The following is a 50,865-nucleotide window of genomic DNA, read 5'->3' as shown; positions in this document are numbered from 1 at the left end:
CCCCCCCCCCCCCCGCGCTGGTTCCCACGCTCTGTCGCGAGCCGGCGCGCGAACGGAGGAGAGACCAGCCGGTGGTCGTCCCAATAGAACTCGAGGTCGCGGTGGATGCCGCGCGAGCGCTCGTCGGCGGGTTCGCGGACGTCGGGCAGCCGCATCGTCGTCGTGAGGATCCCGATCTCGTGGCCGCGCCCGCGGAGCCGGTCCATCACATCCCGGCAGGCGAGCTCGTAGCCGCCCAGATGGTGGGGCGGGTACATGTTCGAGAGTACGAGGATCCGGGTCACGGCGACGTCAGATGTACCCGAGCTGCCGGAGCCGCTCCTCGAGCTCGGCCGCCTCGTCGTCGCCCGTAGCGGCCGGTGTCTCCGTGGCCGGCTCCGCCGGCGCGTACGACTCGACCTCGTCGATCGCGGCGCGTAAGGCTGCGGCTGCAGGCTCGGTCGCGGCGTCCAGCGGACGGGATTCCGCCGGGTCGGAGCCGAGGTCGTACAAGCGCTCGCCGCCCTCGTCGCGGATCAGCTTGAACCGGCCGTCCGTCGCCGAGGTCATCGAGCTCGCCATGCGTCGGATGGCTTCGTCGGGGATCCCCCACGCGCGTGCGAGCGCCTCCTTCTCGGGGAGCATGATCTGCCCCGCCACCTGTGAGACGGCGGCGCCGCCCGGCCGGACCTCGTCCCTCCACGGATGGTCCTCGATCCCGAGCGCTCCCGCGATCATCGCGGGGAGCTCGGCCAGGCTCACCGGGCCGGCGTGCCCCGGCTCGACGGGCGACGAGAAGATCAGCGGCACCCGCAGCAAGCGCTCGGACATCGAGAGCAGATGCCCGACCATGCCGTCTTCGCCGAGGTTCTCGCCGTGATCGGACGCGAGCACGATGAGCGTCTCCTCGAGCATCCCACGGCGGTCCAGCTCCTCCGTGATCCCGCCCAGCCACGCGTCCATCTGGAAGATCGCCCGCGCGTACAGGTGCCGGGTGCGCCGGACCGTGTCCTCCGGCATGCGCCGCTCGCCGACGGTGACCCGGTACGAGCCTTCCGGCGTCTGATACCGCGCGGCGTCGAGCGCCGCGCCGATCCGCTGCAGCCCGGAGAGGTCGTTGAACGGGCGGGGAGGGAGGTACGGCCCGTGGCATTCCATCAGGTTCACGAACCAGAAGAACGGCGTGTCGGTGCGTCGATCGTCCATCCACTTGCGCAGGACGTGCCCGGCGGTGGTCGCGCCGTCGTCGGCGCGCGCTCGCCACGCGTCGAGCGCCCACTCCAGCCGCGTCCGCAGGCTCCGGCCCGGCGGCTTGCGCTCGACACCCCGGATGCTGTGGAAGAGGTCGAAGCCCGTCGCGAAACCGTTGACCTCGTGGATCCAGGGGTTGGCGCTGATGCCGCCGGTCGCATAGCCCCGCCGTCGCAGGAACTCCGCGAGCACACGGTCGCTCCGTTCCTCGAGCAACGCGCGCGAGTTCACGCCGACCTTGGATCCTTTCTTGATCCCGCTCGTCAGTCCGAGGGCGCCGGGAAGCATCCCGGTGAACATCGAAGCGTGCGAGGGGAGCGTCCAGTTCGAGGGCGCCACGACGTGCGGAGGTGCCGAACCTTCGCGCGCCAGCTGGGCCGCGACCGGCGTTGCTCCCCGCGGCGCCCCCCACGGCTCGAAGCTATCCGCACGCGCGGTGTCGTAGACCACGAGGATCAGGTTGCGCATCAACCAGTGGTGGCCGGAGTCATCGACGGCCGTCCCGTCCCGCCTTGCGGCGCATCGCGTCGAGGGTGTTCCGAGCGGCGAACCGCCACACCTGCGGGATCGTCATCCGGATCGGGCCGAGATCCACGGGATGGCCCTGGCCCCACCGCTTGCACGCGGCGTCGGTGCGTGAGAACCGCTCCCGCCGGAGTTCCTCGAAGGGACCCTTCACGCCCACGCCGTGAACGCCTTCGGGCAGCAGGTCGAACCCGTACCCGAACGCGAGCGAGCTCTCGAACGGCTCGAGCAGCAGCTGGAATCCTTCCGGGGTGAAACGCCAGAAGTCCCACGGGTGAGCATGGATCGGCATGAACATCACCGAGGTCAAGATCGCCACGCCGCCCGGTTTGAGCACGCGATGGATCTCCCGAACACCCCGGTGCGGATCGGCGACGTGCTCGAGCGTCTCGACGCACACGATCGTTCCGACGCTGTTATCCGCGAAGGAGAGCGCGTGGATGTCCTCGACCCGATCGACGTTGGCCCCCTCCTGGAAGTCACACCCGATGTAGGTGTGGCCGGCGAAGAGGGACCGGAGGTTGGCTTCGCGCTCTTGTCCCTCGGCCGGCCGGGATCCGATCTCAACGACCGGATCTGCGATCGGAAGGGCCTCGACCGCATCTTCGACGAACATCCTCACGGTGGGTCGCACGGCCGGAAAGCATAGCCGCTCGTCTCCGCAGTCTCAGGGGTTGCAGGCCGATCCTTCGCTCGTTTCGGGTGTTTCAGCGTCCGGAGGGTCCGCGGCGGACGAGCGTCGCGTAGATCTCCTCGTGGAGCGGGCCAACCCGCTCTTCCCAACCCCACCGCATGGCGTGCTCACGGCAGCGTGCCGGGGTGCCCGGCTCGGCCGCCAGTGCGACCGTCTCCTCGAGGGCGCGGGCGAGGGCGGGCGCGTCGCCGAACGGCGCCGTCCGGCCGACCTCGGGACGATCGACGATCTCCGGCATGCCGCCCTCCGCGCTGCACACGGCCGGCGTCCCGCAGGCGAGCGACTCCACCAGGATGAGCCCGAAAGCCTCGTTGGTGGATGGGAGCGCCGTGACGGTCGATCCGGCGTACCGGGCCGGGAGGTCCTCGATGTTGCCGACGCCGGGTACGTCGGTCGCCGCCCGCACACGATCGGCTCGGGGGCCGAGCCGCTCGAAGGCCCACGCGTTGTCGCCGGGCCCGGCGAGGACCAGGCGCGCATCGGGTATCCGATCGAGCAGGATGTCGAACGCCTCGACCAGCGCTCCGAGCCCCTTCTCGGGATTGGTCGCGAACGCGGGGAACAGGATCCGCGGCGGACCGGTCCGAGGCCCCGCTCGCAGCGGGAACCGATCGATGATCACGCCCGGCGGGAGCACCTCCGTCCTGCGCCCGAACGCCGCTTCGGTCGCGCGGGCCGACGCGGAGCTCAGCGCGGCGACCATCGAGGCCGTGCGAACGGCCCGGCGGAGGAGCCGGCTCTCACGCGGGAGCGCTTCGACGAGTTCGCGCGACGGGTGCCCGAGCACCGTGTACAGCGTGCGATGACCCGCCAGCCGAGCCGCGATGGCCGCGGTCGGAGCGAAGGCGTGCACGAGGTCGAAGCCACGGACGCGAAGCAGGGTGGGGAGCGCCCGCACGCCGAACGTCTCGGCTTCGCCGTACCCGCGTCGCGCGAGGGGTCCGGGAGGCAGATGTCTGAGCTTCCGGGTCGTCGTGCGGCCGGCCGTCGATGCGCCCGGCCGCCAGGCGGTGCCGGTGATGATCTCGACCCGATGTCCCGCGCGCTCGAGGTACCACGTAAGGTCGGCGAGATACCGCTCGCCCCCGCGGCGCACCTCCGGCCAGGAGAAGGGGTGGACGAGCGCGACGTGCAGAGGCTTCAACGTCGTCGTGCGGGCAGATGCGCCCCAAGCTCACGCCGCCAGTAGGCAACGGCGCCGGGATTGCCGCTCCGCCGCGCTCGCAGGTATCCACGGATCGAGCCGAGGATGTTGAGCGCACGGAACACGGCCTCCGCCGTGAGGTCGTGCTCGGCCCGGTAGAAGCGGTACGTGTTCCTCATGTAGGCCTTCGTCCGCCGGTCGCCGTAGGCCTGCGCACCGGAGACGTTGCCGACATGGATCACGCGCGCGGCCGGCTCGAAGCGGATCGTCCACCCTCGCTTGCTCGCCCGCCAGCACCATTCGAGGTCCTCGACGTACATGAAGAAGCGCTCGCTGAAGGGTCCAACATCCTCGAGCGCGACGCGCGGGATGAGCAGCGCGGCGCCCACCGCCCAATCCACATCGCGCGCCCGGTCGTGGCGCCAGCGTCCGACCAGCATCATCCGGTCCGCATCCTCGTCGGAGATGTTGTTCGGTCCGCGGGCGGTCGCCGCCGCCACCCGCAGTGACGGGAACGGGTGGGTGGAGTGCTCGAGCTCCCCGTCGGGGCGAAGGAGCAGGGGAGCGACCGCAGCGGCTTCGGGGTGCGCGCGGGCGGCCTCGATGAGGCGGCCGATCGCCCCCGGCTCGGGCCAGGCGTCCGGGTTCAGCGCGAGGAACCACGGCGCATCGGAGCGTGCGATCAAGCGGTTCATCCCCGCAGCGAACCCCAGATTCTCGGTGCCGGCTTCGATCTCTGCCTCCGGGACAGACCGAGCGATCGCGTCGGCGCTTCCATCCGAGGAGGCGTTGTCTCGAACCAGGACCCGTACGTCGCAGCCCTGATCCGAATCGAGCAGGCTTCGGAGCGCCGTGGCCGTGAGCTCGGCCGTGTTCCAGGTGACCACGCCGACGTCAACCCGTTCCCGCTCAGCGGCCATCGGTGGACGAGTCTAAACGACGGCGCTTCACCGCCCGGCGAGCCCTCTTAACCCCCACAAAACGGACAACCGAAGTGGCGTCCTCCGGCCCCTGTCGTGGAAAAGCTCACATCTCGTACGAAAAGTTTCGAGGAGGGAAGGAGGTTCGCTTGATTGAGGCGAATCTCAATCGATGGTGCCTTCCGGCTAGGGGGAGGTGAGGCACGGCTCCAGGGGGATCGCAGCAAGACCTCTCGTACGTTCTGCGTTCGGTTTAGCCACCCACAGGGAGGGGGCGACAATGCAAAAGAAGGCTTATGTGCGCCGGATTCTTGCGGCGCTCGCGTTGACAGGACTGCTCGTGCCGGCGGCAGCTGGGTCGGCAAGTGCCGCGCCCCTGCCCATCGTCTGCACGGCAGCGGGCACGGTTGTTGTCGTCCAAGGGAACATCGACTCGTGGTCGGTTCAAGGCCGCGGCTCGTGTCAGGGCGACCTCGGGGGGACCTACTTCCTCGACTTCGTCGGCGCAGGCACCTCCGACACGGTTGGGCTCTGCGACCAGACGCTCCTCGTGCAGAACCTCAACATCAACGTGCTCGGCTCGCTGACGAACGCCCAGACGGGCGTCCCGAAGTTCTTCAACCACGATTGGGTTGCTCCGCTCACCACGTACCCACTCGCGACTCCGTTCCTGATCGAGCAGAACGGGTCCGATGACCTGGTTGGTGCCGGCAACTTCTTCAACCACATCTTCCTGCAGTGCAACGGTCCGACGGTGGCGCAGTTCACCCTCGTGCTCCTGCCCTGATCGAGAGATAGAACCTTCGGGGGCCTGGCCGCTTCGCGGCAGGCCCCCGAACTTTGCGCCCGAACTTTGGGACGGGTTCGATTAGCGTCCCGCGTCGTTCTCGACGGCGAAACGGTAGTAGGTCAAGCGGGCGACCTGGCCGTCCTCGAGGGTCACGGCCAGGATCCGGAGGTGCACGGAGCCGTCGGGGGCCGCGAACTTCATCAAGGCCGTCGAGGTCGGGACGCCGGGATGCAGGTCTCCAGAGACCTGACGACCGTCGAGCGCGGGGTCCTTCCGGGTCTCCTCCGCCAGCCGGTCCCATGCGGCGCCGCCGCGGCCCTTCCAATCGCCGCCCGGCGCGACGACCCGCACCAAGACCGACCCAAGGAGCGATTCATTCAGTTCGTTGGCGCGCCTGCCGACGACCGCGGCGGCGATGCGGTCCAAGGTCCGCTGGATATCCGTGATCTGTGAGACATCGCTCCGCGCACGATACGCGCGCCCCCGGCCACGCAGGCGTCCACGAAACCGTCGGAGCGGTGGCTCGGGGATCCGGGCGGTGGCCGCTCGGGGCGTCATCCTCGCGGACTCCGGCGCGAGATAGCCCAAGCGCTCGAGCGTCTCGCCGGCCACTTTCATCAGCGCGTTCAAGTCCGCCTCCGAGATCTTTTCGCGCCACTTGCCGGCACCCACTTGTCCGGACGTCGGGTCTTGGTTGAAGGCGACCTTGGCCTCTCGGAGGGCCTCCTCGACCATCTGCGGTGCCGCCGGGAGACCGAACCATCCGAACAGCTCCGCGACGTGAGCCTGCGGCTCCACGAGCATCTCCTCGTAGCGCACGGTCCGGAAGCGTTCCAGGCCCGCGCTCGCGGTCTCGGCCGCCTCCACGGAGGTACGCCACTCCAGCGCTGCCTCCTCGATCGTGTGCGGAGCGTTCTTCCACGGCTGCTTCATGAGAGACCGCGCGACGTCGCGACCATCGCGGACGATGTTCAAGATCCACGCGTCGGGATAGATCTCGCCGATCAGTTCGAGGCACGTCACGTGCTCTGGGGTTCGTTCGGCCAAGCGGGTCGCGCCGGGGACGGCGTTGAGGAAGGGCAGGAAAACCCCGTCGCAGAAGTTGCGGAGCGCGCGGGTCATCTCCTGGGGGTCCATGTAGACGAAGGCCGTTCCCGGCGACCCCAACACCCCGTGATGGAAGCGTTCACGGAGCGGCTTGATCCCTCGCGAGAAGAGATAGGTCTCCGAGGGCACCAGGGCGACCTCGGGGTGAGCGCCGATGATGCGTTGTACCCAGTTGGTGCCGCTCCGGCGTGCGCCGACCAGGAAGATCATCCGATCGCGCATCGGTCCTTCTACGGAGCCCATCCGATAAGGGTTCGATGCCGTCGCGCTCAGCCCTTTACGGGCACGACCCGTTCCCCGCCTCGAGCGTGTAGACCAGATCGAACGTTCCGTCCTGGGTGATGACCCGCACGATGGCCGGGCCTGCTGGGGCGTTGGCCGGGGGGATCCAGACGCTGCGGAAGACGCCGCTGCTATCGGTCATCAATTTGGCGTCGTAGCCCGTCTTGTAATCCGACTTCCCATCCACGCTCGAGCTGCCGTCGGAGTAGAGGGTGTTGAACCCGGCGGGACCACCCGGGGCGGTCTGGACCGTGATCCCTTGGGTGTCCACGCCACCGCGCGCGCAGGTGAGATCCAGCCGGCCGATCGATCCTCCGGTCGCGGTTGCGGAAGGCGACGGCTTGGTGGTCTTCGGGATCTTGGTCGGCGTACCGAAAGCGACCGGGGGCGATGATGTCGTCCCGGACGTCGTCGGCGTGGAGGTTCCCGGTGTCGTCCCGGGCGTCGTCGGCAGCGCTCCGGGCTCCTCGTCGCCCCCGCACGCCGTGAGAACGATCGCGAAGGCGAACACAGCGGCCGCGCGGAGCAGCGAGCCGGTGCGCCGTCGTGAGACCGAATGATGGGAAGCGTTCATGGTGTGGCCCTGAAGGGAGCCGAATCTTACACCGGGCTGCGGGAGGACGCGGTCCGCCCGGCAGAATGCAGCCGGTAGCATGACCCCCATGGAACCTGCCGGAGTGCCGCAGCCGAGGCTGCCGACATTCGTCATCATCGGCGCCATGAAATCGGGGACGACCACGCTCGGCGCCTATCTCAACGCCCACCCCGACGCGTTCTGCGCTCAAGAGCCGCACTTCTTCGACCAGAACTTCGAGCGAGGGGTGCCGTGGTACCGCGGACGGTTCCGGGACGCCGGAACGGCGGCGGTGGTGGGTGAGAAGTCGCCTTCCTACATGTATCACCCGGATGCGATCCGGAGGCTCACCGAGGTCTTGCCCGATGCCCGGCTCGTCGCGATCCTCCGGCACCCGGTTCACCGCGCATACTCCCACTACTGGCACGAGCGCCGGATCAAGCACGAGACCCTTTCCTTCGGCGAAGCCCTCGACGCAGAACCGAGCCGGCTCCGCGAATACGCGGACGGCATGTGCCCGTTCGCGTACGTGGACCGCGGTTTGTATCTCGAGCAGCTACAGCGCGTTGTCGGATTCGCGCCCCGGGAGCGGCTGCTCGTCCTACTCTTCGAGGATCTCCTGCGGGCGCCCGAGGAGACATACGCCGAGCTCGGTCGCTTCCTCGGCATCGACGGCTCCTTGGCCGCCCCGCCGGGAACGGAGGAGTCGAATGCGTACCGCACCTATCATCCGGAATGGGCCTGGAAGCTGATGCACCGGTATCGGCTTTGGCGCCGCCTTCCGCGTCCGATCGCGGGCCGGCTGTGGCGGGCGATGCAGCGCGAGGCCTCGTATCCGCCGATCGAGGAAGCGCAGTACGCGCGTCTGTTGGAGCGATTCGCGGAACCCAACCGCGCGCTCGGCGATTGGCTCGGCCGCGACCTCTCAGAGTGGAGCGCCTGAACGGGAGGAGCTAGCCGATCCCCCAGCCGTCGAAGCTTGGGGGCATGTAGGCGCGGAGTCGCTCGACGCTCGGCTCGAGTCTCTTGCGGAGCTCCGACTCGACCGCTGGGGGAACCGCAATCGACTCGGGAGCAGTGTGCCGCGTCGTCAGCCGCCGCAGCCGACGCGCGATCGGCGGAGGCGTGGACGGCCGCTCTGCGAGACGCCGCAATGCGGGGATGCGGTCGCCCAAGATCGTCGGGGCGGGCTTGTCCTCGGTGCGGTGAAGCTTCTCGTCCAGGTTCGGGGGGGTCCAGTGGTCGTCCACTCCGATGAAGCCGTAGATGGTCCGGAGGGTTGCGGCGCGGCGATCATCCAGCTCCTCGCTGGTGACGATCAACATCTGCTCGCGCGGGAATGACTCGAGGTATCGATCGATCTGGGCCGCGTAGTCGCTCAACGCGAACAGCATCGGGTTCGTCAAGAGGACTTCCGAGGCAGGCCTGCGCTCGCCGTATTCCGCCACGTGATGGAGGTACTGCGAAACCATGCGCCGGATGGGATGGCGAACGACGTACACCAAGCGCGCCTCGGGCAGCACCTGCCTGATGCGCTCGGGAACGCCCGGAAAGAACGGATGCTTCGTGTAGGAGGTCGACGCCTCGCCGCGAGCGATAGCGTCACCGCTCGACGCGAAGCAGCTCTCGTACCAGTCGACTCCTCGTTCCCAGTTCTTGCCTTCGACGAAGAACTCGAGCTCCTTCGGCTCGGCCATGAACACATCCGGATGTGCCTTCAGGTACGCGTGGAGGCTCGTCGTGCCCGCCTTCATCGCGCCGATGACCAGGAAGGTCGGAAGCATCTACAAGACGATCGTCTTCGAGCTGATCGATCCGCGCACCATCGCCGTGACCTCCGCGAGATCGACGAGAAGCGCGCCGGGAAGCACCAGCCACCGCTGTCGCCGCCCCTGGGCGAGCGGCGCGGTTCGGACGCGATACCAGATCCACGGGATGGCAAGCGCCAGCGCCGCCCGCTTCCTCGGTGCCAACAGCAGGCCGGCGACCGCGGCGATCGCGCCGGCGTGAGACGGCTTCCAGAAGAGTCCGCCGAACAGGTAGCTACGCCCTTCCGGATGCAGGCTGACCACGCGAGGGATGCCGGTCCAGCGGAGCGCGTCCCGGGTCGCCGCGAGCAAGTCGCTCGGCTTCACGTCGTGGTGCACCAGCGCCTCGGGCGAGAAAACGGGTTCCACGCCGCGGCGGCGGATGCGCCAGCCGAGGTCGGTGTCTTCACCCCCGTGCCGGCTGAAGGCCTCGTCGAAGCCGCCTGCGGCTTCGAGGTCGCTGCGGCGATAGAAGATGTTGCAGGTCTCGAAGTATGTCGCGTCCTGGACCGTGATCGTCCGCGAGAATGGGCCCTCCAGATGCTGCTGGGCAGGGTCGGGGATCGTTCGGCCGACGACGATGCGCGGCTCCGATCCCAGCGCCTCCAGGCCCCGCTCGAGCCAGGCGGGTGTCGGGACGCAGTCGTCGTCGGTGAACGCGACGACCGGTGCGCGAGCCCGCCCCCAACCGATGTTGCGGGCGGCCGCCTGCCGCCGGTTGCGGCCGTCTCCGAGGATCTCGATCGAAAGCGGGCTTCGCCGGGCGAGGCCGCCGAGGACCTCCAGGGTCTCGTCCCGCGAGCCGTCGTCGACGAAGATCACCTCGAAGCGGTCGGCGGGAAGGGTCTGCGCCTCGAGCGCGGCGACCAGGCGCGGGAGTATCGCGACTCGGTTATAGGTCGCGATCACGACCGAGACGCGCGGGGCGTCGGCGCGCTTCATCGACGCCATGACGAGAGATCCCGCGACAGCAGCTGCTCGAGCCCCGAGATCTGATCATCGTAGATCTCCAGCAGGGTCGCCCTGATAGCCGGATCCATCGGCGGGTACGGCATTCGTCGTGCGGTCCCGTTCCACGCGTTGAGGCGCCCCGCGATCGACGCCGACAGGAGCCGGCGCGCGCGGAGCTTGCGCACGGCGCTCTGAAGCGTGCCGGAACGCAACGCGGTGCGAGCGTTGTAGGCCTTCCCCACGTTCGGCGGGCGAACGGCGTCGTCGACGCCGATATGCGCGCAGGCCCGCGCGTAGGTCGCCGCCGGATCGGCACTGAGGTCGTCCAAGAGCAGCGGCAGGATCGCCTCTTCGGGGAAGTGCTCCTTCAGCTCGTTCAGGTGCTTCAGGTAGCGGCCGCGCTCGAGGTAGAACCCGTAGGCCGGAGCCGTCCCCGAGATCTCTTCGTCGATCAGGCGTTGGAACGTGCGCGTCTCCCTCCCGATCACGCGGTTGAGCCAGTACTGGGAATAGGCGCGATCGGCGGGGTGGCGCAGCAGCACGATCAGTCGCGCTCCCGGCACGACGCTCGCGATACGTTCCGGCGCTTGCGGATGACCGAGGTAGCCGGGCGTCGCTTCTCCGACCGCGCGTGTCCCCTCCGCGCCGGCGAACTGGCTGCGGTACCAGTCGATCCCGCGCTCCCAACGCTCGGGGACGTTGAAGAAGCGGAGCTCTTTCCCGGGCGCGAGGAAAACGTCGGGATGCTCGCCGAGCCAGTACGCGAGCGACGTCGTCCCCGCCTTCATGGCGCCGAGGATGAGGAAAGTCGGGAGCGGGGGAGTCATCTGCGTCGTTAAGGGACGATGCCCTCGACGAAGGGAACCTCGAAGACCTTGTTGTGCGCGACCGGTCCGTGGCCGAAGTAGCCGTCCTCGCCGAACAGTTCGCCGTGGTCGGAGGTGACGACGATCCACGTGTTGGGAGGCACGAGGTCGAAGAGCCGCGCAACCACGTCGTCGAGGTAGCGCACCGCGTTGATCTGCCGGTCGCGCAGCTCGGCGAGCATAGCGTCGTCGAAGAACTCCGGTGACGGCTCACCCTCGGGGCCGGGCTGGTCGTCGAGCCGCTTGAAGACCCCGTGCACGCCCGAGATGCGCGGCCACGTGCTCGGATCCTCGTCGGGAAGCGCGTACGGGTAGTGGGTCTCCCCGGTGTTCAGCAGGTAGAACGACGGCTGGTCTTCGCGGAAGGTCATCTTGTCGAGCATCGCGCCGAGATCGTTGTGCTTCGGCATCAGCTCGTAGGAGTCGAAATCGCGGTTGATCGGCGTGTGACGGTTCAGCACCGGCATCGACACCATCGCGTGCGTCGAATAACCGAGCTCGTTTCGAAGGAACGTGGGCAGGAAGATCGAGGGCAGGAGCCGCTTGAACTCCATCCCCGGCATCCCCAGGCGCTCGCTGTAGCGGATGAAGTCCTGCTTGTAGTACTCAGACGCGTAGACGCGTGGCGGGCTCGTGTGGGGCAGGAGCCCCATGAGCAAGTTGTAATGCGACGGCGCCGTCCACGACGCGTAGCTCCAACGCCGCTCCACCGGGCCGAGCCGGCCGAGTGTCTTCGGCGCTGCCGCGGTCCAGGAGTCGTACCGGCATGAGTCGAAGACCAAGATCACGAGGTTCTGTGCTCCTTGCGGCGTGCGGGGCCGTTCATCGTCGTTCGTGTTCATCGGAGGCATTGTAGAGGGCATCCTGAAGGAGTTTGTAGCGACAGCTCTGAAACCGAGTGGGGCGTGTCACTCGTGCCCTGAAGCGGATTCCAACTCGAAAGCCTCACCGGATCCGGCGGATCCAGAAGCTGCTGGGACGCGCGCTGGGTCCTTGGTAGTTACTGAACGCCTCTTGGAGCGCCGAACCGTGGCGGTGATGGAGATAGCTGCTCGCCCACACGACCTCAAAGCTGTCGTTGAACGCGAGGAACGCTTGAAGCAGGTACTGCTCGTTCCAGAAGGTGTGGTTATTCAGGACCCATTCTTCGTGATATTCGGCGGGCAATAGGATGTCGTGGAAGTGAACGAGGACGCCGGGCCTGAGCCGCGGAAGGACCTCGAGGATCTCGTACTGAACATCGCTTCCGATCCTGAGCACGTGGCTGGAGTCGATGAACAGGATGTCGTTCTCCTCGAGATCGGTGAAGAGCTCGAGGGGCACGTCCTGCACCGGCTCCGCGATCAGGCGAGTCAGGCCTGGGAACCCCTCGACCAATTCGGGGCGAGGGAACGGCTCGATCGCGACGAGGTCGGCAGGCGAACCCTGTTGCGCGTTCAAACGCGCGGCCTCAGCCGACAGGAAGGTGGACATCCCCGCGCCTACCTCGACGATCCTGCGCGGCCGGACGTGCCTGATCATGCACCAGTACACGGACGCGTCCAGCGCCCCGAACCAGATGTTTCGCATGTAATAGGCGTGTCGAGGAAGCCCGTCCGGGGCGAAGGGGAAGCGCTCGTATTCATCCCGGTACGATGTGCGGAACGTCTCCAGCAGCGAGAGCTGCTCTCGTTCGCGCATCTCGATCCCGACCAACGCAGTCTTCCGTTTGAAGAGATCCTGTGGGAGAGCCTGCGTGTCGGGGATGGGAGAGCCGTGATGAGTCAGCGTCAGGTGAATGCCGTGGCGCTCCCAGAACGCGAAGCTCCTGCGCGCGTACCGGAATAGTGACCCGTGTAGGTATTTTTGGAGGCGAGTCGCCTTCGGCAAGGCCACCCTCATCGTCCGAGGTCGGTCCGTTGTCACGCTATCATGCGGGCCGTCTCGGGTGAGCGCCAACATCGCTAGTCGCTCCAATCGAATGGCCTCCCAAGAAAGGACGCGAGCCGTTCGTTGTGGGGCCTGAAGTACGTCTCGAGTTGACGGCGTGTCGCCGGATTCATCGACTCCTCGTAGCCGCCGGCATTGATCGCGTCGTACCAGTGGGGCTCCCAGACCTCGGGCAACCCGAGGAACCTCAAGACGGTCTGATAGCAGTCGTGCGGCGCCGAGAAAAGATCCTCGCTTCGAAGGATCAAGAGGCGCTCACGCGGGAAGAACCGGAGCCATTCCTGGAGAAGATCGGCGTAGATCCCGCCGTACAGGTAGGAGTACACGTGGAAGGTGTCGCTGACGTAGCGGTCGTCATTCCGGATGCGATCGATCTCGCCCCGGATCCGGTCTTCCTCGGCTTCGATGGCCTGCTCGAAGCTGAGCGGCTCGAGTCCTTGATCGACCCGATGCTGGTATAGCGAGTACGCACGGTCGACCGGGTTCCGGAGCAGCGTGATGAGCTTGGCGTCCGGGATCAGCGCCGCCACTCGTTGCGGGGCACGCGGGTGGACGAGATAGGAAGGCGTGGCCTCACCGGTGAGCAAGGGCCCCTCGCCGCGTTGCCGGCGACGGGCGCGCTCAAGCTTCGTGGGAAAGTGCGCCCGATACCACGCCACGCCGTTGGTGTGCTGCTGGTCGAAGAACTCGATCTCCTTCGTGACGGGCTGGCCCACGTTGGGGTGGCGAGTGAGCCAGGTAAACAGGGACGTCGTTCCCCCCTTCTGGGTCCCGACGATGAGGAAGTCGGGAAGCAGGCGAACCCTCCTCGTGAGGATATGGACGAGTTCCTCCTTGTGACTCGGTTTCATTTGGCGGATCGGCGGCCCGAGCACGTGCCGAACCAGCCTGCCCACGGGCGCAGGCAGCGAACGGCGCGTCGGTTGCCGCCAAGCCTTGCGGCTTCCCGGCGGGGGCGAGGTAGTCATAGGCGTGGGAGTGAGACTACCGCGGGCTCCGCGGGCCGAGTCGCTAACGCATGGGCGATGTCGCCCGGGGGAAAGGTGCACGGCCCGCCCGGGGTAGGCTGTGGGGGCTGGACGCTTCGATAGGAGGATCCTGTGCAGAACGGCGGCGGTTCCGGGGTGGAAGGCGCCAAAGCGCTCGCATGGAAGGCCCTGATGTGGGCGAAGCGCCACGAACCCGAAGGAGCACGCGCGATCTACCGAGCGCGCCGAGCGGCCTTCATCGCTCGGATGAAGCTCCAGGCTGCGTGGAACAACGCTCAGGTCGACATCGACGTCGCTCCGGACGTCCGTTTCGGCAAGGACATCGCGATCACGGTGTGGCCCGGGTCGCGGAACGTCGTCCGCATCGGGCAGGGATCGCGCATCGGCAACCGCGTCCTCTTCATCCTTAACGACGGACGCATCGACCTGGGCGACAACGTCGAGGTGCGGAGAGACACCACGTTCATGATGTGGGGCGGCTCGCTCGAGCTCGCGGGCGGGAACATCTTGTCTTGGGGGAACGTGATCCATTGCGCATCGTCGATCCGGCTCGGCCGCATGACGTCCACGAACGAGTTCGTGACCATCGTCGACTCCAGCCACTACTTCACCACGCCGGACGAGTTCTTCTACAACAACGCCAAGACTGGTCCGATCGAGGTCGGTGTCAACACGTGGATCTGCTCGAAGGCGACGCTGGCCCGCAACGCGAAGATCGGCGACCACTGCATCATCGCCGGCAACTCGATCGTGAGCGGCGAGGTTCCCTCGGGCCATCTCGCATCGGGCGTCCCCGCTCAGGTAGTCCGGGAGCTGGATCTGCCGTGGAAGAAGCCCGCGCTCGAGCAAGCCGGCTCAGAGGGGGTGGCGCCGGCCCCACGGTCCCGCCGACGAAAGTCCTCCTCCGCGTGAGCGCTTTGACGATGCGCGAGGCGCTCGCCGGCCGATCGCCCCCACGCCCCAACTATCTGATAATCGGGGCCGCGAAATCGGGTACCTCAACCCTACGGGCCGCACTCGACGCCCATCCCGAGGCCTTCTGCGCGAGGGAGATCGATTATTTCAGCCTGCATTACGATAAGGGGCTGGATTGGTACCTACAGCATTTCGCCGGGGCTGCCGATCCCAAGGCGCTCGGGGAGAAGTGCCCCGCTTACATGAACCGCTCTGCTGCGTTGGAGCGCATCGCTCGCGATCTGCCGGGCGTCAGACTCATCGCGATGCTGCGTCATCCGGTGGATCGTGCCTACTCCAAGTACTGGCACGAGCGGAGGGAAGGCAAAGAGACTCTTTCCTTCGCGGAGGCGCTGAAAGCCGAGCCGGAGCGGATCAAGGCTTACGAGGGAGGGGTTTGTCCCTTCGCCTATGTCGAGCACGGACGTTATCTTGTCCAACTGGAGCGTATCGGTGAGCTTTTCCCCGATGATCGGCTCCTCGTGAAGCTCTTCGATGATCTCGAGAAAGACCCAGGGGCGATGTTCGCGGATGTCTGTCGCTTCCTCGACATCGATCCAACGGTGAGACCCCCCCAGCTGGATCGGACGCACAATCCGTATCGCACCCATCGGCCTGAGTGGTTGTGGCGGCTCATGGAGCGGGGGCGACTGTGGCGACTCATGCCGTTTCGTGCCAGGGTACGCGTCGCTCATGCGATGGTGCGGGAGGAACGATACGAACCTATGGAGCAGGAGCTGCGCCGGCATCTCCTCAGTGTCTTCGCAGATGAAAACGCTGCGCTGGCTCGCCGGCTGGGCCGCGATCTTTCAGCGTGGGAGACCTGACCCGGTCTGAAAGTTGCGACTTCGCACGGAAGCGGTGGAAGCGGTTGATCTACATCTGGCTGCGGTCGATCTGCACCACGGCGACGACGAACCCATCCGTCGTCGCGTGGCGAGCCGTGAAGGTCTTCGGAATCCCGACATCGACTTCCTCACTCACGATCCGCCCTTCGAGCAGACCGGGACCGACGGGGGAGTAGGCGACGTCCTTGAAGCCGAGGCGGGTGGCGCCGAGCGGCGCGAGCGCCTTGTAGGTCGCCTCTTTCGCACAGAACAGTGCCAGCAATGCGTTCGGCACGGAGAAGCGCAGCAGCTCTTCCGGCGTGCAGACACGCCGCGCGGTTCGCGGGTCGATCCGTCGCCTCTCCGATTCGACGTCGACACCGAGGCTCAGGAACTCCTCCGCCCAGCCCACCACCGCGATCGCGAGGTCGCGCGTGTGAGCGATCGATCCGACGAGCCCCAGTGGCCAGATGGGGGCCCGGTCGGATCCCTTAAGGATCTCTGCTGCCACGGAGCCGAGATCCGCCATCGCGAGTGCCGCCGCCGATCGGCCCATGACGAAGTGGCCCGCCTCATCGCCCTGGGTCACCCCGACGCCGATCCGGCCGCGAAGGATCGCTCGGACGGCTCCGTCGGAATACACGGGCTTCACGCCGGCCCGGTTCGTCTCATGTCGGCCTTACTGTTCGGACCGTATAGTTGGCTGATGGACATGCGGGGACAGCGTACCTGGGACGAGCTCGGGCGCTCGGACCCTCTGTGGGCGGTTCTTTCGCTGCCCGACAAGCGCGGCGGCGGATGGGAGATCGACGAGTTCCTCGCGACAGGCGTTCGCGAGATCTCGGATGTGCTCGGCTCTGTCGAGGCCCTGGGGATCGGCCTCTCGTGGGGTAAGGCGCTCGACTTCGGGTGCGGCGTGGGCCGGCTTACGCAGCCTCTCGCCGGTCGCTTCGCAGAAGCGACCGGGGTCGACATAGCCCCCTCGATGATCGAGATGGCGACGAGGCTGAACAAGCTCGGCGATCGATGTCGCTACGTGCTCAACACCCGCGGCGACCTCTCGGTGTTCGCGGACGGTCAATTCGATTTCATCTACTCGAGCATCACGCTCCAGCACATCCCTCCCAAACTGATGAAGAACTATGTCGCGGAGTTCCTTCGCACGCTTGCGCCGGCGGGGGTCCTCGTCTTCCAACTGCCGGCAAGCCCGCCGCGCACCCTGCGGAATCGCGTCAAGCGTTTCGTTCCCGTGTCCGCCCGCAATCAGTTGCGCCGGTTCAGGAACAAGCTCAGACCTCAGGCGAGGATGCAGATGTTCTGGATGACGCCCCGGCGCGTCGCAAGGATCGTGCATCGCTCGGGTGGACGGATCGTCGCTATGCACGACGACTACTCCGCCGGCTCCGGCTGGTCGGGAAAGCGCTACGTGGTCCGGAGGCGGGAGGCCGCGGCGCGGTAGCGAGGCGGCGCGTCAGCCGCGCCGGGTGAGCCGCCCCGTCCAACGGGCCATGAGCACCACCGCGTGCACGGGGCCGAGCTGCCTGCGCCGGAGCGCCGGGCCGTCGGCGGCGACCTGATCGACAACGGTGCCGAGACGAAGCAGCATGGCTCCGTCTCGCCAGGGCTTCGGACGGACCCCGTACCGAGCGAGCTCCGAGAATCCCATCCCGAGCTTTCGGTGAAGCGCCCAGGTGTCCCGCAGCGTCGCCCGCGGATGGTGCAGCACGCGCGCCTCCGAAGCGTACGTAAGCCGGTAGCCGGCGCGGACCGCTCGCTGACAGAGCTCCTGGTCGCCGGAGGCCGTCAGCTGGGCCACGAAGCCGCCCAGATCTTGGAAGACTTTCGCCCGCACGAACAGGTTGGCTGTGGCCGCGAAGCGCTCGACCCGGATGTACAGATCCTGATCGAGGTAGGTCGCGCGGTCATATCGCTCCCACACCGATGGGTTCTCGCTTGCCATCTGAACGATCCGCCCGCCGGCCAGGTCGGCGCCGGAGTCGATCACCGCGACTCCCTCGGCGAGCCAGCGCGGATCGGGGAGGCAGTCCGCGTCCGTGAACGCGACGAGCTCGCCTCGGGCCGTCGCGATACCAGTGTTCCGGGCGGCGTACGGGCCGCGCGACGTCTCGTTTTCGAGCCGCGCTCCCATCACGTGGCTGCGCACCAGCTCCGGCGTCGCGTCGCGCGAACCGTTGTCGACCACGATCACCTCGAAAGGCGGCGCTTCCCGTTGTGCGGAAAGCGCGTCGAGGCACGCGGTGACGCGCCGAGCCTCGTTCAGCACCGGCATGATCACGCTCACGCGCGGGCCGCCGGTCATCGCATCAGCTCTTCGTAAAGCGCGTCCATCGCCCGGGCCGTGGTATCCCAGTCGAAGCGCTTCACCCACTCCGGTCCGGCCATGGACATGCTCGCGGCCAACGTATCGTCGACCAGGATGCGCTCGAGGGCGCCGGCCAAGGCTTCGGGATCGTTCTCGGGCACGAGCAGTGCCGTGCGGCCCTCATCGACGAACTCGGGGATGCCACCGTGCCTCGTCGTCACGACGGGCCGGCCGCTCGCCATCGCCTCGAGGTTGACCAGCAACAAAGTCTCGACGTCGCCATCGGATGCCGTGCGGCTCGGGCTGACGACTACCCGCGCCCGCCGGATGGCGTCACGCACCTGCGTCCCTCGCCGTGACGGGTCGGCCGGTTCCACAACGACGTCCTCACCTCCCGAGCGGGCGAGCTCCTCGAGCGGGCCGTAGCCGAGCAGCACGAGCCTGGCCTCCGGCACTCGGTTTCGCAATTCGGCCCAGGCATTGAGGAGAACGTCGAGCCCCTTCTTTTCGACGAAACGTCCCACGAAAAGGACGTCCCGAGACGCCGGAAGAGATGAGGGGGAATAGAAGGACGCGTCCACGCCCGAAGGGATCACGTGGATGCGGGCGGTTTCGATCCCGAGCTCCACCAAAGCCCTGATGATGAACCGCGACGGCACCACGACCGCGTCGGCTTGCTGCAGCGGATCCCGGACGGGACGGCGCCCGGCCACTGCCGGGCGAACGCCGTTACGTCCTGCCCGTGAACCGACACGACGAGTGGGAGCTTCAGGCGCCGCACCGCGCCGAGCACGTCCGAGAGACGGTACGCGTGATGATGGTGGACGAGCTTAACGCGGTGAGCGGTCCCGATCGCGGTGATCGCTGCCGTCAGGATCCGGCGCTCGGAGATCGTCGGGGGGTCATGCCGCTTCGCCACCCGCGCGAGACTGTAGAGCGGCTTGATCGGGAACGTCTCGCGGTTCTCGATCGGGTCGCGTGAGACGACGACGGCCCGGTGGGCCGTGCGCGTGAGGAGCGTGTGAACGAACTGCTCCGACAGCGGCAGGTACCGTTGCATCGTGTGGAGCACCGTATTCATTGCAAGGCCGATCCACTCCGCCGAGCCCGATCGATCATCCCGATACGGCGCTGGGCTCCCCGGATCCGATGTAGCCCTCACGCTCGAGGTGCAAGATGATCTGCTGCGCGGCTTCCTCGGGCGTGAGCTCGGTCGTGTCGATCGTCATGTCTGCGTCCACCGGCTCCTCGTAGGGATCCGAGATGCCGGTGAACTCCTTGAGGATCCCGGCGCGGGCTTTCGCGTAGAGGCCCTTGCGGTCGCGCTCCTCGCAGATCTCCAGCGGCGTCGCGACGTGGATCAGCACGAAACCGCCGAGCGGCTCGACCATCCCGCGCACCTCCTTGCGGATGCTGTCGTACGGGGCGATCGGGGCGCAGATCGCGATGCCGCCGTTCTTCGTGATCTCCGAAGCCACGTAACCGATCCGGCGGATGTTGATGTCGCGATGCTCCCGCGAGAATCCGAGCTCCGACGAGAGGTTCTTGCGAACCAGATCACCGTCGAGCATCGTGACCGGTCGCCCACCGAGCTCGAGGAACTTCACGAAGAGTGCGTTGGCGATCGTCGACTTCCCCGATCCCGACAGGCCCGTGAAGAAGACGGTGAGACCCTGCTTGTGCCGAGGCGGATGGGTCTTGCGGAGCTCCGTGACGACCTCCGGGAACGAGAACCAGGCCGGGATGTCTCGCCCGTCGGCCAGCCGTTCGCGGAGCTCGGTTCCCGAGATGTCGAGCACGCGTTCGCCTTCCGGCACCTCATCCTCAGGGAAGTACGAGTCTCGGTCGGGGACGTAGAGCATCTGCCGGAAGGGCACCATCCCGACCCCGAGCTCCTCCTCGTACTTATGGAGCAGATCCTGTGCGTCGTATGGACCGTAGTAGGGGGTGCCGGCGGGATCCTTGCCGGGCCCCGCATGATCGCGCCCGACGATGAAATGCGTGCAGCCGTGGTTCTTGCGGATAATCGCGTGCCACACGGCCTCACGCGGTCCTGCCATGCGCATGGCGAGCGGCAGCAAGGCCAGCTTCGCCGAGTACGAGGGGTAGCGGTGCATGAGCGCCTCGTAGCAGCGGACGCGGGTGTAATGGTCGACGTCGCCCGGTTTGGTCATCCCGACCACCGGATGCACGAGCAGGTTCGCCTCGAGCTCCTTCGATGCGCGCAGAGTCAGCTCGAAGTGTGCGCGATGCATCGGGTTCCGCGTCTGGAACGCGACGATCTGCCGCCAGCCGAGCCGTGTGAACTCTTCTCGAAGCTGCCGGGGGCCGACGCGGAGGCCCGTGTAGTCGTAGTGGATGGGCAGCTGGATCCCATCGATCTTGCCGCCCACGAACCATCCGTGCGTTCGGTCGGCCAGATGCGCCACGCCTGGGTGGGAGGTGTTGGTGCTTCCGTACACCTGCTCGGCCTCGGCCATCCTGTCCGTCTTCCATACGTCGTTGACGTTCAAGACCGCGAGCATGACCCCCTCGGGATCGCGAAGGGCCAGCGCGGCCCCGGACCCGATCCCTTTGGCCACCTCTTCGGTCACGTCGAGCACGACCGGGATCGGCCAAAGCGTGCCGTCGGCCAGGCGCATGCGCTCGCATACCTCGCGGTGGTCCGCTTCCCCCATGAAACCCTCCAAGGGAGAGAACCCGCCGGTGAGCAGGAGCTCGAGGTCGCACATCTGGCGGGGAGTCAGGTCCCAGGAAGGCCATTCTCGGGAGGCGACCTTGAGCTGGGCCGATCGCTCATCGTCGCCGATCAGTTCGATGAGGGTGCCGCCGTGGGGCGGGATGAGGTGGTCTTGGGCGCTCACGCGTGTCCTCCGGTCGGTCGGGTTTCGGCCCCGGGCCGGGGTCGGTCGCACCGGGCCGGGAGGGCCCCTCATGGTACCGGCCCCGACGTCGTCTGCCGAGCCTCGAAGCCGGGTCTGTAGTCCCTTGCTGCGCCGTAACGCTATCGGCGGCGACCGAGGGGCGATACCCTGGGCGCCGGCTTCCGTTCTTTCACGTGGGATACGAGATGGCATCAGCTCCAGTCGAACAAGGGTTCGAGCTGCGCGGCGAGCGCGCGCGCCTGTCCACGCTCGTCCGCGATATGTGGCGCTCTCGCGAACTGGTGATCATGCTCGCGCGCAAGGACTTCTTCGTTCGATACCGGCGGGCCTCGCTCGGGATCATCTGGGCGATCGGTTTGCCGCTCGTCCAGGCGACCGTGTTCGCGATCGTTCTGAGCCAGTTCGTTCGGTTCGAGACCCCGATCAGCTTCCCGGCGTTCGTTTTCTCTGGCGTCCTTCCGTGGACGTTCTTCAGCGCCGCGGTGGCGCTCGGTACCACCTCGGTGATCGACGGGTCCGCTCTTGCGACGAAGATCTACTTCCCGAGGGCGGTCCTGCCTCTGGTTACGGTCTTCTCAGGCTTCTATGGGTTGCTCATCGGCACCGGGGTCATGGTCGCTCTGGCAGCTGTGATGGGCGCCCCGCTCGGCCCGGCGCTTGTTCTCCTCGTACCGGCGACGGTGCTACTCATACTGCTCGCCTCAGGGTTCGCTCTGGTCCTCGGAGCGCTGCAGGTCTACTTCCGCGACATCAAACACGTGATCGCGGCGATCACGCTGCCCTGGTTCTGGGCGTCGGGAGTCTTCTACCCTCTGACCCGGCTGAGCGACGACTTCCGCCGCGTGATCGAGATCAATCCGGCCGTTGGGATGATCTCGCTCTTCAGGGCCTCCATCGGCGCGGCCGCTCCCGACTGGGAGCGGGGCCTGTGGTGGTCCCTGGGCTGGGTCGTATTGCTTTTCGCCGTAGCCACCAGTCTTTATCGACGCTGGGATCGAGTGTGCGTGGACCTCCTGTGACGACGGCATCTGGGAGCGCAAGGGCATGACGCAGCTCGGCCGCGTCCACCTCGACGACGCCGGAAAGCGGTACGTCAAATACGACGACGTTCCTCTGTTGCTCACTCGCGCGTTGCGTTTCCGCGCGGGACACAAGAAAACACACCTCTGGGCGGTCCGGCACGTGAACCTCACGGTAGAGCCGGGAGAGACCGTCGGAGTCATCGGTCGCAACGGCTCCGGCAAGTCCACGATGCTGCGCATGCTCGCCGGCGTGACGGCTCCGACCGAAGGAGTAGTGACCGTCCACGGACGCGTCGCGCCGCTCATCTCCGTCGGAGTCGGCTTTCACCCGGAGCTGACCGGGCGCGAGAACGTCTACGTGAACGCGACGGTGCTCGGCATGCGACGTAAAGAGATCGATCAGCGCTTCGATTCGATCCTCGCATTCTCCGAGATCCAGGATTTCATCGACACCCCCGTGAAGTTTTATTCGTCGGGGATGTTCGTACGTCTCGGCTTCGCCGTCGCCGTCGCATCCCGGCCGGACGTCCTCCTGATCGACGAGGTCCTCGCCGTCGGTGACGTTGCCTTCCAATCCAAGTGTTTCGACCGCATGGAGGAGATCCGCTCCCAGGGGACGAGCGTTCTCGTGGTCAGCCACAACCTGAACGCCGTTCGGCTTCTGTGTCGAAAGACGCTGGTTCTGCACAACGGCGAGACGAAGTTCTTCGGCGAGACGGACCAGGCCATCTCCCTTTACCACGAGCTGCTGGCGGTTCCGCTCGAGGAGCCATCCGAGGCGGGCAACCGCGGCGCTCCGGTGCGCATCGCATCTTTCCTGATGCTGGGCGAGAACGGCCTGGCGACGAACCACGTCAGGTTCGGCGAGGAGGTGACCTTCGTTCTCGACGCCGAGTTCCTCGACGACGTCGTTCGCCCTGCCTTCTCGTTCGTGCTGGCGCACGAGCGCGGCCAGATCGTCTACTCCGACGACGCGCATAAGGCAGAGTTCCAGCGCTCCTACGCGGCGGGGGAGCGGGCACGCTTCGAGGCCAAGATCCGAGTCACGCTTCCGACCGGTTCCTACAAAGCGCGCAGTGCGGTTCGATGGGAGCTCGGGGAGGAGATCGATCGCGCCGCCCGCTACCTCAGCTTCTTCGTTTCGGGCCGTCCGCTCGTGAAGGGCCTGGCCGACCTGGACGCGGCGTTCAAGGTCGAGGGAGGAACGGCGGCCGTGATGGACGGCGAGCCACCACTCTCCGAACAGCTCGAATCGGACGCCAGGTAGCGAGCGGGGAAACCTTCCGTCGCGTATGGACAGCTCGGTCGTTGACCTGCTATCCGTACCAGCCATCCGAAACCAGAAACCTGATCCGGAAGGGCAGGAACTTCCGAAAACGCGCCGAATGAAGTGTTGTCTTCGACGGAATAGGGTCTACGTTCACGACCATGGGGGTACTGGTGCGGTATAGGCTTGCGGCGGTTTTTGCTGTGGTTGCTCTGCTTCTCACCAGCGTGGGTATCCAGCCGGCGGCTGCGAGTGGTCCGTACCTGACGAGGCTCCGGGTCGAGATATCGGGAACCGGCGACTGGCAGTCCGTGCGGATCGTCGACGGCTGGATCAAGAGCTACTACACGGAGGTCCTCGGTTCGGGAGCCACGGTGAGCCGCGGCCCGGACACCATCGTCGTCGCCGGGCCCGGGGACAACCAACCCGTCTCGGCAACGGTCGCCATGATGGTCGAGGCTTACGCCAGCTCATTCACGATCTCGCTGGCGAAGGGCAAGATCGGTCAGGCCCACATGAAGCTTTACCGGATCAACAACGCCAACCCCGTGCAGATCCTGAGCCTCAACAATTACGAGACGAGCGGCGATTACATCGTGTCCGCCAACGTCTCCAAGTCGACGTTGGTCTCGGGCGGTTACACGATCCCGCGCATGGATCCTCGTCGCCTGGTGCTCTCGTTCTACTATCCCTGGTTCAGCGAAGCCTCGTTCGACAAGGGACCATGGTACGACACCCCCACCGGGCCATACGACACCAAAACCCCCAGCGAGGTTTCCAAGATGGTGGACCAAGCGCACACCGCTGGGATCGACGGGTTCGTTGTGTCCTGGGACGACGTGGGTGATCACACGGCGAGGTTCGACGTGGTCATGTCGGAGCTGGCGTCTCGTTCCATGTACGTCACCCCAGTGATCGAGCTGCTCGCGTTCGATACATCGTCGGGCGCCTTCGATCTGACGAAGATCGTCGACACGATGAAGCTCGCGCTTCAGCGCTCCTCGAACCCCGCCTTCCTGAAAGTGGGAACGCGCCCTGTGTTGTGGCTGTACGGCGCTTGGAAGTTGGGCATCGCGAACCTCGCCGCCGTTCGCGCCGCGGTCGCGGCCGCCGGATACAACCCCTTCTACATGGGCGAGCCTGTTGCCTGGGAGTGGGGTCTCGACGGCACTTACCTCTACAACCCAAATGGCCTGAGCTACACCGGCATGGTAAATACCTTCGGGACGGCCCAGCGGCACCTCCGCTACGAAGCCCAGATCAACCCCGTCGTGAAGCAACGGCTGTGGGCAGCGCCGGTCTCGCCCGGCCAGAACATGTCCTACACGACCCCGCTCTTCCCGCAGCACCAGGACCGCAAGGACGGGGCGCGCTACGATCAGTCGTGGAGCGCAGCGTTCACATCTCAGCCTGAGTGGATGCTGATCACCTCGTGGAACGAATGGTTCGAGGCGTCCCACATCAGCCCGAGCGAGAAATTCGGCGCGAAGGCGCTCAACCAGACCGCGGGATGGACCTCGGCCTTCCACAACCCGCAGCCATGGGGCGATTCGCAGAACCAGGGCAGTCTGTTGCCGATCAAGATCCCTTTGAAACTCCCCTGAGTCGCGCCGGGAGCTAGAACGAGCACGTTCATCCGCCGGCGGACCTGAAGGAACCGCGGTTCGCCATGCGATACCCTAACCTGCAAATGGCCGGTCTTCGAAGCAGGCGGGTAGAAGATCCGAACGCGTAAGCAGCCCCTCGAACCCAAAGAATCGGGCGGAGGAGAAACTCCTCCGCCCGAGTTGGCTTCTGCGCCTCCGCCGCCCCAGCCAGCTTCTGCGCCTCCGCTCCCACCGCGCCTGCGGTTCCGACCTCCTTCCCCGCGCCTGTTCATCGCGGCGTCGATCCTCGGCCTGCTCGCTGGCGGCCTTGCGGCCAGTTCCGTCCTCCGAGAGCCGGCGCGCTATTCGAGCCGGGCGGTGCTCATCATCGATCAGCCGGGGCTCATCGCGAGGAGTGGGAGCGAGGGCGTGCTCACGAAGCTCAACCTGCTCCGGGTCAAGTACGCGCTTCTGGCCAAGACAGCGCAGATCACGAAGCCCGTCGCAGACAAGACCGGATTGCCCCAAGGTCTCATCGGCGCAGCGGTCAACGTGACGCTGCCCGGTCCGTCGCTGGTGCTCGTCGTCGAGGCCCGAGCCGGGCAGCCGCCGGTCGCGCGCGTCATCGCCGACGCGACCGCCGAGGCGCTGATCGCGCTTCTCAAGGCCGAGCAGGACGCCGCCAAGATCGCGGCGGACTCCCGAATACTGCTCACCATCGCAGCCCCGGCTCAGCCCGGCGTCAAGGTCCTGCCCACCCGTGATCGAGCGATGACGGTCGGCGCCCTGTGGGGGGTTTTCGCACTTGCGGCGACGATCGCGTTGGTCGAGACCTTCGGAGCCATCCGCAGAAAACGTTGATCTCGATCCTGCTCGGCATCGCCATAGGGCTGGTCGTCGCCGGCTATCTCGTGCGGACTTCCATCAAAGTTGCGCTTGTTTCTCTCCTTTCGATAACGCTCCTTCTCCCCGGGACGGTGCTCGCCCCGGGATCCTTCTCCGGGCACACCACCCTCCATCGCATCGTGCTCGGGATCTTCGTGCTCAACATCCTGAGGAAGATCGCGTTGAGGCAGATCCCCGCTTCGGTCCTCAGGCCGACCCGCCTCACCGTCGCACTCGCTGCCTGGGTCGTCGTCACGTTCACGATGGGTGTGGCTCTGGCCGACCCCGCCATCTCGGTGGGTTTTTCCATGTACTTGTGGATCTTCGTTGTCGACTACGCCATGTTCTTCTATTTCGTGGTCGCGGCGATCCGCGCGATAAACGATCCGTGGTGGTTCGCAAGAGCCATAGTCGGGCTGATGGTCGTTTCGGCCGGGATCGTCGTCTACGAGCATTACGCCGCCGTCTCGGTGGGCCGGTGGTTGTCGGAGTTGATCCGAGGCTCCGGCTATCTAGGGGTGCACCAGCTCCGCACGCGCGGAGGAGAGATCCGAGCCAGGGCAGGATTTGAATTTGCGCTGGCGTACGCCTGGGCGGCGACCGCCCTGGTGCCCCTCGTGATCGTCGTCGCGACGCGTACCCGTCATTGGATGGTGCGATTCGCTCCAGCGCTCGTCGTGCTCTCGGTGGCGTGGACGTACACGCGCAGCGCGTACGTCGGTGTCGCGGCCGCCGGTCTGCTACTCCTTTTGACTTCCGGCTTCGATCGCCGCGTCAGCGGCTTCGTCCTGGCCGGGGTCGCCGTGGTCGGACTCGCCGTCTCGGTGACGCCGATATTGAATCGCACGTTCTCTTCGCCGGAGGGCTCGGGGTCGGCGGAGATCCGGGCAGAGCGATTACCCCTCGTGCTCTCCTCGGCGGCGGAGCATCCGTATTTCGGCCGAGGTTTGTCGTCGACCGTGGAGCAAGGCATCCGCACGACCGACTCCTCGTTCCTGCTGGTGTACGCGGAGATGGGCGTCGTCGGACTCACCGGGATCACGCTGTTGATACTGGCTACGATCTGCTTCGTCGCGCCCGCCATCCGCGCGCCACCACCCGATCGGCTCTTGGGGGCAGCCGCGTTCTGTGGAGTTGTCCTCGGGGGTGCGTCGGGGGCGTTCCTCGACGTATTCAACGTCTCGGGATCCGCACGGACGTTCTGGGCGGTTGCTGCGCTCGGCGTCGTCGTCGGTGAACGAGCGGGTGTCCGCTGGCCCGTCGCGAAAGGGCGGCGTCTGTTGTCGCGGGCGTGGATCCCGGCTGTGGCCGTGGCCGGCGGGTTCCTGCTGATCGCGAACACAGCGCCGAGGGCGGCGGCGGTGATCAGGTTCACGACCCGGTCGGCGAACGTCGAAGCCGTGGCCCAGGGATCCTCCGAATTCATCGGGACCATGCTGATCAACACGGCGTGCGAGATCTTCGAGACCCGCGTGGCCGCAGCCGGCCATACGGCCAGCTGCTACGACCTCCAAAGCGAGCTCGGGATCGGCGACGTCCGCATCGAGACACCGGATCCCGCGTCACTCACGCGCGTCACGCGGGCGGTGGTAACCGTCGTGAACAGCCGCCTCCAGAGGCCTCGCTTCTATCTGATGGACGAGGACTACCACGTCCGCCCGACTTGGGTCCGGACCGCACCAGTGTGGATGGGTATCGGCGGTGCGGCCTTAGCCGTTCTCGTTCCTCCGCTGCCGCCCGTCCGCCGCCGGCGGGCCCGCGAACGGCAGCCAACCGTCACACCCCTCCCCGTGTAGCCCATATCCTAGCCCTCATGGAGGATTCGCTCGGTGAAGAGTTCCCGAGGGTTTCGGTCGTCATCCCCGTCCGCAACCGTCCGGCCGGGATCCGCTCATGCATCGACAGCCTCCTGGCGCTCGACTACCCACGCGATCGGGTTGAGATCATCGTGGTCGACGACGCCTCGACGGACGAGACGCCCTCGGCTGTCGCCTCCTATGACCGCGGCTCGGTGAGGCTGCTGGCGCAGACGCAGCATCGCGGGCAGTCGGAGTGTCGGAACGTCGGGGCGCGTGCCGGGACGGGTGACGTTGTTGCCTTCATCGACAGCGACTGCATCGCGGATTCGGCATGGCTGCGGACCCTGGTGCGCGATCTCGAGGACTCGAACGTGGTGGCGTCGGGCGGCAGCGTGCGGGAGGCGAGCCCAGACGGGTGGCTGAAACGATACGAGTCGTCCGTCTCACCGCTCCACATGGGAGAGACCTCTGCGCGCGTCATGCCCGGGTCCCAGGTTGAGTTCCTTCCTTCGTGCAACGTCGCTGTGCGCAAGCAGGTCTTCCTCGAAGTGGGCGGCTTCGATGCCTCGCTCCGCTTCGGCGAGGACGTCGACCTCATCTGGCGATTGATCGAGCGGGGCGAGGTTCGATACCGGCCGGCCGGCGTCGTGTGGCACGAGCATCGGGGCCGTCTCGGTCCTTTCCTGTTGAACCGGATCAATTACACGACGGCGCAGGCCGTCTTCCTCTCGCGATTCCCTGGCAACCGGCGTCGTGTCGACGCTCCTGCAGGGATGGCGCTGGGCGCCGCGGTGGCGATCGGCCTCGCCGTGATCCATCCGGCCTTCGTTGCCGTCGTGTTGGTACCTGCGCTGGCCGAGGCGACCGCAGCCGTCGTGAGCGAACGCGGTTCCGGGGGCCCTATAGATGCGGCCATTCGCGTCCTCGCCGGCTACGCGTCGAGCGCCTACCGGGCGCTTTCTTTCGCCGGGCGACATTACGCGATCCCCGCCGCGGCGATATCCGTCGCGCTGGCCGGCGCGTGGCGGGGATGGGTGTTCGGTCTCGGGGTTGCCGGAGCGAGTGTCATCTTTCCGGCCATCGTGGAGTGGTTCCGCCGGCGACCTCACCTCGACCTCTTGCGGTTCGTCGCTGCGTTCGTGCTCGACTCGCTCGCCGTCGGCATCGGCACATTGGCCGGTTGCGTCCGCTATCGAACACTGCGTCCACTCGCTCTTAGGATCCGGCTCCATCTATCAGCGCGAAACCTTCCCGCGACGCGGTCGGCGCTCCCGGAGCCGCAACTGACCGAGCCGTCGTGATGGGCGCGTCGGCGGCCGGCGTTACGGTGGTGCTCGCGACGCGCGACCGGCCGTCGCTACTCCATGGCGCCGTCGCTTCCATCATCGAAAGCCTTCGTTCCTTCGATGAGCTCATCGTCGTCGATTCCGCATCCCGCGATTCGGCGACTTCGCAGATCGGCCGTGAAGCGGGCGCACGGGTGATCCGGCTCGAGGTTCCCGGCACGTCGCGCGCGCGCAACGCCGGGTGGAGGGCCGCTCGCGCGCCCATCGTGGCATTCACCGATGACGACTGCGAGGTTCCGTCGGATTGGACCGTCCGGATCGAAGCAGGGTTCGCCGACGTGGGGGTGGGCTTCGTGACGGGAAGGGTTCTCGGCGATCGCGAGGCGTCGATCGCATCGGCCGCCGTAGTCGACGAGACACCCAAGCGGTTCGACGGGCCATCGGATCCGGCCGGGCTCGGCTCGGGAGCGAATATGGCGTTCCGGAGGGATGCGCTGGAGGCGATCATGGGCTTCGACGAACGGATGGGTCCCGGCACCCCCCTTCGCGCGGCAGAAGACCAAGATGCCTTCTGGAGAACCTTGCGAGCAGCGAGGGTGGGCCTTTACGACCCGACGATCGTCGTTACGCACCGGCTTTGGCGAACCCGCAGGGGAGCCGTGGCCCGCGAGTACGCGTACGGGGTCGGAGCGGGTGCGCTCGCCGTGAAACTGATCCGCAACGAGGACCCCGGGGCATGGCGGCTGTTCCGACGGCGGCTGTGGGGCGACGGGATCGCGCTCGCCGCACGTCACCTCGTCAGGGGGTACGAATCGGGCGCTGCCGGCGCTACGGTGAAGGCGTTCGGGGTGGTCGTCGGGTCGATCCGTGCTTCGAGGCTGCGTCTCGAGTCGGGAGTGTTCGCTCGTCCGCAGCACTAGTTAGTTAGGGCGAGCTGCGACCTCTACGCGTGTTCGATGCGGCTACCCCTGGTTGGATCGGCTTACCCCAAAACGCGTTCCGCCCGCTTCTGCCGAGCAGCCGGAGACGCAGTTCGCGAGGCGCGAGGGTCGAGAGCCGCCTGCGGGACCTCAGTTATCCGCGAGTAGGTGTCAGGAAGTTCGTCTCGCCGGCTTCAGCGGCGAAGCCAACGGGTGAGCTGGTAGTAGTAAGAACGGTTGAGCGTCAGCGCGGCGAAGGCATAGAAGGGCAAGACGGCAGCTGCACGTGCGAGCTCAACCGGGTTTGGACGAGCACCTACCGGCTCATAGCTGAGACGCTTCATCACGCGCCGGGCCACGAGCTCGCAGAGGAAGACCTCTGTCGGGCTGAGACGCCTGCGCCACCGAAAAGCCTCGTGCGGGTCGAGGCCTCGGCGGCCGCGGAGCTCGGCATACGGGCGACTGTGGGTCACGTCGAGCATGCTCTCGTCGAACCCGAATCCGAGGAAGTCGCAGAGACGCGGCAGGACGGCTCGAGGACGCTCGACCAGATCCTCGAAGCGCAGAACGAACACGCGTTCGTCGCCGGCGTGGCGTTCGCCCGCCCGTACGGCCACCCGCCACTGCTGGGCGACGAGGACGGGATGGGAATTTATCCGCCATCGCCGTCGCTCGGCGGGTACCGCATGCCGCCAGCGCTCCATCGCCTTCAACCTTTCCTTCTGAGCCGCGAGGACGCCGCGGGGATCGCGCACGACTACGACCACCCGAGCGTCGGGAAAGAGGTCGAGGATCTTGTCCACGAAGAAGACGTTGCGCGGGGTCTGCTCGCAACAGATGGCCTTCCCGCGAGAAGAGGTCTCGTGCGATAGGACCTCGCGAAAGAGCGCGGGAGCTGTCAACGCGTCGTCGGGAAGGTTTGATACGAGCATGGATGCTTCGGTTTCGAGAGCTTTCGTGTCGATATCGTTATCCTTCAGGAATCTCCGCGCGCGCCGAAAGAGCTCCGTCGCGAGGGTCGTGGCCTCATCTCGACGAAGCCGCACGACTCCTGAACGAGGCGACCAGAGCCCCCCGAAGAAGTGCAATTCCTGAAGCAACGCGACGTCGCCACGCTCGTTGAGTATGCGGCCGACGAGGGTGTTACCGCTCCGGCCCTTCCCGCAGATGAAGATGACTGGCGCTGGGGTGCGCTTCCTATCGAGCACCTTCCGACTCTCTTTCGGACAGCCCGTCAGACGGCGCTTCGAACCCGATTGCGGGCGCGTCCCGTCGACCGATTGGAATCTTGAACGATCTTGAACCCTCTGTTGGGCGCTATACCATGAGATCTGTTTTCCTTGGGCCGGTTGCGGTCGAGGGTCTCGCAGGATACCAGCGGGTCACACTGAAAGCCAAGGTGCGCACGTTGAACGAGACCGCGAGAAATGGTGAACCATTGGCGGGACGCGAGGTTAGCGCCGGCCAAGCACCGGTACCGAGTGACGACGCGAGGCCGTACGGGTAGGGCTTACAACGCAACATCGTGCGCTATCGGCGAGGGACCGCGAGGCCCGGCAAGCACTGCACGCTCCGCACGACGTACGTGCCGCTCTTCCTGGATTCGCTTCTTCCGCGCTCGGAGACTTCGAGACCGGAAGCCTTGCGCACGATCGAGTTCGGGTGCGGGGCGGTCCGCGAGGCTTAGCGTCGCCATTCCGGTTCCCCTACGGTAGGCGAGCGCGGCGCGGAAACAGATCGACCTTTCCGCGGTATCCCGACTCTGGACGAGTATCCCGCCCCTTCGAGGACGCTGGCTTCGAGATCGCGCGGAAGGACACGCTCGGATGGGTTCCTCACTCCGCCAAGGGACTCGGGTTCTGGGCCACGCGCGCCGCTTCGCCTTTGCTCGGCCGCCTCCTGCCGTCACGCGCGATGCGTTCGCTCGTGATCGCCCGCAAGACCGTTTAGTTGCTAGGTCGGACGCTCCTGCTTCTCGATCATGCGCCATAGACGGCGCGCGCCGATCGCGGGATCTCCGATCACCCATCCGATCCGGGCCGCCAGCGACTCGGCGGCGACGATGGAGCGGACCTTGCGGGGCAGCTCGAAGAGAAATCGACGATGGAGCGCGAGGCGTTCGCGCTGACTCTCCGCACCGATCAGCTGCAGCTTCGCCTCATGGTAGGCAAGACACGCCTCCGACATCTCCGCGCGGTGTTTCTCTATGAACCGCACGTGTCCGTCACGGAGCTTCTCTCGCGTGCCGGTCAGCGCTTGAGACCCGTGGTAGACGTAGGTGCACAGCGGCTCCGGCACGACATCGAATCGTCGTTTCTCCGCCAGGCGGAACCAGAGGTCCCAGTCCTCGCACGGCGGCAGCCGTTCGTCGAATCTCACGATGCTCTCGTCGAACGCGCTCCTGCGCAGCGCGATGAAGGAGGCGCCGCCGGCGAAGTCGTTCCACAACAGCCCGCGCGCCGATAGTCGTGTCGGACCCTTCCACACGGTGATCCGCTGCTTGCCCTCGAAGACGATCCGGTAGTGACAGGAAACGGCCCCCACGTCCGGGTGCTCGGTCAGATACCCGACCTGCCGCTCCATCTTGGTCGGGTGCCACATGTCGTCGTCGTCGAGGAACGCGATGAATTCGCCGTTGGCGTGCGTGATCCCGTGGTTCCGCGCCCTGGCCGCGCCGGACGCCTGCGGTTTCCGTAGGTAGCGGATCCGGCGATCATCGGCGGCGAGCGCTTCCACGACGGCCGGAGTCGCGTCCGCCGAACCGTCGTCCACCACGACGATCTCGATGTTGCGGAGGGTCTGCGCGCTCGCGCTTCGGATTGCCGCCGGCAGGCGATCGGCGCGGTTGTGTGTCGGGAGGATGATGCTCACGAGCGGCGGGGTAGTCATAGGCTTGGCCCGAGCGCCGGCGAACCGGCACGCTGCATCGCGCGGGCGTAGATGGCACGGATCCTTGGAACCACAGCCTCCGTGGTGTGGTGCGCGAGGGCGTACCGTCGCCCCGTCTCGCCGAGCCGGCCCGCGATCTCGTCATCGGAAAGGAGCAGGTCCATGGCGGCGGCGAGCGCCTCGGGGGACTCCGGAGGGACGATCAGCCCCCCTCCGCTCTTGTCGACGAACTCCCGGAGTGCAGGATCGTCGCTCACGACGACCGGACGGCCGAGAAGCGCCGCCTCGATCACCGTGATGCCGGCCCCCTCGGGGACCAGTCGCGGGATGGCGGGGGCGACGAGGAGGCGCGCGGCTCCCATGAGCGTGCGGACCTCGTCTTCGGCGAGCCGCCCCAGCATCTGAACGCGATCGCCGAACGGAGCCGCGAGTCTTGACAGCTTGATGGCCTCGGAGCCGTCGCCGGCGATCAGCAAGCGTGCCGTCGGATGTCGCGCCGCTATTCGTCCGAATGCTTCTACGGCGACGTGGGCTCCCTTGTGGGGGCTCAGCCGTCCGACGACGACGACGTCGGTCGATGTCCGGATCGGCGCGGGTTCTTTCGAGGGTGCCGTAGCGAATACGGGAACATGCTCCACGTCCGGGAACCCGGCCGTGCGCAGGCGCCGTGCGATCTGTTCCGATACCGCGACCGCGACGTGGATGCTGCGACTCGCTATGCGGGTGTCGACGACCCCTTTGAGGCGTGCTGCCGCCGCCCGCAAGCCGCGGGCCTGGTCGTCGGGCACACCGAACAACCGAACGTCGTGGACGGTCAGGACGGTCGCCGCGCCCCGAGGGACGCCCAGGACTGATACGGAGAGCTCGCGGAGGATGTTGTGGTGGTGGACGACGTCGGGCCGGAAGTGGGCGGCGACACGCGCAAGCGCGCGACGGGCCAATGGATCCCAAGCGTCGAGGAGGCGTCCGAGACCCCGATGCCTGACCTCGCCCGCGAACAGAGCGGTTTCATCGCCCGCTTTCTGCAGGCCGTCGAGCAGCCGGGCGGCATAGATCTCGGCGCCCCAGCCGGCGCCGAGCGGGAGGTCGTTCACGAAGAGGATGCGCATCGTCCACGGCAGGGCCGCCGGGTCAATGTACCAGGGCTCTTACCGGAGCCGAGCTTGCTCCGGTGATCTCGGCTCGTCCGGAAGGCCTCTCCGCCCCAGTGTCGAATACGCTGGATCTCTATGGTTTCATTGCGCAGGATCCAGAAGGACTGGAACGAATTCGGCAAGACCGATCCGTTGTGGGCCGTGATCACCGCCGACGGTAGGCGCGGGAACAAGTGGGATCTGGACGCCTTCTTCGAAACCGGACGGACCGAGATCGCGCAAGTAATGCAGACGATCGACGGGCTGGGAGTGGCGGTCGCGAAGGGGCGTGCTCTCGACTTCGGCTGCGGGGTGGGCAGGCTCTCCCGGGCACTCGCCGATCACTTCGAGAGCGTCGTCGGGATCGACATCGCTCCGTCCATGATCGAGCTGGCCAACCAGATGAGCTCCGTCGATGGACGGTGCACATACGTGCTCAACGATTCGAACGAGCTTCGCATGCTTCCGTCTGACTCCTTCGACCTCGTGTACTCGAACATCACTCTTCAGCACATGCCTCCGCGATACAGCCGGCGCTACTTCGAGGAGTTCCTGCGGGTAACACGCCCCGAAGGGTTGATCGTGTTCGAGCTGCTTCGGCCTCCCAAGAGCCGGTATCGGAGGGTCCGAGCCATCGCAGGCCGCGTTCGGCATCAGCTCCTGAACCGGCCGTCGATGAGGGCCTATTGGATGACCGAGCAAGCGGTTCGGAGGTTCTTCGAGCGGCGCGGCGCTACGGTCTTCGACGAGGCCACCACGTATGACGACGGACACGCAGAGCGGGTTAGGTACTGCGTCGCACCGCGCAGCGTTAAGCGTTAAGCGTTAAGCGTTCAAGGGGACGGCCCCGTGCTTACGACGGGCCGCGTCGGTGGAGCAGCGCCGGGATCGTGCGGACGAGGAGCCGCATGTCGAGCCACAGCGACCAGTTCTCTATGTACGCGAAGTCGAGCTTGATCATCTCTTCGTAGGTAAGCTCGTTCGAGCCCGAGACCTGCCAGTATCCGGTGATCCCCGGGCGCACGGCGTGACGCTGATTGTCGACCGGCCCGAAGTCCTGTGGCTCCACGGCGAGCGGCCGGGGACCGACGAGCGACATGTCGCCGCGGATAACGTTCCAGAGCTGCGGCAGCTCATCGATCGACAGCCGGCGGATCAGGCGCCCGACCTTCGTGACGCGCGGGTCGTCGTACACCTTGAACAGCAGTCCGTTGCTGACGTTGTGATCGCGGAGATCGATGATCAGCCGCTCGGCGCCGACGACCATAGAGCGGAACTTGAGCATGTGGAAAACGTCGCCGTCGCGGCCGACACGGCGCTGCCGGTACAGGATCGGCCCCCGGTCGAGCACCTTGATGCCCAGCGCGACGAGCCCGAGGATCGGCCCGATCACGAGCATGATCAGCGATCCGACGACGATGTCGAACAGACGCTTGCCCGGGAGGGCTCGGTGATGTTGCGCGATCTTGCCGAGCGAGATCAGCGGCAGCCCGCCGGCCTGCGTGACGAGCCCGGGATGCAGGAAGAACTCGGACATCGGCGGCAGCATCGAGAAGGACACGTCCCCTTCGGATCCCTTCACGCACTCGAGGATCGCCTCGTCGCTGCCGTCGGGCGCGAGCACGACGTGCTCGATGTCGGCGTCGGCGATCGCGCGCGAAAGCTCCTGTGCGGCTGGGAACGAAGGGACGAACCGCGTGTAGCCGTGACCGTTGCCCGTCGGCAACATCGCGACGGGAAGGAGCCCGACCTCCGGGAAACTCATGAGCTTGCGTGAGAGCAGGCGGCCGTGCTTGCTGTCGCCGACGATCAGCGTGCGCCGAAGGCCGATGCCACGGCGGCGAGCCTCGACGAGTGTCAGCCAGGTGAGGAGTCGCATCCCGATGAGCGACGAGGCCGCCACAACTCCGAAACGAACGACGTCCTTGCGCAGCCACAAGCCTATGTCCGGCGCGATGGCGAACGCGACGAGAACCGTGAGAGCCGTCGGCATCCCGATCAGCGAGATCGCCCAGAGGACGCCCTGCGTTTCCAGGGTCGTCCGGAAGCGGTACCAGTTAGAGACGTAAAGGACCGTTATGAGGGCCGCCGTGAGCGGAACGAGCGCTTTCACCGGCACACCGGCCAGCGCGGCGGCGCCGCCGACGGCGAGAGCGTCGATCGGAAGAACCCGCGGCCCATCCGCCCGGTGAACCGTGTCGAGGGCCCGGAGCCAGCGCGGGAACCGCCCGCCGGCCGCGACCGAGGCATGCGTCTTGACCTGCGGCTTTGCAGCGTGAGGCCGCCCGAGGCGTTCCTCTACAGTGCCTGTGGCCATGTCAGTCGTCACGCGTGTCCCCTGTACATGTACGCGGGTTACGTCTGAGCCTTACACGCGGATAACGAATCCCCTTGTCGCTGGATTCGCCGAAGAGCCAAGGAATCCTCTCTAAGCGGCAAGTTCGGGCGACTGTGGGTGATTCAGTCGAGACGGCGAGTGAAGTTGAAATTGTGGCCGCTGCCGGAGCCTCAGATGGTCGACGGGCTAGACTCGCCCTTCGATGCGGCTGGCCGTTTACCATCCCTGGACCTACCTGCAAGGCGGGATCGAGCGGATCCTCGTCGAGCTCTTCCGTCGTAGCAGACACTCCTGGACCCTCTATACCCACCGATTCGAGGCGGAAGGAACGTTCCCGGAGCTATCGCGTAATCCCGTCGTCGAGCTGTCACCGAGAGTGTCGGTGAAGCGGTCTATCGGCCCGCTTGCCCACGCTGCGTGGACGATGGGGAGAGCCCGCCTTCCCGAGGACGGCAGCAGGGCACTTCTGGTCTCCTCGGAAGGGCTGGGCGACTTCATCGTCGCTCGTAACCGCCTGCCCTCGGTCTGCTACTGCCACACGCCGCTCAAGATCTTCCACGACCCGGCGACGAACCAGGCGCTCAAGCGCCGCGATCCTCGTAAGGCGCTCGCCTTATCCCTTCTCGGCCCGGCGTTCAACATCGCCGACCGGCGGATGTGGCGACGCTTCCGGCACGTGTTCGTCAGCAGCGAGGAGATCCGCGGACGCGCCGAGCGCGCCGGCCTGCGCCCGTCGGGTCTGGTCGAGGTCCTTCCGCCCGGCGTCGACCTGGAATGGTTCACCGACGACGGGAACCCTCGCGAGCGGTTCCTGCTCGTCGCCGGACGGGTGAAGTGGTGGAAGAACATCGAACTCGCGATCGCCGGACTTGCCGAAGCGCATCGCCGCGGCTCGACCGCGTCGATGGTGATAGCCGGCGGCGTCGACCCTCTCGACGGGGCGTATCTCGAGGGTCTCCGCGCGCAGGCGCGAGGGTTGCCGGTGACGTTCGAGACGGAGCCGACCCAGGAGCGCTTGCGGGAGCTCTATCGTCGCTGCGCCGCGCTCGTTCTTCCGACATTGAACGAGGACTTCGGCATGGTGCCGCTCGAGGCGATGGCGTGCGGAGCTCCCGTCGTCGCCGTGGACTCCGGCGGCCCGCGCGAGACCGTCGTTCCCGGCGAGACCGGCTGGCTGGTGCCTCCGACGCCGGAAGCGTTCGCCGAGGCGATCGCGCGGGCGACCTCCGGCGAAGGCCCGATCCCCGGCGTTCGCGAGGCCGCACGTGCCCGCGCCGAGCAGTTCACATGGACGAGATTCGTGAACCGTCTCGACGACGTGATGGAGGCGGTCGCGCTACAGGAACCCGAGCGAAGACAGTCCGGCCCGTAGTTGCTCGGCGGCGTCTACCCACCGCCAGTCCGGCGGCCGCCCGGGAACGACCTCGCCGCGGAGCGCGTCGCTCATTGCGCTCGCCCACGCGTCGACGTCTCCGGCGGCCACGAACCGAGCCGCGTCGCCGGTGCTCTCGTGCAGCACGGGGATGTCGGAGACCAGGGCGGGCACCCCGCACGCCAGTGCTTCGACCGGCGGCAGGCCGAATCCCTCGTATCGCGAGGGGAAGACGAGCGCGGCCGCACCCGTTAGGACGGCGCGCAGCTCGGGGCCGTCGAGATATCCGGTGCGACGCACGGTGGGAGCTTCCGGCATGCGAACCGGCGCGAAGTTGGGGTTCGGTCCCCCGACGAGCACCAGGAGATGAGGAGCGTGTCCGACGATCCGGAGATGCGCCGCGACCGCGGTCGCCACGTCCTTGCGAGGATCCGCCCAGCCGACGCAGAGGAGGTACGGGGCGTCGAGCCGAAGGCGGCTCCGCGCGCTCGCGACGGCCTCCGGCGCCGCCGGGCCGAAGCCGTCTTCGAGCGCGTTTCGAACCGTGAACACCCGGTCCGGGGAGAAACCCGAGCGGATGAGCTCCGACCGGATCTGCTCGCTCGGCGAAAGCAGAGCCGAGGCTCGCCGCGCGGAGGCGGAGGCGAGCCGGCCGTAGAGCCGACCGATGCGGCTGAACCACCGTGGATCGACGTCCCACCCCAGGTCGTGAGTCATCAGGATGCTGCGCTTCGCCGCCAGCGGGGCGGTGTTGGCGAGAGAGATGATCGGCCGCCCCCGAGCCGCCCAGGGCAGGACGACCTGCTCCCAAAGGTGCTCACCGACGCGACCCGGCGGCCTCCACGTCCGCCGGTCGGCTCTCGAGTCGTCGGCGTCGTTGGGGGCCACGACCTCGAACGGGATCCCGGCCGCCCGTGCCCCGTCGACGAGCCCTCTGCCGACCCGATGGATGCCGGTCGGGGGACCGAGCATGAACCGGCCGTTCACGACGATCCTCACGTCAGCTCCTCCCCGAGGCGACCGCGGAAGGATACGGGGCGCCGGAGAGCCGTGTCATGGGCAGGAATCCCCCGGAGCGCGACGAAACGGTATGGGCACCAGGGGGGTTGGGATGCGGGGACGCCGGGCCATTCAAGCGGTTTCCGTCATGGCCGTCATCTTGCTCGGGATGTCGGTCCTCGCACCCATGGCGTCGGCGGCCGTCACCGTTCCGTTCGGGTTCGGCGACGAGCTCGTCGCGCCGCTGTTCCAGCCGACCGCGATCGCATTCACGCCCGACGGCCGGATGCTCGTGGCGCAGAAGCTTGGCCAGCTCAGAGTGTTCACCCCCAGCGGGACGTTGCTGGATACGCCCGCGCTCGACGTTTCGTCGAAGCTGTGCGCGAACAGCGAGCGGGGTCTGCTCGGGGTCGCGGTGGATCCGGGCTTCACCACCAACCGCTTCATCTACCTCTTCTACACCTTCAAGAAGTTCACCGGGTGTCCCGTGAACTCGGCGACCGTTCCTGTCAACCGCGTGTCGCGTTTCGTTCTGCCCGCATCCAACGTCGTCGCTCCATCGTCCGAGGTCGTGCTCATCGACAACATCTTGTCCTACGGCGGGTATCACAATGCGGGGGATCTCCGATTCGGCAAGGACGGGAAGCTCTACGTGAGCGTGGGCGATGGTGGGTGCGACTACGCCGGCAACTCGGGATGCGCAACGCTCAACGACGCGGCACGCGACAAGCACGTCATGCTCGGGAAGATCCTGCGCGTGAACCGCGACGGCACGATCCCGCCGGACAACCCGTTCAACGCCATGGCCTCGGCCCGATGCGGCATCACCGGGAGCGCGGCGCCCGGCGTGTGGTGCAAGGAGACGTACGCCTGGGGCCTGCGGAACCCGTTCCGCTTCGCGATGGACCCGGCCGCGGCCGGTGCGCGCTTCTACATCAACGATGTGGGACAGAATCTCTGGGAAGAGATCGACGAGTCCAAGCCCGGAGCCGACTACGGCTGGAACGTCCGAGAGGGCCACTGTAAGACGGGGTCGGTGACCAATTGCGGGCCGCCTCCCGCCGGGATGACGGATCCGATCTTCTCCTACGCCCACACGACGGGATGCAGCTCGATCACCGGCGGAGCGTTCGTGCCGGCCGACAGCGGCTGGCCGGCGACGTACCTCGGAAAGTACCTGTTCGGAGACTTCGTCTGCGGCGGGATCTTCCTGCTCGGCTCGTCCGGCGGCGGGTTCACCATGACGCCGTTCGCGACCGATCTGGGCAACAGCACGGTTGCCCACCTCGAGTTCGGTCCGCCGAACCCGACCCGGTCGCTCTACTACGCCACCTTCCAGGCAGGCGGCCAGATCCGCCGTATCTCCTTCTCTCCCGTCCCGGTCGCGGTGATCGCCGCGGCTCCGACCTCCGGCCCGGCCCCTCTGACGGTGACCTTCGACGGGTCGGACAGCGCCGATCCGGAGGGGCAGGCGCTCACCTACCTGTGGGACTTCGGTGACGGCGACACCGCCACGACCGCAGGGTCCGGCCTGTCGCACACCTACACGGCCGACGGCAGCTACGTCGCGTCGCTGCGTGTCCGCGATACGGAGGGACTCACATCGGATCCCGACACGATCTTGGTCGCGGTGGGAAACACGCCGCCGGTGCCCACCATCGCCTCACCCGCTCAGGGTTCCTACTTCCGTGTCGGCCAGACGCTCACGCTCAGCGGGTCGGCGACGGACGAGCAAGAGGGCGCGGTGCCGGCGTCGCGGCTGACCTGGACCGTGCTCCGGTTCCACGATAATCACACGCATCCGTGGGTCGGCCCCGTGTCGGGCAACAACATCTCCTTCGCGACTCCCGAGCCCGAGGATCTGCAGGCGGCGACCAACAGCCATCTGATCGTGTACCTGACGGCGACCGACTCGGCCGGGCTTTCCAGCACGGTAAGCCGGACCGTGCTGCCCATCAAGGTGCCGCTGACGTTCAACACCAATCCGACCGGCCTGACGCTGAAAGTCGCAGGTCAGACGTTCAAGGCGCTGGTAACGATCACGTCTTGGTCCGGGTGGGCGTTCGAGATCGAGGCCCCGAGCCCGCAGGGCAAGTATCAATTCGTCTCGTGGTCGGACAAGGGCACCCGGGTCCACACGATCACCACGCCCGCATCTCCCACCTGGTACACCGCTCGATTCGTGAAGCTGGCCCTTCAGTAGCGGCGTCCTCGGAAGCTTCGGGGGTCAGCGGCGCAGGAGGGTAAAGGCCCTGGTCGGGCTCGTCACGGGCCCGATTTTTCGACCAGGCGAATGGGCAGGAAACCTTCCGGGGCATGACGAACCAACCGGAATGCTACTGTCCGGTCGGAAATCCTTTCGAGCCTGAGATCGGACCACGTCGGGCGCGACGGGCACCACCCTGGGGAGGGAGCCAACTCATGCACGGGCGTATCCGCGTTTTGCTCCTGGTCGGTAGCATCGTCGCCGCCGGTCTCGGTATCGCGGCGGCGGCTCCATCGCCGGTCCATCCGCTGCCGCACCCGCTTCCCGAGCCGGGCTTCCTCGAGCCCGTCCCGGCGGGGGAGTGCACCTCCACGAACGAGTACGAGACCAAGCTCTGGTCCGGCTACGGGGACAAGTGCAAGCGTCTTCACTTCGTCTTCGGCCCGATCATGGCCAAGCCCGGCCAGAACGACGTCCTCATCGAGCCGGTCACCATCCAGAAGCCGGCATACGACGGATACATCGTTCGGTTCCGGCCCGACCTCGTGGACGTGACCAACCGGCCTCCGCCGATCGAGGAGATCCACCTCCACCACGCGACCTGGCTGAACGTCTACCCGCAGTACGGCAGCGGCCCGTTCTTCGCGGCCGGTGAGGAGAAGACGATCGCCACGTTCCCGCCGGGCTACGGCATGCACGTCGGCGCGACCGATACGTGGCTGCTGCTCTACATGGTCCACAACGCGATCCAGACGCCGCGGCCTGTCTGGATCACCTACGACGTCGATTTCGTCGCGGAGGAAGACGCCGAGGCGCTCGGCATCGTGCCGGTGAAGCCCGTGTGGCTCGACGTGCAGCAGAAGCCGATCGCCCCGGGTGCCACCGACACCGGCGGCAACCCGGTGTTCAACGTGCAGCGCGGATTCGGCGCAACGGACTCGGCGCTCTTCGGTGATCCGGCGATCGGCGCCGGCACCGGACTGCACGTGTGCTCGTGGCCCGAGCAGAACTGCGCGCGCCACGACGTCTACGGCAATGTGACGCCGCAACAGGGCGTCCCGATCACGGTTCCGGGCGCCGATTGGACGGTGACCAAGGACTTCGAGGGGACCCTGATCGGCATCGGCGGCCACCTGCACCCCGGCGGGATCCGCGACGAGGTGTCGCTCGTCCGTGACGGCGTCGAGAAGCCGATCTTCTTCTCCGAGGCCGTCCCGTGGGAGCACAACGACGTCAACGGCAACGGGAAGATCGAGGCCGGCGTCTACGACGAGTTGGACTCGTGGGACTTCTCGATGACGGTGACCGGCTCGACGCTCGGCTGGAAGGTCAAGATCAAAGAGGGCGACATCCTCCGGCTCAACGCGATCTACGACTCCCAGAACGCGTCCTGGTACGAGAACATGGGGATCGTCGTAGCGATGGTCGCTCCGGCCGAGACCGAGCGGGAAGACGCGCTTCACAACGGGCCCGGCGTCGACGTCTTCGACGACAACGTGATCTTGGATCAAGGCCTCCCCGAACTCGCGACGCCGGCTCCGGGTTGGCCGACGCCCTCGTGCACGCCCGACGCAGTGAGCGCGACGAAGCGGCTCTGCCTCCGTGGTCAGGTCACTCACGGACACATGGACGAGGCCAGTAACCACGGAGGCGCCGCGGGAGCGGCTCTTCCGGAGATGTCCGGACAGGTGGTCGACCAGCTCGTGTCGGTCGGGTTCACGTACGGGCAGGCGGACCTCGGTCTCGCGGGGACTATGGGCGTCCCGCAGCTGAAGCTCGGGAAGCCGGCGCGCTTCTGGAACGTCGATTCGCCGCTCGACATCTGGCACACCTGGACCCGCTGCAAGGAGCCGTGTACCGGTGGCACCGGGATCTCGTATCCGATCGCGAATGGCGGCACGGGTGTGAACGACACGATGGACTTCGACTCGACCGAGATCGGCTACGGCCTGTTCTTCTCTCCGGCGAGCGGCCAGCTCGGCGGACCGAACAAGTCGACCGGCGAGGCGCTGCAGGACGGGCTCTTCTGGGACTTCACGCCATCCCAGACAGGCACGTTCTCGCTGTTCTGCCGCATCCATCCGTTCATGCGCGGCGTGTTCCAAGTCGTGGAGTAGGGAGGGAGGAGGATGCATTCAAGCAAGCGCAGGGGGTCCGTGTTGGTAGCGCTCGTTGCGGTGGTCGCCGTGCTTGCGATGTTCACGCCGGCGAGCGCCGCGCCGTCGTTCGTGGTCGCCGGGCCCGGCAACGCCGCTTCGCCGGTTTACTACACGCCGTTCGTTGTCCTGCAGAAGGGCCAGGCGCTCAACTTCGTCAACCTCGACATCGCGCCGCACGACGTCCGCTCGACGAGCGGCCTCTTCTACTCAGCCGTGATCACGATCGGTAAGAAAACCGCGGTGGTGGGCGTGAAGAATCTGAAGAAAGGCTCGTACAAGTTCTATTGCTCGCTCCACCCGATCATGAAAGGCACGCTCCGGGTCATCTGACGTCTCGACACGAGGACGAGTCATGCTCAACTGGAAACGCTCCTGGCCGGATCTGTCCGAAGATTTGCCGCTCGACGTGACGCCGTATTCGAACGGCGAGTTCATCCCGCCGCCGCCGACCGAGAAGCAGAAGCTCATCATGCGGCTGGCCAACGAAGAGTCCGAGCGCCTGCGCCGAAAGATGGGGATGTCGCGCCGGCAGTTCGTGCGCACGGCAGCGGCGTACACCGTCGGTCTGTGGGCGATCAATCAGGTCGGGCTACGGTTCGGAGGCGACGCACGCGCCGACAACACCGAGACGACCGAGCCCTGCGACCTCGAGTGGGAGGGCGCGTCCGGTGTCGCGACGCTCGGCAACATGCCGGGTGAATTCATCTTCGACATCCAAAGCCACCACATCGACGCCAACGGCCTTTGGCGCGTAAGGAACCCGGCCTTCGAGGTGTTCTTCACGGCGGCGTGGTCGCAGGCCGGGCCGACCGGCGGCACGCCGGGGATGCGTCCGGACGGGACGATCCGCGGGTTCGGCGCCGGGGAACTCGACCCGATGGCCAACCTGTCGCGCTACCACTACGTCAAAGAGATGTACCTCGACAGCGCGACGAACATGTGCGTGCTATCGGCCGTGCCGTCGTCGCCCGAGAATCAGCCGTTGCCGATCATGGAGGCCGCGGAGACCGTGGCCATGGTCAACGAGATGGCAGGCGGCACGCAGCGTGCCGTCATGCACGCGTTCGTGATGCCAAACCGCGGCGCGTACGGCTCCAACCAAGCTCCCGTCGGGCCGGACCCGCTGTATATGCAGGAAGAGTTCGATGCGATGGAGGACATCGCCGGCTTGTATGGACCCGACGGCTCGAACATCCTGCGCGGCTGGAAAACGTACTGCCCCTGGGGAGACGTACCGAACGCTTCCGGCTGGATGTTCGACGACCGGGTGGGGGAGGCGTTCATCGCTCAGGTCCGTAACGTCGGCGACACGCTCGGCGCGCCGAAGGTCATCGCGACGCACAAAGGGTTCGCGCTCCCGGGCTTCGACCAGCGGGCAGCGTCTCCCCGCGACGTCGGTCCGGCCGCGAAGCAGAACCCCGACATCGCGTTCATCGTGTACCACTCGGGCTACGACATCGGAGACTCGCAGGGGCCGTACCCGACGCCGAACTTCGTCACGCGGCAGGGACGCGGCATCGACTCGCTGATCAAGAGCCTCATCGACGCGGGGCACGACGCGTCTCACTACGTTCCGGCCGGCAAGACCTTCGGCAACGTCCCGAACGTCTACGCCGAGCTCGGCTCGGTGTGGTCGGGCGTGATGTCGGACCAGTACGAGGCGGCTCATGTGCTCGGCAAGCTCATCAGGTACGTCGGCCCGAAACGCGTCGTGTGGGGGACCGACAGCATCTGGGGCGGATCGCCTCAGGGCATGATCGCGCGGCTCCGCGAGTTCCCGCGCGCCAACGAGACCGAGGCGCTCGAGATCTTCAACAGCTACGGGATGCCGTGGGCGCTGGAAGGCGACATCGAGGACCCGACGGTCAAGGCACCGACGCCGGAACGGACGATCCGTAACGGGATCCTGGGGCGCAACGCCGCCGTTCCGTACGGGATCGACCCGGATATCCAACGCAACGCGATCAACTGCGACGACCTTCATCGGACGCGGGACGACTACGTGGTCGATCTCGGCACGTTGAACGAGTCGGCGCCGATGCGCTCCAACGTCGTCTACGGCTATCGGAGCCGACGCGAGCTGTTCCGCGATCTGGCTTCGAAGCCTTGGGCACCGTAGAGCGATGACGAGACGAGCGGTCTTCCATGTGGCCCTTCTGGCCGTCGCTCTGGCGGCGGTCGTCGTTGCTCCGGGTGCCGGAGTAGCCGCGGCGACGTGCGCGCCGACGACCACCTCGACCGGTGACCCATGGCCCGGCGGTGAGTGGCGGACCTTCGGCCACGACTACGCGAACACGCGCACGCAGCCGCTCGAGACGACGATCGGACCCGCGGAGGCGCGCTCGCTCGCACCGGCATGGACGTTCTCCTCGACCGAAGCCGGCGGGGACGGCGACTTCACCGGTACGCCGATCGTGGCGGACGGATGCGTGTACGTCGGCTCGAACGGCGGCTGGGTGTTCGCGATCAACGCCGACACCGGCGAGCTCGTCTGGAAGACTCAGATGCCGGATGGAGGGGGCATCAACTCATCGCTCGGGCTCGACGGCGGCCGGCTATTCGCCGCCGTGTCGCACGCGTCGCGCAATCCGTGCAACGGGACGGAGTGCGAAGGTCCCTACGTGATCGCGCTCGATCAAGCGACCGGCGCGATCCTGTGGCAGTCGTCCTGGACGCGTACGGACGCCACGACCGTTGACGTCATCGATGATCAGCCGGGCGCGGACGTGTATTCCAGCCCCGTGATCTTCGACGGCGTCGTATTCGAGGGGGTCTCTGGAGGCTCCGCAGAGCTCGGCGACGAGGCCGACCGCTACGCCTTCCAGGGCGGCTTCGTGCTGATCGATGCGGTCACCGGCGTGGTGCTCAAGAAGACTTACACGGTGCACCCGCCGTTGCAGCCGGACGATGAGTTCGCCGGCGCCGGCGTCTGGTCCACGCCCGCGATCGACCCGGACGCGAAGGTCGGGTTCGTCGGCACGGCCAACCCCTTCAAGCCGCAGGGGGAGCACGAGAACGCGAATGCCGTGATCAAGGTGGACCTCGACAAGACGAGCGCGACGTTCGGCGAGGTCGTCGACTCGTACAAGGGCAACGTCGACGAGTACGTGCGCGGGCTCTCGACGCTCCCGTGCTACGACATCCCCGGTAACCCCCCGCCGTACTATCCGCAAGGCATCGGCTCGTGCGGAGACATCGACCTCGATTTCGGCGCCTCGCCCAACATCTTCACGCGCGACGGCGTTCAGTTCGTCGGCGCCGGGCAGAAGTCGGGCGTCTACCACGCGTTCGACGCGGCGACGATGGGGGAGCAGGACGGCTGGACGTCCCTCGTCGGGGCTCCGACTTCCGTCGGCGGAATCGTCGGCTCGACCGCCTACGACGGCGAGTCGATCTACGGTCCGGTCACCGTCCCCGGTTACGTGTGGTCGGTCGGCGCGAACGACGGCGGACTCAACTGGATCGCCCCCATGCTCGACGGCGTGCACTGGGGTCCGCCGGTCACCGTCGCGAACGGCGTGGTCTACTCGCTCGACTTCCGCGGCTTATTGTGGGGCATCGACGCTTCGACCGGGCTCCCCGCCACCGTCATCCCCCTCATCGGCAGTCCGGGCGTGCAGCCTCCGGCCGTCACCTGGGGCGGGGTCAGCGTCGCGCGCAATACGGTTTACGCGACGGTCGGAACGGCGGTCGCTGGGGGAGGCGGGTACGTGCTCGCGTTCCGGCCCAGCTCGGGCGGCGGCGGTGGGTTGCCGTCGCTGCCGCAGCTACCCGCGCTTCCCGGGCTCGGCAATGGGGCCGCCGTGGTTGCCGCGCCGGGCGCCGTCGTGACGACCTACCTGACGCCGGTCGCCGTCGTGCAGGCCGACGACCCCAAACTCACGTTCTTGAACCTCGATATCGCTCCTCACGACGTGGATCACAAGCCGGCGGCGGGCGAGCCTCCGCTGTTCGGTCAGGATCCGATCGGTCTCGGGGGGACGGCGCCGGTGGACTTCTTCGGCCCGCTCGTGGCCGGCACGGTCTACGACTATTACTGCTCCCTCCATCCTGGGATGTTCGGGAAGCTGTTCGCGGTTTAGACTCGGACGGCCTTACGGCAAGGTCTCGCGGGATCCGACGGGGTCGGGTTTTCTCGGCCGTCCTCTCTCTGGCACCTGAAGCTCGAGCCCGCCCTCCTTAATCTCCTCGCACGGCGGATTCGTTCGGCTCCCAGGTGAGTGCAGCGCCTGCTTCGCATTTCAAGCCTTGCCCCGGCTCGCGCGCGGTTAGCGGATCACATCCCGAGGGTAAAGAAAGGCGGACGAAAGGAGGCGAGCCGTGGGCATCGGTGCCAGCATCTTCTTGTTTGCCGTCGGCGCGATCCTGGCGTTCGCCGTCGAGGCGGACACACGCGGGATCGATCTCAACGCCGTCGGAGTCATCCTCATGATCGTCGGGGCGATCGGGCTTCTGCTCTCCATGATGATTTGGAGCAGTTGGTCGCCGTGGTACCGGCGTCGCGACGAGACCGTCATCACCGAAGACGTGCACGAGCCCGTTCACCACCACCACTAGCCCGATCGGACCGGCACCGGGGACCAGAGGCCCGGTGCCGGTCCGTGACCGGGTCCGAAGGAACATGCCTAAGATCGGATACGCGCTCTCGAGCGAAGAGCACGCGGCGGAAGACCTCGTCGCGTTCGCGGCCGCCGCCGAGCAGACCGGCTTCGACTTCTTGATGATCTCGGATCACTATCATCCCTGGATCGATCGTCAGGGACAGAGCCCCTTCGTGTGGGGCGTGCTCGGCGGCATCGCACAGGTCACGGAGCGGATCCCGATCGGCACCGGAGTCACCTGTCCGATCATCCGGATCCATCCCGCGATCGTCGCACAGGCGACCGCCACAGCCGCTGCGCTCCTCCCCGGCCGCTTCTGGCTTGGGCTCGGCACGGGAGAGAACCTCAACGAGCACATCATCGGTGGACCGTGGCCGGCCGGCGACGCGCGGGTCGAGATGCTCGCCGAAGCGATCGACGTAATCCGCCAGCTTTGGTCGGGCGAGCAGACGACCCATCGCGGACGGTACTTCACCGTCGAGCAGGCTCGGGTGTATTCGCTTCCCGAGGAGCCGCCGCCGATCTACGTCGCCGCGAAGGGCGAGCGCGCGACCGAGCTGGCCGGCGAGAACGACGGGCTCATATCGACGGTCCCCGACGACGACGTCGTCCGCCGGTTCGCGAAGGCGGGCGGAGAGAACAAGCCGCGGATCGGGATGCTCCATGTGTGCTGGGCCGCCGACGAGAAGACTGCGCGCAAGACGGCGCGCAAGTGGTGGCCGAACAGCGCGCTCCCCGGCGAGCTGTCGGTCGAGCTTCGCCTGCCACGCCATTTCGAGCAGGCTTCGGAGCTCGTATCCGAGGAAGATGTCTGCAAAGAGCTCACGTGCGGGCCGGATCCCGACCGGCACCTCGAAGCGATCCGCACCTACACGGACGCGGGATACGATCACGTGTACGTCCATCAGATCGGGCCGGATCAGCGCGGATTCTTCGCGTTCTATGAGCGAGAGATCCTGCCGCGCTTCCGGAACTAGGCCGCGCGGCGGCGAGGCTTCCGTTTCGCTACTTTCAAGCTCTTGCGGAGCGCATCCTCGACCGGGGGCAGAGATCCCGGGAGGCGCTTCAGGAACGCCAGCAGGGTCGCCTCGTCCGGGCGCAGCCGGTCGTCCGGTTCGGAACCGTTCTTCCTCGCCCGCAGTCTGGGCAACGTCGCGAGCGACCCGTCGAGGTAAGCGTCGACGATCGCGGGGTGCACGTAGCACGCGCGGCACACCGCGACCGTGTTCCCCAGCGTGGATGCGACCGTCTCGATCGCGCCGAGGATGTTGGTCTTCGCTTCGCGCTCAGACGTCGCCGGCGCAGCGTCTCGCAGTGCGCGCAACGCCAGCACCGTTCCCGCCCAGGTGCGGAAATCCTTCGCCGTGAAGTCCTCGTCGGTCGACGCCCGGAGGTAGGCATTCACGTCCTCGGAGTCGATGAGGCGGCGCTCGCCCGACTCATCGAGGTACTGGAAGAGGTGCTGGCCGGGGATCTCTTGACAGCGCTTGAGTATGCGCGCGACCCGTTGATCGCGAAGGTCGACCGTATGCATCTTGCCGCTTTTGCCGCGGAACTCGAACCGGATCGTCGAGCCCGACACGTCGACGTGACGGTCTCGCATCGTCGTCAACCCGAACGACCCGTTGTCCTTGGCGTAGCGCGTGTTGCCGACACGGATATACGTGAGGTCGATCAGGCGAACGACGGTCGCGAGAACTTTTTCGCGCGGGAGGCCCGGCAGGTTCATGTCCTCCCGGACGTGCTTGCGGATCTCCGGCAGGGCTTCACCGAACGCCGCCATGCGCTCGTACTTCGTCTGATCGCGGGTCTGCCGCCAGGCTCGGTGGTAGCGGTATTGCTTCCGACCACGCGCGTCCCGGCCCGTCGCCTGGATGTGTCCGCGAGGAGACGAGCAGATCCACACATCCGTCCAGGCGGGCGGCACGGCGAGCGCCTTGATGCGGCGAAGGTCCGCCTTATCGCTGATCGTCTTGCCGTCGGGGCCGGCGTAGGAGAAGCCTCGGCCGGAACGTTTACGACGGATCCCCGGGGCTTCATCGACGACGTAGACCAGGCCGGCGTCGCGCGCGGCTTCGACGGCCGGATCCTCCACCGGCGCACGTGTCGTCCGCTGAGTCCGATTCGTCTTCTTCGGCATGGTCTCGTCTCCGGATGAGGCTCGGCTTCCTTTCCCAGCCGGGGCGTTTTCGAAGCGTCGTCACTCTGTGCGTGTGAGCATGACCGGATCGTGGTAGGTATCCGGGATCGTTCGCTCCTTCGGCCCGGGAGGACTCGTGGACACCGCGTTCCACACGAAGCTCGAGCACGACGATCTTGCTTGGACCGTGGTGTGCGGAGGTGAGCTCGACGTCGCAACCGCGATGCGTCTCGAGGAGGCCTTCGACCTCTGCGAGCAGATGCTGCCCCGATCCATCCATATCGACGCTCGCGACGTGACCTTCATCGATAGCACCGGGATCACTTCGCTGATCCATTGTGCTCACCGGTGCAACGAGGAAGGGATCGGCTTCAGTCTGGACCCCAGCGAGCAGGTGAGGGCCATCCTGCACGAGGCAGGGATCGCGGAGCGCCTCCTGTTGGGGCGGCCCTCCGCTCCGACCCCCGCCTGAGCGGCGCGTCGGCGACGAACCGTCATCCACGGCATACTGCCGGGCGGATGAAGCTGCCGGTGATGCCGCCCGTGAAGCCGATGCTGGCCAAGCTCGTGACCGAGATCCCCGAAGGCGCCTTCTACGAGCCCAAGTTCGACGGCTTCCGGTGCGTCGTGTTCCGGGACGGTGACGACATAGAGCTCGGCAGCCGGAACGAGCGGCCGTTGAACCGGTACTTCCCAGACGTGATCGGCGCGCTGAAACGAGCGGTGCCGCTGCGATGCGTACTCGACGGCGAGATCGTGCTCATGGCAGACGGGCGTCTGGACTTCGAGGCGCTGCAGCAGCGCATCCATCCGGCCGCTTCCCGGGTCGCGATGCTCGCCCGCGAGACACCGGCATCGTTCATCGCTTTCGACCTGCTCGCTTTGGGCGAGGAGTCCATGACCGACCGGCCGTTCTCCGACCGCCGGCGCGCGCTCGAGGAGGCGCTTGCCGGCGCGAAGCCACCCGTGTACGTGATCCCTGCGACGTCGTCCATCGAGGAGGGACGGGATTGGTTCGACCGGTTCGAGGGCGCCGGCGTCGACGGGATCATCGCCAAGCCGCCCTCGATCAGATACGTGCCGGACAAGCGGGTGATGTTCAAGATCAAACACGAGCGAACCGCGGACTGCGTCGTCGCAGGCTACCGGCCCTACAAGAGCGGCGATGGGATCGGCTCGCTCCTCCTCGGGCTCTACGACGGCGACAACCTGTGGCCGGTCGGCGTTGCCGCGTCGTTCGCGGCGGCGTTCCGCAAGAAGCTCGTCGAGGAGCTCGAGCCGTACCGATCGGCGAAAGGCGATGCGCACCCATGGGCTCACGTGGGGCGAGCTCGTCGCGGGGTTGGTCGACCTCGCTCGCCGCGGTCGACCGGGCATCGGCCCGCTCCGGGAGGTGGTCGACCGGCACTATGGCCAGATCGTTGGAGACAGTCGTACCGAGGACAAGGCGTTCCAGATCCTGGTC

General features: G+C 66.7%; 47 protein-coding genes. 23 read left to right on the top strand and 24 right to left on the bottom strand.

The annotated features are described in order from the left end of the window. The 5 genes from WEB06_20985 to WEB06_20965 all read right to left on the bottom strand — a co-directional run. A partial coding sequence (locus WEB06_20985; protein MEX2558096.1) for a hypothetical protein occupies positions 1-284 on the bottom strand: 284 nt, incomplete at its 3' end. 7 nt (positions 285-291) lie between these two features. Further along, on the bottom strand, positions 292-1,698 hold the full coding sequence (locus WEB06_20980; protein ID MEX2558095.1) for a sulfatase-like hydrolase/transferase: 1,407 nt from the start codon (positions 1,696-1,698) through the stop codon (positions 292-294). Positions 1,699-1,717: 19 nt separating this feature from the next. After that, positions 1,718-2,389, bottom strand: coding sequence for a class I SAM-dependent methyltransferase (locus WEB06_20975; GenBank protein MEX2558094.1), 672 nt, complete (start codon positions 2,387-2,389; stop codon positions 1,718-1,720). Between the two features lie 73 nt (positions 2,390-2,462). Continuing rightward, positions 2,463-3,593, bottom strand: coding sequence for a glycosyltransferase family 4 protein (locus WEB06_20970; protein ID MEX2558093.1), 1,131 nt, complete (start codon positions 3,591-3,593; stop codon positions 2,463-2,465). Next, positions 3,590-4,513, bottom strand: coding sequence for a glycosyltransferase family 2 protein (locus WEB06_20965; protein MEX2558092.1), 924 nt, complete (start codon positions 4,511-4,513; stop codon positions 3,590-3,592). Before WEB06_20965 ends, WEB06_20970 begins: the two co-directional genes overlap by 4 nt. 298 nt (positions 4,514-4,811) lie before the next feature. Here WEB06_20965 and WEB06_20960 point away from each other — a divergent pair, with 298 nt between their 5' ends. Next, positions 4,812-5,300 carry a hypothetical protein gene (locus WEB06_20960; GenBank protein ID MEX2558091.1) on the top strand — a complete coding sequence of 163 codons (489 nt, stop codon included), beginning with the start codon at positions 4,812-4,814 and terminating at the stop codon, positions 5,298-5,300. Between the two features lie 81 nt (positions 5,301-5,381). Here WEB06_20960 and WEB06_20955 read toward each other — a convergent pair whose 3' ends face one another. Both WEB06_20955 and WEB06_20950 read right to left on the bottom strand, forming a co-directional pair. Beyond that, the gene (locus tag WEB06_20955) at positions 5,382-6,632 is read right to left on the bottom strand and encodes a sulfotransferase (protein MEX2558090.1); all 1,251 of its coding nucleotides are present in this window, start codon (positions 6,630-6,632) and stop codon (positions 5,382-5,384) included. Between the two features lie 55 nt (positions 6,633-6,687). Then, a complete protein-coding gene (locus tag WEB06_20950) occupies positions 6,688-7,266 on the bottom strand; it encodes a hypothetical protein (protein MEX2558089.1) in 579 nt (192 codons plus the stop codon). Between the two features lie 88 nt (positions 7,267-7,354). Here WEB06_20950 and WEB06_20945 point away from each other — a divergent pair, with 88 nt between their 5' ends. Next, positions 7,355-8,209, top strand: a complete 855-nt coding sequence (locus WEB06_20945; protein MEX2558088.1) for a sulfotransferase — start codon at positions 7,355-7,357, stop codon at positions 8,207-8,209. Positions 8,210-8,219: 10 nt separating this feature from the next. On the opposite strand, the gene WEB06_20940 is transcribed toward WEB06_20945, so the two are convergent. The 6 genes from WEB06_20940 to WEB06_20915 form a co-directional block, all read right to left on the bottom strand. Further along, on the bottom strand, positions 8,220-9,050 hold the full coding sequence (locus WEB06_20940; GenBank protein MEX2558087.1) for a sulfotransferase: 831 nt from the start codon (positions 9,048-9,050) through the stop codon (positions 8,220-8,222). After that, entirely contained in the window at positions 9,051-10,025 is a 975-nt protein-coding gene (locus WEB06_20935) for a glycosyltransferase (GenBank protein ID MEX2558086.1), read from the bottom strand. Beyond that, a complete protein-coding gene (locus WEB06_20930; GenBank protein ID MEX2558085.1) occupies positions 10,013-10,852 on the bottom strand; it encodes a sulfotransferase in 840 nt (279 codons plus the stop codon). The genes WEB06_20935 and WEB06_20930 overlap by 13 nt, the downstream gene beginning before the upstream one ends. Positions 10,853-10,860: 8 nt before the next feature. Further along, entirely contained in the window at positions 10,861-11,733 is an 873-nt protein-coding gene (locus WEB06_20925; protein MEX2558084.1) for a sulfatase-like hydrolase/transferase, read from the bottom strand. 103 nt (positions 11,734-11,836) lie between these two features. Next, positions 11,837-12,760: a class I SAM-dependent methyltransferase gene (locus tag WEB06_20920; GenBank protein ID MEX2558083.1), complete on the bottom strand. Its 924-nt coding sequence runs from the start codon at positions 12,758-12,760 to the stop codon at positions 11,837-11,839. Between the two features lie 74 nt (positions 12,761-12,834). After that, complete coding sequence (locus WEB06_20915; GenBank protein ID MEX2558082.1) at positions 12,835-13,716, bottom strand: sulfotransferase domain-containing protein; 882 nt, start codon at positions 13,714-13,716, stop codon at positions 12,835-12,837. A 204-nt stretch (positions 13,717-13,920) separates the two neighbouring features. On the opposite strand from WEB06_20915, the gene WEB06_20910 reads away from it, so the two are divergent. Together WEB06_20910 and WEB06_20905 are read left to right on the top strand one after the other, a co-directional pair. Next, positions 13,921-14,721: a hypothetical protein gene (locus WEB06_20910; protein ID MEX2558081.1), complete on the top strand. Its 801-nt coding sequence runs from the start codon at positions 13,921-13,923 to the stop codon at positions 14,719-14,721. After that, a complete protein-coding gene (locus tag WEB06_20905; GenBank protein ID MEX2558080.1) occupies positions 14,718-15,590 on the top strand; it encodes a sulfotransferase in 873 nt (290 codons plus the stop codon). Before WEB06_20910 ends, WEB06_20905 begins: the two co-directional genes overlap by 4 nt. 49 nt (positions 15,591-15,639) lie before the next feature. Here WEB06_20905 and WEB06_20900 read toward each other — a convergent pair whose 3' ends face one another. Beyond that, on the bottom strand, positions 15,640-16,242 hold the full coding sequence (locus tag WEB06_20900; protein MEX2558079.1) for a 4'-phosphopantetheinyl transferase superfamily protein: 603 nt from the start codon (positions 16,240-16,242) through the stop codon (positions 15,640-15,642). A 54-nt stretch (positions 16,243-16,296) separates the two neighbouring features. Between WEB06_20900 and WEB06_20895 the strand changes: the two genes are divergently transcribed. Next, the gene (locus WEB06_20895) at positions 16,297-17,049 is read left to right on the top strand and encodes a class I SAM-dependent methyltransferase (GenBank protein ID MEX2558078.1); all 753 of its coding nucleotides are present in this window, start codon (positions 16,297-16,299) and stop codon (positions 17,047-17,049) included. Positions 17,050-17,061: 12 nt separating this feature from the next. Here the strand turns inward: WEB06_20895 and WEB06_20890 are convergent, their stop codons facing one another. The 4 genes from WEB06_20890 to WEB06_20875 are packed head-to-tail and all read right to left on the bottom strand — an operon-like array spanning position 17,062 to position 20,777. Then, positions 17,062-17,910 carry a glycosyltransferase gene (locus WEB06_20890; GenBank protein MEX2558077.1) on the bottom strand — a complete coding sequence of 283 codons (849 nt, stop codon included), beginning with the start codon at positions 17,908-17,910 and terminating at the stop codon, positions 17,062-17,064. Next, entirely contained in the window at positions 17,907-18,572 is a 666-nt protein-coding gene (locus WEB06_20885; GenBank protein ID MEX2558076.1) for a glycosyltransferase, read from the bottom strand. The genes WEB06_20890 and WEB06_20885 overlap by 4 nt, the downstream gene beginning before the upstream one ends. After that, positions 18,506-18,994, bottom strand: a complete 489-nt coding sequence (locus WEB06_20880) for a hypothetical protein (GenBank protein MEX2558075.1) — start codon at positions 18,992-18,994, stop codon at positions 18,506-18,508. Before WEB06_20880 ends, WEB06_20885 begins: the two co-directional genes overlap by 67 nt. A gap of 34 nt (positions 18,995-19,028) precedes the next feature. After that, positions 19,029-20,777: a bifunctional sulfate adenylyltransferase/adenylylsulfate kinase gene (locus WEB06_20875; GenBank protein ID MEX2558074.1), complete on the bottom strand. Its 1,749-nt coding sequence runs from the start codon at positions 20,775-20,777 to the stop codon at positions 19,029-19,031. A gap of 206 nt (positions 20,778-20,983) precedes the next feature. Here WEB06_20875 and WEB06_20870 point away from each other — a divergent pair, with 206 nt between their 5' ends. From WEB06_20870 to WEB06_20840, 7 genes are all read left to right on the top strand, one after another. Further along, a complete protein-coding gene (locus WEB06_20870) occupies positions 20,984-21,817 on the top strand; it encodes an ABC transporter permease (protein ID MEX2558073.1) in 834 nt (277 codons plus the stop codon). Between the two features lie 25 nt (positions 21,818-21,842). Continuing rightward, positions 21,843-23,087, top strand: coding sequence for an ABC transporter ATP-binding protein (locus WEB06_20865; GenBank protein MEX2558072.1), 1,245 nt, complete (start codon positions 21,843-21,845; stop codon positions 23,085-23,087). A gap of 227 nt (positions 23,088-23,314) precedes the next feature. Further along, complete coding sequence (locus tag WEB06_20860) at positions 23,315-24,691, top strand: hypothetical protein (protein ID MEX2558071.1); 1,377 nt, start codon at positions 23,315-23,317, stop codon at positions 24,689-24,691. Between the two features lie 360 nt (positions 24,692-25,051). Next, positions 25,052-25,534 (top strand): hypothetical protein, encoded by a 483-nt coding sequence (locus WEB06_20855; GenBank protein ID MEX2558070.1) that lies wholly within the window; start codon positions 25,052-25,054, stop codon positions 25,532-25,534. Beyond that, on the top strand, positions 25,531-27,354 hold the full coding sequence (locus tag WEB06_20850) for an O-antigen ligase family protein (GenBank protein ID MEX2558069.1): 1,824 nt from the start codon (positions 25,531-25,533) through the stop codon (positions 27,352-27,354). The genes WEB06_20855 and WEB06_20850 overlap by 4 nt, the downstream gene beginning before the upstream one ends. Before the next feature lie 17 nt (positions 27,355-27,371). Further along, positions 27,372-28,658 (top strand): mycofactocin biosynthesis glycosyltransferase MftF, encoded by a 1,287-nt coding sequence (gene mftF, locus WEB06_20845; protein MEX2558068.1) that lies wholly within the window; start codon positions 27,372-27,374, stop codon positions 28,656-28,658. Continuing rightward, positions 28,658-29,563 carry a glycosyltransferase gene (locus tag WEB06_20840; GenBank protein MEX2558067.1) on the top strand — a complete coding sequence of 302 codons (906 nt, stop codon included), beginning with the start codon at positions 28,658-28,660 and terminating at the stop codon, positions 29,561-29,563. The genes mftF and WEB06_20840 overlap by 1 nt, the downstream gene beginning before the upstream one ends. A 194-nt stretch (positions 29,564-29,757) precedes the next feature. Here WEB06_20840 and WEB06_20835 read toward each other — a convergent pair whose 3' ends face one another. The 3 genes from WEB06_20835 to WEB06_20825 form a co-directional block, all read right to left on the bottom strand. After that, the gene (locus WEB06_20835) at positions 29,758-30,771 is read right to left on the bottom strand and encodes a sulfotransferase (GenBank protein ID MEX2558066.1); all 1,014 of its coding nucleotides are present in this window, start codon (positions 30,769-30,771) and stop codon (positions 29,758-29,760) included. Between the two features lie 745 nt (positions 30,772-31,516). After that, positions 31,517-32,452, bottom strand: a complete 936-nt coding sequence (locus WEB06_20830) for a glycosyltransferase family 2 protein (protein ID MEX2558065.1) — start codon at positions 32,450-32,452, stop codon at positions 31,517-31,519. Further along, positions 32,449-33,561, bottom strand: coding sequence for a glycosyltransferase family 4 protein (locus tag WEB06_20825; GenBank protein ID MEX2558064.1), 1,113 nt, complete (start codon positions 33,559-33,561; stop codon positions 32,449-32,451). Before WEB06_20825 ends, WEB06_20830 begins: the two co-directional genes overlap by 4 nt. Positions 33,562-33,681: 120 nt before the next feature. On the opposite strand from WEB06_20825, the gene WEB06_20820 reads away from it, so the two are divergent. After that, complete coding sequence (locus WEB06_20820; protein ID MEX2558063.1) at positions 33,682-34,407, top strand: class I SAM-dependent methyltransferase; 726 nt, start codon at positions 33,682-33,684, stop codon at positions 34,405-34,407. 31 nt (positions 34,408-34,438) lie between these two features. On the opposite strand, the gene WEB06_20815 is transcribed toward WEB06_20820, so the two are convergent. After that, the gene (locus WEB06_20815) at positions 34,439-35,914 is read right to left on the bottom strand and encodes a sugar transferase (protein ID MEX2558062.1); all 1,476 of its coding nucleotides are present in this window, start codon (positions 35,912-35,914) and stop codon (positions 34,439-34,441) included. A 211-nt stretch (positions 35,915-36,125) separates the two neighbouring features. On the opposite strand from WEB06_20815, the gene WEB06_20810 reads away from it, so the two are divergent. After that, a complete protein-coding gene (locus WEB06_20810) occupies positions 36,126-37,295 on the top strand; it encodes a glycosyltransferase (protein MEX2558061.1) in 1,170 nt (389 codons plus the stop codon). On the opposite strand, the gene WEB06_20805 is transcribed toward WEB06_20810, so the two are convergent. Then, entirely contained in the window at positions 37,260-38,294 is a 1,035-nt protein-coding gene (locus WEB06_20805; protein MEX2558060.1) for a glycosyltransferase family 1 protein, read from the bottom strand. The genes WEB06_20810 and WEB06_20805 overlap by 36 nt on opposite strands. Positions 38,295-38,442: 148 nt before the next feature. Here WEB06_20805 and WEB06_20800 point away from each other — a divergent pair, with 148 nt between their 5' ends. The 7 genes from WEB06_20800 to WEB06_20770 all read left to right on the top strand — a co-directional run bounded on the left by WEB06_20800 (position 38,443) and on the right by WEB06_20770 (position 48,237). Beyond that, positions 38,443-40,497, top strand: coding sequence for a PQQ-dependent sugar dehydrogenase (locus tag WEB06_20800; protein ID MEX2558059.1), 2,055 nt, complete (start codon positions 38,443-38,445; stop codon positions 40,495-40,497). Between the two features lie 218 nt (positions 40,498-40,715). After that, entirely contained in the window at positions 40,716-42,617 is a 1,902-nt protein-coding gene (locus tag WEB06_20795; protein ID MEX2558058.1) for a hypothetical protein, read from the top strand. Between the two features lie 42 nt (positions 42,618-42,659). Further along, positions 42,660-42,989 carry a cupredoxin domain-containing protein gene (locus tag WEB06_20790; protein ID MEX2558057.1) on the top strand — a complete coding sequence of 110 codons (330 nt, stop codon included), beginning with the start codon at positions 42,660-42,662 and terminating at the stop codon, positions 42,987-42,989. Between the two features lie 22 nt (positions 42,990-43,011). After that, the gene (locus WEB06_20785) at positions 43,012-44,778 is read left to right on the top strand and encodes a hypothetical protein (protein ID MEX2558056.1); all 1,767 of its coding nucleotides are present in this window, start codon (positions 43,012-43,014) and stop codon (positions 44,776-44,778) included. Between the two features lie 4 nt (positions 44,779-44,782). After that, positions 44,783-46,741 (top strand): PQQ-binding-like beta-propeller repeat protein, encoded by a 1,959-nt coding sequence (locus tag WEB06_20780; protein ID MEX2558055.1) that lies wholly within the window; start codon positions 44,783-44,785, stop codon positions 46,739-46,741. 238 nt (positions 46,742-46,979) lie between these two features. Next, positions 46,980-47,216 carry a DUF6458 family protein gene (locus tag WEB06_20775; GenBank protein MEX2558054.1) on the top strand — a complete coding sequence of 79 codons (237 nt, stop codon included), beginning with the start codon at positions 46,980-46,982 and terminating at the stop codon, positions 47,214-47,216. Between the two features lie 64 nt (positions 47,217-47,280). Next, positions 47,281-48,237: a TIGR03557 family F420-dependent LLM class oxidoreductase gene (locus tag WEB06_20770; GenBank protein ID MEX2558053.1), complete on the top strand. Its 957-nt coding sequence runs from the start codon at positions 47,281-47,283 to the stop codon at positions 48,235-48,237. On the opposite strand, the gene WEB06_20765 is transcribed toward WEB06_20770, so the two are convergent. Further along, positions 48,234-49,400, bottom strand: a complete 1,167-nt coding sequence (locus WEB06_20765) for a DNA topoisomerase IB (protein MEX2558052.1) — start codon at positions 49,398-49,400, stop codon at positions 48,234-48,236. The two genes, WEB06_20770 and WEB06_20765, sit on opposite strands and share 4 nt — an antisense overlap. A 136-nt stretch (positions 49,401-49,536) precedes the next feature. Between WEB06_20765 and WEB06_20760 the strand changes: the two genes are divergently transcribed. Continuing rightward, positions 49,537-49,872: an STAS domain-containing protein gene (locus WEB06_20760; protein MEX2558051.1), complete on the top strand. Its 336-nt coding sequence runs from the start codon at positions 49,537-49,539 to the stop codon at positions 49,870-49,872. A gap of 47 nt (positions 49,873-49,919) precedes the next feature. Continuing rightward, positions 49,920-50,865 (top strand): ATP-dependent DNA ligase (locus WEB06_20755; protein MEX2558050.1); only part of this gene is annotated, 946 nt, incomplete at its 3' end.

The organism is Actinomycetota bacterium, assembly GCA_040905475.1.
Lineage (GTDB): Bacteria > Actinomycetota > AC-67 > AC-67 > AC-67 > DATFGK01.
The sequence above is the reverse complement of the archived record's forward strand: the minus strand, read 5'-3'. Positions and strand labels throughout refer to the sequence as shown.

Bases quoted from the DNA above. Each gene is read 5' to 3' on its own strand.
- WEB06_20980 (MEX2558095.1), bottom strand. From the start codon at position 1,698: ATGCGCAACCTGATCCTCGTGGTCTACGACACCGCGCGTGCGGATAGC.
- WEB06_20965 (MEX2558092.1), bottom strand. From the start codon at position 4,513: ATGGCCGCTGAGCGGGAACGGGTTGACGTCGGCGTGGTCACCTGGAAC.
- WEB06_20955 (MEX2558090.1), bottom strand. From the start codon at position 6,632: ATGCGCGATCGGATGATCTTCCTGGTCGGCGCACGCCGGAGCGGCACC.
- WEB06_20950 (MEX2558089.1), bottom strand. From the start codon at position 7,266: ATGAACGCTTCCCATCATTCGGTCTCACGACGGCGCACCGGCTCGCTG.
- WEB06_20945 (MEX2558088.1), top strand. From the start codon at position 7,355: ATGGAACCTGCCGGAGTGCCGCAGCCGAGGCTGCCGACATTCGTCATC.
- WEB06_20940 (MEX2558087.1), bottom strand. From the start codon at position 9,050: ATGCTTCCGACCTTCCTGGTCATCGGCGCGATGAAGGCGGGCACGACG.
- WEB06_20935 (MEX2558086.1), bottom strand. From the start codon at position 10,025: ATGGCGTCGATGAAGCGCGCCGACGCCCCGCGCGTCTCGGTCGTGATC.
- WEB06_20930 (MEX2558085.1), bottom strand. From the start codon at position 10,852: ATGACTCCCCCGCTCCCGACTTTCCTCATCCTCGGCGCCATGAAGGCG.
- WEB06_20925 (MEX2558084.1), bottom strand. From the start codon at position 11,733: ATGAACACGAACGACGATGAACGGCCCCGCACGCCGCAAGGAGCACAG.
- WEB06_20895 (MEX2558078.1), top strand. From the start codon at position 16,297: ATGGACATGCGGGGACAGCGTACCTGGGACGAGCTCGGGCGCTCGGAC.
- WEB06_20890 (MEX2558077.1), bottom strand. From the start codon at position 17,910: ATGACCGGCGGCCCGCGCGTGAGCGTGATCATGCCGGTGCTGAACGAG.
- WEB06_20880 (MEX2558075.1), bottom strand. From the start codon at position 18,994: ATGAATACGGTGCTCCACACGATGCAACGGTACCTGCCGCTGTCGGAG.
- WEB06_20870 (MEX2558073.1), top strand. From the start codon at position 20,984: ATGGCATCAGCTCCAGTCGAACAAGGGTTCGAGCTGCGCGGCGAGCGC.
- WEB06_20865 (MEX2558072.1), top strand. From the start codon at position 21,843: ATGACGCAGCTCGGCCGCGTCCACCTCGACGACGCCGGAAAGCGGTAC.
- mftF (MEX2558068.1), top strand. From the start codon at position 27,372: ATGGAGGATTCGCTCGGTGAAGAGTTCCCGAGGGTTTCGGTCGTCATC.
- WEB06_20840 (MEX2558067.1), top strand. From the start codon at position 28,658: ATGGGCGCGTCGGCGGCCGGCGTTACGGTGGTGCTCGCGACGCGCGAC.
- WEB06_20830 (MEX2558065.1), bottom strand. From the start codon at position 32,452: ATGACTACCCCGCCGCTCGTGAGCATCATCCTCCCGACACACAACCGC.
- WEB06_20825 (MEX2558064.1), bottom strand. From the start codon at position 33,561: ATGCGCATCCTCTTCGTGAACGACCTCCCGCTCGGCGCCGGCTGGGGC.
- WEB06_20820 (MEX2558063.1), top strand. From the start codon at position 33,682: ATGGTTTCATTGCGCAGGATCCAGAAGGACTGGAACGAATTCGGCAAG.
- WEB06_20810 (MEX2558061.1), top strand. From the start codon at position 36,126: ATGCGGCTGGCCGTTTACCATCCCTGGACCTACCTGCAAGGCGGGATC.
- WEB06_20800 (MEX2558059.1), top strand. From the start codon at position 38,443: ATGGCCGTCATCTTGCTCGGGATGTCGGTCCTCGCACCCATGGCGTCG.
- WEB06_20795 (MEX2558058.1), top strand. From the start codon at position 40,716: ATGCACGGGCGTATCCGCGTTTTGCTCCTGGTCGGTAGCATCGTCGCC.
- WEB06_20785 (MEX2558056.1), top strand. From the start codon at position 43,012: ATGCTCAACTGGAAACGCTCCTGGCCGGATCTGTCCGAAGATTTGCCG.
- WEB06_20780 (MEX2558055.1), top strand. From the start codon at position 44,783: ATGACGAGACGAGCGGTCTTCCATGTGGCCCTTCTGGCCGTCGCTCTG.
- WEB06_20770 (MEX2558053.1), top strand. From the start codon at position 47,281: ATGCCTAAGATCGGATACGCGCTCTCGAGCGAAGAGCACGCGGCGGAA.
- WEB06_20765 (MEX2558052.1), bottom strand. From the start codon at position 49,400: ATGCCGAAGAAGACGAATCGGACTCAGCGGACGACACGTGCGCCGGTG.